The sequence below is a fragment of the Candidatus Methylomicrobium oryzae genome (genome assembly GCF_016745425.1).
In the GTDB taxonomy this organism is placed as follows: Bacteria; Pseudomonadota; Gammaproteobacteria; order Methylococcales; family Methylomonadaceae; genus Methylomicrobium; species Methylomicrobium oryzae.
In genome coordinates this window covers 1-57,109 of sequence record NZ_JAERVK010000022.1, presented here as the reverse complement: position 1 = coordinate 57,109, position 57,109 = coordinate 1, and the positions used below count along the sequence as shown (strand labels likewise).

At 52.3% G+C, this 57,109-nt stretch carries 61 protein-coding genes (1 of these 61 cut by a window edge); 32 read left to right on the top strand and 29 right to left on the bottom strand.

Annotated elements, in window-relative coordinates:
- Positions 1-821 carry the 3' portion of a tyrosine-type recombinase/integrase gene (locus tag JJL52_RS19595; RefSeq protein WP_202054202.1) on the top strand. It extends 136 nt beyond the left edge of the window, so 821 of the gene's 957 nt are visible here — the last part of the coding sequence; its start codon lies off the left edge, out of view; the stop codon is at positions 819-821.
- A gap of 98 nt (positions 822-919) precedes the next feature.
- Here JJL52_RS19595 and JJL52_RS19590 read toward each other — a convergent pair whose 3' ends face one another.
- The 12 genes from JJL52_RS19590 to JJL52_RS19535 all read right to left on the bottom strand — a co-directional run bounded on the left by JJL52_RS19590 (position 920) and on the right by JJL52_RS19535 (position 14,834).
- Positions 920-1,861 carry a GIY-YIG nuclease family protein gene (locus JJL52_RS19590; RefSeq protein ID WP_202054201.1) on the bottom strand — a complete coding sequence of 314 codons (942 nt, stop codon included), beginning with the start codon at positions 1,859-1,861 and terminating at the stop codon, positions 920-922.
- Positions 1,862-1,869: 8 nt separating this feature from the next.
- Positions 1,870-3,228 carry an SIR2 family protein gene (locus tag JJL52_RS19585; RefSeq protein ID WP_202054200.1) on the bottom strand — a complete coding sequence of 453 codons (1,359 nt, stop codon included), beginning with the start codon at positions 3,226-3,228 and terminating at the stop codon, positions 1,870-1,872.
- Between the two features lie 189 nt (positions 3,229-3,417).
- Positions 3,418-4,401: an FRG domain-containing protein gene (locus JJL52_RS19580; protein ID WP_202054199.1), complete on the bottom strand. Its 984-nt coding sequence runs from the start codon at positions 4,399-4,401 to the stop codon at positions 3,418-3,420.
- A gap of 195 nt (positions 4,402-4,596) precedes the next feature.
- Entirely contained in the window at positions 4,597-5,313 is a 717-nt protein-coding gene (locus JJL52_RS19575) for a M48 family metallopeptidase (protein WP_202054198.1), read from the bottom strand.
- Positions 5,313-8,369 (bottom strand): type I restriction endonuclease subunit R, encoded by a 3,057-nt coding sequence (locus JJL52_RS19570; RefSeq protein WP_202054197.1) that lies wholly within the window; start codon positions 8,367-8,369, stop codon positions 5,313-5,315. The genes JJL52_RS19575 and JJL52_RS19570 overlap by 1 nt, the downstream gene beginning before the upstream one ends.
- Positions 8,366-8,842 carry a PIN domain-containing protein gene (locus JJL52_RS19565; RefSeq protein WP_202054196.1) on the bottom strand — a complete coding sequence of 159 codons (477 nt, stop codon included), beginning with the start codon at positions 8,840-8,842 and terminating at the stop codon, positions 8,366-8,368. Before JJL52_RS19565 ends, JJL52_RS19570 begins: the two co-directional genes overlap by 4 nt.
- Positions 8,839-9,099, bottom strand: coding sequence for a UPF0175 family protein (locus JJL52_RS19560; protein ID WP_202054195.1), 261 nt, complete (start codon positions 9,097-9,099; stop codon positions 8,839-8,841). Before JJL52_RS19560 ends, JJL52_RS19565 begins: the two co-directional genes overlap by 4 nt.
- Positions 9,100-9,438: 339 nt before the next feature.
- Positions 9,439-10,107 (bottom strand): hypothetical protein, encoded by a 669-nt coding sequence (locus JJL52_RS19555; RefSeq protein WP_202054194.1) that lies wholly within the window; start codon positions 10,105-10,107, stop codon positions 9,439-9,441.
- Entirely contained in the window at positions 10,104-11,351 is a 1,248-nt protein-coding gene (locus JJL52_RS19550; RefSeq protein ID WP_202054193.1) for a restriction endonuclease subunit S, read from the bottom strand. Before JJL52_RS19550 ends, JJL52_RS19555 begins: the two co-directional genes overlap by 4 nt.
- Positions 11,342-13,741, bottom strand: coding sequence for a type I restriction-modification system subunit M (locus tag JJL52_RS19545; RefSeq protein ID WP_202054192.1), 2,400 nt, complete (start codon positions 13,739-13,741; stop codon positions 11,342-11,344). Before JJL52_RS19545 ends, JJL52_RS19550 begins: the two co-directional genes overlap by 10 nt.
- An 85-nt stretch (positions 13,742-13,826) precedes the next feature.
- Entirely contained in the window at positions 13,827-14,033 is a 207-nt protein-coding gene (locus JJL52_RS19540; protein ID WP_202054191.1) for a CopG family ribbon-helix-helix protein, read from the bottom strand.
- A 234-nt stretch (positions 14,034-14,267) separates the two neighbouring features.
- The gene (locus tag JJL52_RS19535) at positions 14,268-14,834 is read right to left on the bottom strand and encodes a hypothetical protein (protein ID WP_202054190.1); all 567 of its coding nucleotides are present in this window, start codon (positions 14,832-14,834) and stop codon (positions 14,268-14,270) included.
- 322 nt (positions 14,835-15,156) lie between these two features.
- On the opposite strand from JJL52_RS19535, the gene JJL52_RS19530 reads away from it, so the two are divergent.
- Positions 15,157-16,191 (top strand): DUF4365 domain-containing protein, encoded by a 1,035-nt coding sequence (locus JJL52_RS19530; protein WP_202054189.1) that lies wholly within the window; start codon positions 15,157-15,159, stop codon positions 16,189-16,191.
- A 272-nt stretch (positions 16,192-16,463) separates the two neighbouring features.
- Here JJL52_RS19530 and JJL52_RS19525 read toward each other — a convergent pair whose 3' ends face one another.
- The 12 genes from JJL52_RS19525 to JJL52_RS19470 form a co-directional block, all read right to left on the bottom strand.
- The gene (locus JJL52_RS19525) at positions 16,464-17,549 is read right to left on the bottom strand and encodes a PDDEXK nuclease domain-containing protein (RefSeq protein WP_202054188.1); all 1,086 of its coding nucleotides are present in this window, start codon (positions 17,547-17,549) and stop codon (positions 16,464-16,466) included.
- Between the two features lie 40 nt (positions 17,550-17,589).
- A complete protein-coding gene (locus JJL52_RS19520) occupies positions 17,590-17,865 on the bottom strand; it encodes a WGR domain-containing protein (RefSeq protein ID WP_202054187.1) in 276 nt (91 codons plus the stop codon).
- Entirely contained in the window at positions 17,862-18,440 is a 579-nt protein-coding gene (locus tag JJL52_RS19515; RefSeq protein WP_202054186.1) for a recombinase family protein, read from the bottom strand. Before JJL52_RS19515 ends, JJL52_RS19520 begins: the two co-directional genes overlap by 4 nt.
- Positions 18,441-18,671: 231 nt before the next feature.
- Entirely contained in the window at positions 18,672-19,094 is a 423-nt protein-coding gene (locus JJL52_RS19510; RefSeq protein WP_202054185.1) for a DUF6691 family protein, read from the bottom strand.
- Positions 19,095-19,098: 4 nt separating this feature from the next.
- A complete protein-coding gene (locus JJL52_RS19505; RefSeq protein ID WP_202054184.1) occupies positions 19,099-19,530 on the bottom strand; it encodes a YeeE/YedE family protein in 432 nt (143 codons plus the stop codon).
- Positions 19,531-19,548: 18 nt separating this feature from the next.
- A complete protein-coding gene (locus tag JJL52_RS19500) occupies positions 19,549-20,844 on the bottom strand; it encodes an OmpP1/FadL family transporter (protein ID WP_202054221.1) in 1,296 nt (431 codons plus the stop codon).
- A 137-nt stretch (positions 20,845-20,981) separates the two neighbouring features.
- Positions 20,982-24,089 (bottom strand): efflux RND transporter permease subunit, encoded by a 3,108-nt coding sequence (locus JJL52_RS19495; protein WP_202054183.1) that lies wholly within the window; start codon positions 24,087-24,089, stop codon positions 20,982-20,984.
- A 13-nt stretch (positions 24,090-24,102) separates the two neighbouring features.
- Entirely contained in the window at positions 24,103-24,423 is a 321-nt protein-coding gene (locus JJL52_RS19490) for a hypothetical protein (RefSeq protein ID WP_202054182.1), read from the bottom strand.
- Between the two features lie 78 nt (positions 24,424-24,501).
- Complete coding sequence (locus tag JJL52_RS19485; RefSeq protein WP_236994381.1) at positions 24,502-25,638, bottom strand: efflux RND transporter periplasmic adaptor subunit; 1,137 nt, start codon at positions 25,636-25,638, stop codon at positions 24,502-24,504.
- Complete coding sequence (locus JJL52_RS19480; protein ID WP_202054181.1) at positions 25,635-26,867, bottom strand: TolC family protein; 1,233 nt, start codon at positions 26,865-26,867, stop codon at positions 25,635-25,637. The genes JJL52_RS19485 and JJL52_RS19480 overlap by 4 nt, the downstream gene beginning before the upstream one ends.
- Positions 26,868-27,342: 475 nt before the next feature.
- The gene (locus tag JJL52_RS19475) at positions 27,343-27,693 is read right to left on the bottom strand and encodes a hypothetical protein (protein WP_202054180.1); all 351 of its coding nucleotides are present in this window, start codon (positions 27,691-27,693) and stop codon (positions 27,343-27,345) included.
- 706 nt (positions 27,694-28,399) lie between these two features.
- The gene (locus JJL52_RS19470; RefSeq protein WP_202054179.1) at positions 28,400-28,873 is read right to left on the bottom strand and encodes a PepSY-like domain-containing protein; all 474 of its coding nucleotides are present in this window, start codon (positions 28,871-28,873) and stop codon (positions 28,400-28,402) included.
- 152 nt (positions 28,874-29,025) lie between these two features.
- Between JJL52_RS19470 and JJL52_RS19465 the strand changes: the two genes are divergently transcribed.
- From JJL52_RS19465 to JJL52_RS19445, 5 genes are all read left to right on the top strand, one after another.
- Positions 29,026-29,979 (top strand): chromate resistance protein ChrB domain-containing protein, encoded by a 954-nt coding sequence (locus tag JJL52_RS19465; protein ID WP_236994380.1) that lies wholly within the window; start codon positions 29,026-29,028, stop codon positions 29,977-29,979.
- Entirely contained in the window at positions 29,976-31,373 is a 1,398-nt protein-coding gene (gene chrA, locus JJL52_RS19460) for a chromate efflux transporter (RefSeq protein WP_202054178.1), read from the top strand. Before JJL52_RS19465 ends, chrA begins: the two co-directional genes overlap by 4 nt.
- A 147-nt stretch (positions 31,374-31,520) precedes the next feature.
- A complete protein-coding gene (locus JJL52_RS19455) occupies positions 31,521-32,438 on the top strand; it encodes a DUF1259 domain-containing protein (RefSeq protein WP_202054177.1) in 918 nt (305 codons plus the stop codon).
- Between the two features lie 4 nt (positions 32,439-32,442).
- Positions 32,443-32,886 carry a chromate resistance protein ChrB domain-containing protein gene (locus tag JJL52_RS19450; RefSeq protein ID WP_202054176.1) on the top strand — a complete coding sequence of 148 codons (444 nt, stop codon included), beginning with the start codon at positions 32,443-32,445 and terminating at the stop codon, positions 32,884-32,886.
- The gene (locus JJL52_RS19445) at positions 32,847-34,082 is read left to right on the top strand and encodes an MFS transporter (protein ID WP_336885090.1); all 1,236 of its coding nucleotides are present in this window, start codon (positions 32,847-32,849) and stop codon (positions 34,080-34,082) included. The genes JJL52_RS19450 and JJL52_RS19445 overlap by 40 nt, the downstream gene beginning before the upstream one ends.
- Before the next feature lie 271 nt (positions 34,083-34,353).
- On the opposite strand, the gene JJL52_RS19440 is transcribed toward JJL52_RS19445, so the two are convergent.
- Positions 34,354-35,286 (bottom strand): tyrosine-type recombinase/integrase, encoded by a 933-nt coding sequence (locus tag JJL52_RS19440; RefSeq protein ID WP_202054175.1) that lies wholly within the window; start codon positions 35,284-35,286, stop codon positions 34,354-34,356.
- A 336-nt stretch (positions 35,287-35,622) separates the two neighbouring features.
- On the opposite strand from JJL52_RS19440, the gene JJL52_RS19435 reads away from it, so the two are divergent.
- The 25 genes from JJL52_RS19435 (at position 35,623) to JJL52_RS19315 (ending at position 55,029) form a co-directional block, all read left to right on the top strand.
- On the top strand, positions 35,623-36,006 hold the full coding sequence (locus JJL52_RS19435; protein ID WP_202054174.1) for a hypothetical protein: 384 nt from the start codon (positions 35,623-35,625) through the stop codon (positions 36,004-36,006).
- Positions 36,007-36,095: 89 nt separating this feature from the next.
- Positions 36,096-36,395, top strand: coding sequence for a DUF6794 domain-containing protein (locus tag JJL52_RS19430; protein ID WP_202054173.1), 300 nt, complete (start codon positions 36,096-36,098; stop codon positions 36,393-36,395).
- A complete protein-coding gene (locus tag JJL52_RS19425) occupies positions 36,385-36,969 on the top strand; it encodes a cold shock domain-containing protein (RefSeq protein WP_202054172.1) in 585 nt (194 codons plus the stop codon). Before JJL52_RS19430 ends, JJL52_RS19425 begins: the two co-directional genes overlap by 11 nt.
- Before the next feature lie 527 nt (positions 36,970-37,496).
- The gene (locus JJL52_RS19420; RefSeq protein WP_202054171.1) at positions 37,497-37,982 is read left to right on the top strand and encodes a putative molybdenum carrier protein; all 486 of its coding nucleotides are present in this window, start codon (positions 37,497-37,499) and stop codon (positions 37,980-37,982) included.
- A 41-nt stretch (positions 37,983-38,023) separates the two neighbouring features.
- Positions 38,024-38,569, top strand: coding sequence for a hypothetical protein (locus tag JJL52_RS19415; RefSeq protein WP_202054170.1), 546 nt, complete (start codon positions 38,024-38,026; stop codon positions 38,567-38,569).
- Between the two features lie 64 nt (positions 38,570-38,633).
- Positions 38,634-39,164, top strand: coding sequence for a hypothetical protein (locus JJL52_RS19410; RefSeq protein ID WP_202054169.1), 531 nt, complete (start codon positions 38,634-38,636; stop codon positions 39,162-39,164).
- A 79-nt stretch (positions 39,165-39,243) separates the two neighbouring features.
- The gene (locus JJL52_RS19405) at positions 39,244-39,894 is read left to right on the top strand and encodes an AAA family ATPase (RefSeq protein ID WP_202054168.1); all 651 of its coding nucleotides are present in this window, start codon (positions 39,244-39,246) and stop codon (positions 39,892-39,894) included.
- Positions 39,887-40,186, top strand: coding sequence for a hypothetical protein (locus JJL52_RS19400; RefSeq protein ID WP_202054167.1), 300 nt, complete (start codon positions 39,887-39,889; stop codon positions 40,184-40,186). The genes JJL52_RS19405 and JJL52_RS19400 overlap by 8 nt, the downstream gene beginning before the upstream one ends.
- A gap of 208 nt (positions 40,187-40,394) precedes the next feature.
- Entirely contained in the window at positions 40,395-41,192 is a 798-nt protein-coding gene (locus JJL52_RS19395) for a hypothetical protein (protein ID WP_202054166.1), read from the top strand.
- A gap of 159 nt (positions 41,193-41,351) precedes the next feature.
- Positions 41,352-42,224: a hypothetical protein gene (locus tag JJL52_RS19390; RefSeq protein ID WP_202054165.1), complete on the top strand. Its 873-nt coding sequence runs from the start codon at positions 41,352-41,354 to the stop codon at positions 42,222-42,224.
- 350 nt (positions 42,225-42,574) lie between these two features.
- Positions 42,575-43,297, top strand: a complete 723-nt coding sequence (locus JJL52_RS19385; protein WP_202054164.1) for a retropepsin-like aspartic protease family protein — start codon at positions 42,575-42,577, stop codon at positions 43,295-43,297.
- Between the two features lie 548 nt (positions 43,298-43,845).
- Positions 43,846-44,217: a hypothetical protein gene (locus JJL52_RS19380; protein ID WP_202054163.1), complete on the top strand. Its 372-nt coding sequence runs from the start codon at positions 43,846-43,848 to the stop codon at positions 44,215-44,217.
- A gap of 61 nt (positions 44,218-44,278) precedes the next feature.
- Positions 44,279-44,788 carry a hypothetical protein gene (locus JJL52_RS19375; RefSeq protein ID WP_202054162.1) on the top strand — a complete coding sequence of 170 codons (510 nt, stop codon included), beginning with the start codon at positions 44,279-44,281 and terminating at the stop codon, positions 44,786-44,788.
- 230 nt (positions 44,789-45,018) lie between these two features.
- Complete coding sequence (locus JJL52_RS19370; protein WP_202054161.1) at positions 45,019-45,315, top strand: hypothetical protein; 297 nt, start codon at positions 45,019-45,021, stop codon at positions 45,313-45,315.
- 77 nt (positions 45,316-45,392) lie between these two features.
- Complete coding sequence (locus JJL52_RS19365) at positions 45,393-45,698, top strand: hypothetical protein (RefSeq protein ID WP_202054160.1); 306 nt, start codon at positions 45,393-45,395, stop codon at positions 45,696-45,698.
- Between the two features lie 70 nt (positions 45,699-45,768).
- Entirely contained in the window at positions 45,769-46,590 is an 822-nt protein-coding gene (locus JJL52_RS19360) for a hypothetical protein (RefSeq protein ID WP_202054159.1), read from the top strand.
- Position 46,591: 1 nt separating this feature from the next.
- A complete protein-coding gene (locus JJL52_RS19355; RefSeq protein WP_202054158.1) occupies positions 46,592-47,095 on the top strand; it encodes a siphovirus Gp157 family protein in 504 nt (167 codons plus the stop codon).
- A 76-nt stretch (positions 47,096-47,171) separates the two neighbouring features.
- Positions 47,172-47,420 carry a helix-turn-helix domain-containing protein gene (locus JJL52_RS19350; protein WP_236994379.1) on the top strand — a complete coding sequence of 83 codons (249 nt, stop codon included), beginning with the start codon at positions 47,172-47,174 and terminating at the stop codon, positions 47,418-47,420.
- Positions 47,421-47,549: 129 nt separating this feature from the next.
- Positions 47,550-48,230, top strand: a complete 681-nt coding sequence (locus tag JJL52_RS19345; RefSeq protein ID WP_202054157.1) for a RepA family replication protein — start codon at positions 47,550-47,552, stop codon at positions 48,228-48,230.
- 442 nt (positions 48,231-48,672) lie between these two features.
- Positions 48,673-49,476: a DNA/RNA non-specific endonuclease gene (locus tag JJL52_RS19340; RefSeq protein WP_202054156.1), complete on the top strand. Its 804-nt coding sequence runs from the start codon at positions 48,673-48,675 to the stop codon at positions 49,474-49,476.
- A gap of 118 nt (positions 49,477-49,594) precedes the next feature.
- Entirely contained in the window at positions 49,595-50,548 is a 954-nt protein-coding gene (locus JJL52_RS19335) for a DNA-binding protein (RefSeq protein WP_202054155.1), read from the top strand.
- A gap of 312 nt (positions 50,549-50,860) precedes the next feature.
- Entirely contained in the window at positions 50,861-51,061 is a 201-nt protein-coding gene (locus JJL52_RS19330) for a hypothetical protein (protein WP_202054154.1), read from the top strand.
- 342 nt (positions 51,062-51,403) lie between these two features.
- Positions 51,404-52,381, top strand: a complete 978-nt coding sequence (locus tag JJL52_RS19325; protein ID WP_336885091.1) for a replication initiation protein — start codon at positions 51,404-51,406, stop codon at positions 52,379-52,381.
- A gap of 3 nt (positions 52,382-52,384) precedes the next feature.
- Positions 52,385-52,531 carry a hypothetical protein gene (locus JJL52_RS19320; RefSeq protein WP_202054152.1) on the top strand — a complete coding sequence of 49 codons (147 nt, stop codon included), beginning with the start codon at positions 52,385-52,387 and terminating at the stop codon, positions 52,529-52,531.
- A gap of 167 nt (positions 52,532-52,698) precedes the next feature.
- Positions 52,699-55,029: a P-loop ATPase, Sll1717 family gene (locus tag JJL52_RS19315; protein ID WP_202054151.1), complete on the top strand. Its 2,331-nt coding sequence runs from the start codon at positions 52,699-52,701 to the stop codon at positions 55,027-55,029.
- Positions 55,030-55,157: 128 nt separating this feature from the next.
- On the opposite strand, the gene JJL52_RS19310 is transcribed toward JJL52_RS19315, so the two are convergent.
- The 4 genes from JJL52_RS19310 to JJL52_RS19295 all read right to left on the bottom strand — a co-directional run bounded on the left by JJL52_RS19310 (position 55,158) and on the right by JJL52_RS19295 (position 56,945).
- Entirely contained in the window at positions 55,158-55,529 is a 372-nt protein-coding gene (locus JJL52_RS19310; RefSeq protein ID WP_202054150.1) for a hypothetical protein, read from the bottom strand.
- Positions 55,530-55,656: 127 nt separating this feature from the next.
- Positions 55,657-56,130, bottom strand: coding sequence for a hypothetical protein (locus JJL52_RS19305; RefSeq protein WP_202054149.1), 474 nt, complete (start codon positions 56,128-56,130; stop codon positions 55,657-55,659).
- A 160-nt stretch (positions 56,131-56,290) separates the two neighbouring features.
- The gene (locus JJL52_RS19300; RefSeq protein ID WP_202054148.1) at positions 56,291-56,518 is read right to left on the bottom strand and encodes a hypothetical protein; all 228 of its coding nucleotides are present in this window, start codon (positions 56,516-56,518) and stop codon (positions 56,291-56,293) included.
- Between the two features lies 1 nt (position 56,519).
- Positions 56,520-56,945 (bottom strand): type II toxin-antitoxin system VapC family toxin, encoded by a 426-nt coding sequence (locus JJL52_RS19295; protein ID WP_202054147.1) that lies wholly within the window; start codon positions 56,943-56,945, stop codon positions 56,520-56,522.
- Positions 56,946-57,109: the final 164 nt, after the last annotated feature.

Sequence of the window (57,109 nt, the reverse complement as noted above, 5' to 3'; positions counted from 1 at the left end):
ACGCGATCCGGGACTTCATGCACTTTACCGGGATCCAGCAAGCGGATGAATTCCGCGTGGTCACCCGCGCGCATGTGATCGCCTGGCGGGATGATTTGGGTAATCGGATGCTGAACGGCACGACGATCCGCCATCGCTTGTCGGCTTTATCCTCGCTGTTCGATTATCTCTGCGAGAAAAACGCGGTGACCCATAACCCGGTCAAGGGCGTCAAGCGGCCGAAGCATGACAGTACCGAAGGTCGGACCCCGGCCTTGGGCGATCACCAGGCGCGGAAATTGTTGGATGCGCCGGATGGGGACTCGCTGCGCACTTTACGGGACAAGGCGATCCTGGCCACCCTGCTCTATCATGCACTCAGGCGTGAAGAGCTCTGTAAACTGACCGTGAAAGACTTCAAGAACGAACGGCGCGGGGTGCCGCACCTGAAGGTGTCCGGTAAAGGCGGCAAGACCCGTTATGTGCCGCTGCATCCGGCCGCGGGCGGCCTGATCCATGACTATCTGGAATTGGCCGGGCATGGCAGCGACGAGACCGGTGCCCTGTTCCGCCCGGTCAGTAATAATATGAAAAGCCACGGCGAGAAAGGCATCACGCCCGACGGCGTCTATAAGCTCGTGCGAGCCTATTCGGGGAAATTAGGTTTTGAAATCGGCGCGCATTCCTTACGGGCAACGGCGGCCACCAACGCGCTCGACCATCAAGCCGATATCGCGAAGGTGCAGGAATGGCTCGGCCACGCGAACATTGCGACGACGCGGATCTACGATCATCGGAAGACCCGGCCGGAGGACAGCCCGACGTTCAAGGTAAATTATTGATAGAGCCATTTGACGGGAGGAAAACAACGACAGCCGGCGCCTTGTTTACGGTTAGTTATATGATCGCTACCGCGCTAGTTAAAGATCGGATTCAGCTTTTAGCTCGACTTTAATCTTATTGTTCTCAATAAATTTCCGAGATTATCTCCATCTTCAGCAACCCAATGATCAGCATTATGATTCTGTCCGGCTATGACTGATGCAGCCGCTGAAGCCGATGAAAAAAATTGATCTTGAGAAAATATATAGAAAGTACTTTTCAATTGCAGAATACCAGACTCAATTAGCTCACGGCGTTTTGCCGCATAGCTGGTTCCATGAATCTCGAAATGTTGTTTAGGTTCCAACACTGCCTGACTGCCGGCCTTAATTATCACCCCACCATCAACGAGTTCTAGAGCAGCTTTCATATTACTACTGCTATGAAATTTAAAACGCATTCCTCTGGGCAAACTTGAATAAATATTGGCGCGTTTGCCGACCTTTTTACTTGCTATTTTCTCTTGTGCTTCCTCTTGTATTTCGGCTTCGTCTTCTTCCTGGCGATCATCGTCAAATTGCCAAAATCCAAGCAATGGAAGTATCAAAAGGATTTCCCGCAAAAAATTCTCAGCTGAAGCATATTCCTCTTCGCTCAATGCTGGGGTCGTAGGTTGATTGCCATTATCCAACTCAACTAAGCCCGCATCGTGGGCCAAGGCAATAAGTTTTGATTCAAGGTGCTGAACATGTGCTTTGTTTAGTCTCCCACCTTCAGCGGTAAAAAATACAGCTTTTTTCCAGAAGGCTTTTTTCCGAGCATGTTCACCTAAGCGTTCGCCTAGTGGGTCACCTTCGCCGATATAAAGTTTTTTACCTCCAGCTAAAAGATAAACGCCCGGTTGTTGATATTCGCGGCGACCTTTGACTTCGCCCAGCAATTCACGAGGAAATACAACGGCTTTTCCTGGCCAATCGTCACGAGAAACGATACGTACACCTTCTGGATCGCCGGAGGGAACAAATATTTTTATTGAGAATGGGCGCATGAGATAAGTCAAAAAACTGATTAAATTTGAAGATTGTAAGTGGCACCGTCTCTAAATTCCCGAAGGAGATCAACAAAAGAATCAGAATATTTACGAACAAATGATTTATTTCCAGACTTTATGGCAAGATGATACTTATTGTCACTTGATTTTATGTCTTTGCCTGAAATTTCCTGCAACTGCTCTAATAATTGGTTTGCTTTATGCCAGCTTGGATATCCCAGTTTCTCCCCAACTTGTGTTAGTGAATATGGATATTTTGCATTAGCTGTTGACGGATCGTCTAAAGTAGTAATCCCATAAAGCTTAGCAAATCCATCATCTGATAAAGCGTGCTCAAGTGTCTGGTAGTCGACATCAACAGAGCGTCTGGGAATATCTTGCCTGACAAGCGTATATGTGCGTGCGAGCAAAGCTCTTAATACTTTAGGATTGATTGCCTCTATGACATCATTAGTGCTGAACGCTTTGTAAATCCATTCAAAATCATCTGCCACAATACGTTTAATTCTGACCGTCTTATCATCGCCAACACTCAACAGAACCTCATATGGCTGATTCTGAAGCTTTGAAGCATTCTTATCCCATTCTACGAGGTAAATATTTGGTATCAATTCTCCCTTTGCCGATAGAATTTCGTCTATATCTGATAATATCTCCTTTACATTCGGGTCTTCGGCTTTGTATCCAAGAAACACCAATGGATGTTCTGCGAAGAACGTCAAAAGCTTGGCAGAAAGGTATTTTTTCTTTTTATTAAAATCGTTATAGTCATTACGTGTTAGAACAACGCTCTCAGGTGCGGAAGAGCATCCGTGAATTTTAAGAATCTCACCGATATCGGTGTAATTAGCTCGCAGGATTGATTGCCCAATAATCGAAGTGTATTCCGGGAATAAATTTTCCAGGAATCTATCGTAATTTGTCGTGATAATAGCATGAGGTCGGATTCCTCTTAGCGCATCAAGCTCAACTGCATGTTGTATTTTCTTTGCCTCTGTTAGAGAAGATGAAGATAGAGCTTCAAAATATTCTGCGACTTTATGTTTGATGTAAATATCGGCGGGTTGGTAACTCGAAAACAAGTTGGCAGGAAATTCAGATCTTCCTTCGCCCCAAGCCCACTCTCTATAGAGTTCGGCAAGGTCCGTACCCGCATCAATAAGAGACGAATGCTTTTGGCGATAGTAGGCAAAATCCTTAGCTAAAGGGCATTTCTGAGCCATTAGCTCTAACAAATTATCCCAATTTGGACCATCAAAATATCGTTGAGAAATTCCTGAGCCAATAAAAAGGATTGGTTGAACGCACATCTCTTCCAAGCAAGTAGAAATGTCAGCTTCCACAGTTTTCTGATAAGCTTCATAACCTTGACTCATTTCAAACTCCTCGATTTTCGAAAGAATAACTACACATAATCTCGAACGCTTTATTCTAGATAGAAATTATCATTTTTTAGATTGAAACGATGGATCATTCCTTCCTTCCATTATTTCTATTCATCGACTATGCGCCATTACATCATCAAAATTAGTTATATTTTTATTATTTTATATATAAAATAATTTCTAATAAAGTATTGGAGTGCCTTTAAAGAGCGTATAAATATTTCTATAGCGATCTCTTATTTGTTTAGATTGATATTCCATTTCTGGAAATAAAGTCGCCTCATAGATCCCACACAGGTTTAGTTCAGTTAATATTCTAGGCTTGTCTTCGCTATTCACTTTTATTTTTACCAGTTTGTATTGGTTATCCATATTAAAAGTCTTAATAAACTCCCAACCTTCAAAAAACTTTCCACCATGAAAAGTGAAACATCCGTGCTGCTGCCTTATTCTATGGTTTAAATGGGGAGGTCTGAAAGTATAAATATCAGAGAAATTATCTATTAGGCTAACATATTGGTCTATACCATGAAATTTTTCTAAACTTTCAAAAGCCTCAAAACACCTTGAAACATTACATATGGAAGAAATCTTATATCCAACATCATTTTTTATATCTTTTATTTTTATTCCATTAATCTTCGTTTCTTCCCCAAATGCATTATCAGAAAGCATAAATAGTTGTTCATAAAATAATGTTTTATCATAAGACGTGACTTGAATCTCTAAAAATTTACCAAAATCGTTAGGTAGTGAAAGGTCAGAGACTGGGTTAAATACAAAAATAGCTCCATCCTTATCTTTTTCCTCGTTGCAACAAAAAAACAGTGCTACCAGCAAGTTTGTTGTCCAATCAAGAAGCCTAGTCGGTAGACGGTAATGTTGCATTAGAGTTAGCCATTCAAAAACATTTTTATGGTTATTTGAATGCTCCGGGTATCGCCTGATAAATTCTGCGTACATGTCCGCTTCTTCATACATTTCAACTTGATCAAATTGCGGACTATTATTAATGTTATTCCTAAATATACTTGGAAATAATTTGTGAGTGTAATCTGGCTGACCTCGAAACCATGTTTCTTGATTTATATCGATATGTATAGTATTTTCCTTCAAAGCTTGAATAAAACTTGAAATATTTCCATCTGCTTCGATTTCAATCATTTTTTACCTTATATATAAAAACATATTATTCTATAGCTAATATTGTCTATTAAGTAACTCATCAACATGAGAACTATCATGCATAGAGCCAATTTTTGCCTATGTTTATACGAACGATTAGATTCTTTTATTTTCGAGGAATGGCACGAGTTACACATAGCCATATTCATACGGCTGAAACTCTATTTCATTATGTCAATAATCCCACATCTCATGCCGAACGGGCAGTTGATTCAATTGTTCCCGAAACATCCGCCAGTTCGGCATAACTCGCTCCATCAACGCGACGAACCGCGCATTGTGCGTGGGTTCCAACAAGTGCACCATTTCATGCACGACGATATATTCGAGGCATTCAGGCGGCTTTTTGGCGAGTTCGGTATTGAGGCGGAGGCTGCGATTGATCGGGTTGCAACTGCCCCACTTCGTCTTCATGCGCTGCACGAAAAACGCCCCCACTTTGACGCCGATCAGCGGCTCCCAGCAAGCGATTAAATCGGTGGCGGCTGCCTTGAGTTGTTCGCGGTACCAGCTTTCCACCAGCGCCTGTTTTTTTTCTTCATCGGTTCCCGGCCGCACCCGCAACACCATGGCGTTGTGCTTTAGCTCGATTCCCGGTGCAGCATTGCCTTCCACGACTTTCAGCAGATAGCGCTTTCCCCACACGTAGTGGCTTTCCCGGTCCAGGTATTCGCGCGGCGTCTCGCGATCCTGGCTGCGCAGTTTCTCTTGCTGCTGCTTGATCCAGCCCAGTTTGGAAATGGCGAAGACGCGGACGGTATCAAGATTCATCCGGGCCGGCGCCGAGATGCGGACTTTGCCGTCAGGCGGATAAACGCTGAGATGGATGTTTTTGATGTCCTTAAACACGATATCCACCGTGAGGTTGCCCAGAGTGATTTGGGTGGCCATCAGTACTCGAGCTGTGCTTTGATGATCAGGAAAATGCGCTCGACTTCGGCAATATCCTGTAAGACGCCATACAACGCCTTCTTGATGATTTGCTCGCGCGCCTGAACGCCGCGCCAACCATCGGGACGGACCTGTTTGATGGTCTCGTCAATTTTCAGGGTTAACGCCTCATTTTGGTCCAGGTTATTGTACAGCGCGCGTTTCCCCGGGGTATCCAGTTGCTCAGGGGTATCCTCGCCTTTGCCCGCCTCAACTTTTTTCGCGACTTCGGCAATCCGCTTCAAGTACTCTTCATACTCGATCGCTTTGGCTTTGCGCGCCGCGATGATTTCGTCGAGCAGCGCCGACATCTTTTCGAAAAACGCCGGGTCGTTCAGATGCTCCTTGATGATCTTGCGGCGGACGTTGTTCTCGATGCTCTCGGCGATGGCGTTCTTATTGCCCTTGAGCCCGCCCAATTGCTGATTGATGGCATCCGCAATGCCGGTTTTGACGATCAATTCCAGCAATGGCAGGTCGTCGAACGGCGAAATCTTGCGCGGTTCGTCGGCCTGGATATAGGTATCGATCAGATGCCGCATGTCGGCTTCGTAGGCTTTCAAATCGAGGGTTTCGCCGCTGGCCTTGCGGATGATTTCGCGGATGACTAAATAATGTTCGAGCCTCTGCTTAATGCGGGCACTATCGGTGTGACTGTAACCGGCAGGCTCCATCTCATCGGCGATCGTCGCGTAGGCGCGCACCAGGGCCGCCGTGGCCTTATAGAGCGCGGTGCGTTGCGGTTCCCGCTCTTCCAGGTCGGAAGGCATTTCAGTATTGCCGCAAAAGTAATGGATATGTTCCAACTCGCCTTTCGGCGGCGCTACCGGCTCACACAGCAGCACGATGGCTTCCAATGCCTGGTCGAGTCGTTCCCTGCCCTTTTGCAAACGGTCGTGCAACAACACATCCGGATCGGCGCCGCCGGCACTGCGGTCCAGTTCCGCGGTGTACACCGAAATCGCGTTTTCGACTTTTTTGAATAAATCCTTATAGTCGACGATGTAACCGAAATCCTTGTCCTCGCCGTCCAGCCGATTGGTGCGGCAGATAGCCTGGAACAGCCCGTGATCCTGCATCGATTTATCGATATAAAGGTAGGTGCAGGGCGGCGCATCGAATCCGGTCAGCAGCTTATCCACCACAACCAGCAGCTTCATGTTGGCCGGCTCCTTCGTGAACAACCCTTTCGCCTGTTCCTCATAAGTCTCGGTTTTCGTCATCCCCGCTTTCGCGGTGATGTCTTTCAGCAGGTCGGTATAAGTGTTGTAGATGAACTGCTTGTCGGTGTCGGTATTCGCGCCGGTTTCTTCCTTGGTCACATCCTGGGCTTGCGGATTGTAGGACGTGATTAAGGCGCACTTGCCTTTGAACGGCGTTTTCTGAAAGAGCGTTAAATATTTGCACGCCTCATAGATGCTGGAGGCAACTAGAATTGCGTTGCCGCGTGCGCTGGATAGGCGCGGTTTGACGCTGAAATCGAAGATGATGTCTTCCACTACCCGCTCCATGCGCGAGCGCGAACTGAGCACCTTCTGCATCGTGCCCCATTGTTTTTTCAGCTCGTCCTTCTGCCAGTCGTTCAAACCTTTGGTCTTCGCTTCGAACCAGGCATCGATCTTGTCCACCGAGCCGAGTTTTTGATCGATATCGCGCGCCTCGTAAACCAGATCCAGCACCACGCCATCCTCAACCGCTTCGCCGAATTTATAGGTATGGATGTAGCTGTGGCTGCCGAAGACTTCCAGGCTGGTCGCCTTGTCCTTCTTCAACAACGGCGTCCCAGTGAAACCGATAAATACCGCATTCGGCAGCATCGCCTTCATCACCCGATGCAGCTTGCCGCTTTGCGTGCGATGGCATTCGTCCACGAACACAAAAACCTCGCCGACTGCCGGACTGGGCTGCGCTTCCAGTTCCTGGATAAACGCATCGAAATCGTCCACATCTTTGCGACCAAATTTGTGAACCAGCGAGCACAAAAGCCGCGGCGTCGCCTGGCCGAGCTGACTCATCAAGTCGCGGCCGCTCTGGGTGCGCTGGATCGTCTCCCCTGCCTCGTTGAAGACGCGCTCGATTTGTTTATCCAGTTCGTCGCGGTCGGTAATGAGCGCGACCCGGGCATGCGGGTTATTTTCCAGGATCCACTTGGCCAGCAACACCATTACGATGCTCTTGCCGCTGCCTTGGGTATGCCAGATGATGCCGCCTTGCCGCCGGCGCACAGAGTCCTGCGCCGCCTTGATGCCGAAATACTGATGCACGCGCGGCAGCTTCTTGACGCCGCCGTCGAACAGCACAAAATCGTGCATCAATTCGATCAAGCGGCGCTTCTCGCAAAGCTTGAGCAGATATTTATCCAACTTGTAGCGGCTGTTGTCCTCTTCGTCCTCTTTCCACTTCAGGAAATATTTCTCCGAGGTGCCGATGGTGCCGTATTGCAAGCCTTCCGAATCGTTGCCGGCGAAAACGAACTGCACCGTGCTGAAAAACCCCGCATTGAATTCCGGCTGCTGGTTGGAGAGGTTTTGCCGGATGCCGTCGCCGATCGACACGCGGCTATTTTTGAGTTCCAGTACGCCGATCGCGATGCCGTTCACGTACAGGACCAGATCAGGGCGTCGTTCGTGATTGCCCTTGAGCGTGACTTCTTCGGCAATCGCGAAGTCGTTTTTGTCCGGGGCTTGCCAATTGATCAGGTGGACGGTTTCAGTGGCCTTACCCGCTTCGGTTTTGATTTGGACCCCGTAACGGAGCAGTTTGTAAACGGCTTGATTATTGTGGTACAGGTTACGGCTGTGATTGTCGGCCTCAGTACGCAGCTTGTGCAGCGCGCTGCCGATCTCTGCCGAGCTGTAGCCGCTTCTGTCCAGGTAGGCGGAAAGCAAACCTTCCTCAATGTTACTGTTGCCATTGCGATCGGTCCAATCGCCGAGGTAGCGGTAATCGAGTTCCTCTTGAAACAAGGCAATCACGCGATTCTGCGTCGCGCGTTCGGGTTTGCCGATGGCGGTCATAGCTCGCCTGCTTTTTCCAAAAATGCCCGGTATACGGTAGAGGAATACCACCGCCCTTTGGTGATCATCTCGTCCAGCAAGGGCTTGACTTGCTCAATATGGCCTTTTTCCTTCGCCTTCAGTAACAGCGATAGCGTCCGAATGGCCGTCAGCCCGGCGTTATTGGCAATCCGGTACCCTAAGTTTTCGTCGATAATGACAAAATCGGCGTTGAGCTCTTTTGCCAAAATGATCGTTTCGGCTTCTCCCGAATCCAGCTGGGTCAGTAAGAAATCCTTGTACAACAGTCCCTGAATCGCGCGGACCTCAATAAACGAGGCGTCAACTTGCTCATAGCCGTAACCGGGCTTGGCCTTGATTTCCTGGTAGACCGCCTCCGGAATCATCACGCTGCCGAACAGCTTTTCGAGGATGTCCAACCGTCCGATCGAGGCCAACGAGATAATCGGCGTGGTGTTCGCGACGATGATCATGGCAATTTATCGGCATCCGTAAAAATCTCGGCGATTTCTGTTGCGCTGTAATCGAAGATCGGCTCGTTTTCCAATTTCATCCGTTCGATGAAGTCCAGTTTGCTGTAGCCCGCCAATTCCGCGGCTTTCCCGAGCGATAAGCGGTTTTTGCGATACCACATCAACGCCGACAAAAAACGGACGTCCTGGGTAAATTCTTCGGTGGTTTCTTTCAGCGACAGCAAAATGTCGTCATTGACGGAAAAGGATATGTTCATCGTGGGAAACGGAAAAAGGCAAAGTGGAGGAATGATAGTATCAATTTTCTTTGAAGGTATGACTAAAACCTCTCGATTCTATCGCCATTTTTCAACGATTTTCAATAAACTCAAGAGATTCTGCCTAAAAATGCTCTCGAAAGCGTCCTGGCATGATCTTGAAAAAGCGCTTTGTTGATACCGAAAAGCTTCTGCCGCAAGAGGTCGTTAATTATTCCGCCTCAACGGCCTTGTCCATTTGTAAAGCATCCTTAGGTATCCAAATCCAGCCTTCCGCTGGCTGGATCGAAGCGAGGGGTGCCGCCAATGCGGGCGGAGAAAAGGCAAACGCATGGGCGATCAAGGCAAGATCAGGGCATCGCGTTTGTCCGGATGATCGAGCGATTCAATCCAGATCCGCTCGGTGGGATCCGCGCGTTCATCCTTCACATACGGGCGTAATAAATGTTGTATGAAAGCGGAGGTCTTACACGCCGATGGATAGGCTTCAATCGCGGTCAGGCAGTCGCTGTCCGACCATACCCCGCACCTAGTTACCTGGGGCGCGAACTTGGCGAGCACGTGCACGCCTTTCGTCGCCTGGCTGCCGATCATGTCCTTGACCGGGGAGAGCGGATTTAGGCCGTGATCGAATAGAAAGCGCTCGGTTGCGCGGAACAGGTAAGCGTTCGTGTTGGACTGCTCCACGGCTTCGGCGTATTCCCTGCAGGTGATCAATCGGCTAAACGCCTCGGAGAAACCCAGCGGCGTATCGATCGCGAGGATCGCCTGCAGGTTGTGCTCGGGAAAATCCACCCGGCAATAACCGAAAAGCCTCCGTAACCACTCCCGAGCAGTCGTCGCCTCATTGATCGATTTGCGCAAATTGCCACGCCACGGCGTACCGACCAGGTTCCGTTCGGTATCGAGAATCACCAAAGCATCGCGGCTTTCTCGGTTTTTGTCGCAGTTCCAGCCGCCGACATCCCAACCGATAAAGTATTGTGCCGTTTGTTCTGCAGCGCTCATACCAGCCGAATCCGACCGGTAAGGAGTTCCTGCATCATGCCTTGCTTGATTTGGCGGGCTTTAGTGAGCTTGGTTTCCAGTACATCAATTTCTGCGTCCATATCGCTGAGGATTTCGGCGATAGCGGTCTGTTCCTTGACCGTTGGAGGCATAGGAACTTCAGTACGATTGATCAATCCTGTATTTAGATTCATTTGAGAACCAGTTTGACCATGTCGCGACCAATCATCTTCAATAGAGCTCAGTATGTAATAAAGGAAGTACTTGTTGCAACGGAGGTTATTAAAAACCACGAACCCGTCATGGATACAAACATCGATCTCAGTAATGATTGGCCTTCCTACAGTTGCGCAAATGCTCATGATCAAACTGTCACGGCTGACTGGCCGACTATGCTGAATTCCCAGAACCGATAAGCGCTGCGTTGTTTCGCGCAGATATATACCAGATTTTGTGATATCTGAGATTCGCACCCAGCCAACTGAAGAATTTTCGTCAAACCAGATTGGGTTATCGATGGGTCGAGGTGATGCGCCACGTTGGATGTTTGCAAGTTGGTCAAACCTTTTAACGCTCCACTTTTCACTAAACCCCGGCAGACGCCTTTTGCCGGTGAGCAATTCCTGCATCGCGCCTTGTTTGATCTGGTGCTTTTTGGCGATAAGCTGCTCCAGGGATTCAATCAGGGCATCCGCATCACCCAACGCCTCAGCAATGGCTTCTTGTTCAGCTTTGGTGGAAGGGATGGGGATCTTAAAGTTGCCTATCAACTCGGTGTTTAGATTCGGCTGCCCGTTGCCAGTCGCGACAACTTCACGAAGGTAGTTTGTCTTAGTATTGATAAAGTGTGCGAGATAAAAAGGACTGACATTATTGCTGAGATTAAGGATTGCAGCGATTCCGTCGTTCGCACAGCACTTGATGCCGAGTATTTTCGCAACTCCCAGGGTTGCACCGCTGTTTGCGATAATCAAAGTTCCAGGCGTCAGTGTTCTACTGTGCAGAGAGCCTTCTTCTGTTAAGGAAGTCGTCGTTTCCAAGACTATAAGCCGAGATGCTGGAATATTTGTCAATGCGGCGACAGTGAGCCAAGGAATATATGAGCCATTGAAATATCGTGGGTCACCAGCTGGCCGGGGTGATCCACCTCTAACTGGCGTACCAATCTGATTCGTAGATTTCACCACCCACTCCTCGGGAATCACGCCTATTTCAGTGTGTTTGTATCCCGGTTTCAGGTCCATGCGAACCCCATCTTTTCCAGGTGACGGTTTACCTTCGCCTCCAATTCGCTCACGCGCTCCGTCAGTTGAGACATCGGGATTTCATATCGTTCGGCCAATTCCTTTACCCGTCGGGTGAGTTGTTGACTCACGCGGTCCATTTCGCCATGGGTGGCAACATCGAGCGCAGCCAACCATTTGTCATCGACCACCAGCGTTTTGATTTCGTCCTCGGTAAGCTTGGGATAGTGGGTATAAGCTTTCGCATCCAGCACGGCCTCGGCCTCCTTAAGTTTTTTCTTGAGCGCGGCCTCTTCGTTGGAAAGCTTGAGCCATTCGTTCAACACTGCGGTTTCCTCGGTAGCATCCGAATCGTTGCCGATTTCTTTCAGCCGCTCGTTGATGCTTGCCTTATTGATCTTGTCGAAGCCTGAAAACGCGGCCTCTTCACCGCCGTGCTCCTCTTCCAATTCGGTCAAGCGAGCGTTTACACTTTCCAGGTCGGCGGCGAGTTGGTCAATGGCTTGCTGCTCTTTGGGGAAATAACGGCCGACGATCAACGTTTTCGGTATCAGATCACACGTCCACCCTTTGTCTTTCGTCTTGCCTTTCTTATCGGTTTCGATGATGCGGTAAGTTTCGGCTTTCCAGCCGTCGACGGCGATCAGGTAGCAATCGTCCTGCATCGTCTCGGCCCAATAATCCATCAGGTGCTGGTAGATATCGTAAGCGGCGATCAGCGGCTTGTCCGCGTAATGGGCGAGCAAGTCCTCGGACAGCTGGGCGATGATTTCCTTGGGATGGAAACCGGCTTGCAATGTCTTGAAGATCGCGGCGCTTTTTTCCCGCCAGGCATTGAAATGGGCATTCATGTTCGTGATGAACGCAGCGAATTCGGGATGCTTGTAGATGGTCGTTTTGATCGCGGCCTTGTCTACGGCCAGGTTGAAATAGCCGGGGCGGTTAGGCGCAAAGAGCGTTTGCTTGAGCTCTGGGCATACCGCCCAATAGCGTTCCAACGCGTCAATATCCCGGCTCGGGATACCGCCTTGCAGGTGACCGGCAATGTCCTGCAAGTCCTCGGCTTCGCTGCTGTCGATGTAGCGCGGCAGGTTCAGGTTAAACTCGTTCTTTTCGATCTCGTCGACCGAGACCAGGCGTGCATATTTCGGGATGTCGAGCATTTTGGTGAATACATCGACGATTTTGTGGATGTCCTGGGCGCGCAGGCGATTCTTGGGGCCGTCCTTCATGAAGCCGCCACTGGCGTCGATCATGAAGAGGCCTTTGCGCGCTTGGGCGTCTTCCTTGTCGATCACGATAATGCAGGCTGGAATGCCGGTGCCGAAAAACAGGTTCGCCGGCAAGCCGATGATGCCCTTGATGTACCCCTTGCGCACCAGATTACGGCGGATTTCGGCCTCGGCGCCGCCTCGAAACAATACGCCGTGTGGTAGGATGCAAGCGCCTTTACCCGCGCTCTTGAGCGAGCGGACGATGTGCAGCAGATAGGCGTAATCGCCCTGTTTTGCAGGCGGCGCGCCGAAGGACTGGAAGCGCTGGTATGGATCGTGAAGCGGATCGAGGCCAGTGCTCCACCGCTTGTCGGAAAAGGGCGGATTGGCGACGACGAAATCGAAAGTCTTGAGGCTGTCGCCCTCCTTGAACTTGGGATCGGTCAGAGTGTTGCCCTGCATGATCAGCGCGGTCGGGTTATTATGCAGAATCATGTTCATCCGCGCCAGTCCGCTGGTGGCGGCGTCTTTTTCTTGCCCATAGAGCGTGACGGCGGTTTTGGCCTCGTCGCCCACCTTCAGCAATAGTGAGCCGGATCCGCAGGTCGGATCGTAAACGGTGGTGGCGGCGCTGGTCTTGGCGTCGCGGATGCTGACGATCTGCGCGATCACCCGGCTGACTTCGGCAGGCGTATAGAATTGCCCCTTGCTCTTTCCACTGTCCACCGCGAAGTGCTGCATCAGGTATTCATAAGCATCGCCGAGAATGTCGTCGCCTTCGGCGCGGTTCTTCGAGAAATCCAACGCCTTGTTCTCGAAAATGGCGATCAGGTTGGTCAACCGGTCCACCATCTCCTTGCCGCTGCCGAGCTTGGAAGCATCGTTGAAATCCGGCATATCGGACAGCTTATTGGCGTTAGCCAACGGCGCGATGATCTTCTTATTGATCTGGTCGCCGATGTCGGGTTTGCCTTTGAGCGCGACCAAGTCCTTGAAGCTGGCACCTTCCGGAATGGTGATCGGTGCAAAAGGCTGACCGGCGTATTTGTCGCTGACATATTTGATGAACAGCAGCACGAGGACGTAGTCCTTGTATTGGCTGGCATCCATGCCGCCGCGCAGTTCGTCGCAGCTCGACCAAAGGGAAGAGTAAAGTTCGGATTTTTTGATGGCCATGTTGTTATTTAATTACTGCCGCTGTATCACTTCAATGAAGTGCCTAGCCGGTTTGGATCGTGGTTTGGTTATTCAGATGGGGAATTTAATCTTTTTGTATAATTGGGCGTTTGGCTTGGTCCAGGCAATTTTCATCGGTTTCTTCAAGTTTTTTCGCGATCAGGCTTTCCATTTCGCTCATGACGTCATCATGGGCAAGCACTTCGCCACGATCTGCCGCCGCGATGCCTTCGGCAATTTTTTCAATCTGCTCTACGTGCCGCTCAAGGTCTTCTTTGATCGCTTTGTTCACTAAATTCTGGTCCTCTAAATTCCCATGTAACCGTATAGTCTACCTTTAGGCCAGCGAATTAGGGGGATAAATATTGCGAGCGGGATTTCGAGCTTCGAGGCAGCGAGCGGTGTCAGCATGGCTCAGATTCCTTAATTACTCTTTCGGACAGATTTATCGGACATGCAATCCTTTGATTTTATGACGGGAAACCATTGTCCGAAAAATTTAAGATTTTCCAGACAAATCCAGTAATTAAATTAAGTCGTCGTAGCCGAGTTCTTCTATCAACCTTTTTACCATGGCTTCAATCATAGGTATGTCGCCGGAGTTGAAAGAAGTCTGGCTGCCGAATCCGCCATTCGGATACTGTCTCAATCTGTGCTTTTCCCAATTTTTTCCAACAGGATATCTCGCTGACGAGACTAATTTTGTAGATAAGCTTGATAGCACAAGTTTTTCTTCCTCGCTTACATAGAAATCCGCTTGTTGTGCGAGAAGAGATAGATCATGTCTATCTATATTTTCTAGTTTTAATTTTCCATCGATAGCGAACTTCCTATCACTTTTTTTAAGCAATAAGGCTTTCATAAGATTTTCAAGGGCAAAACCATAAAGAAGAAATGCAGAAGGAAGCAGCTTCTCCTCTATTGGTATCAAGGAACCAATCGGAAGATCCATATTCGGTGATTGAAACTCACGAATCAGTACACGGGCACCCGCCAGCAGGAAATCAGCTGTCATGAGCCACGCACTTGGGGCATTGCCCGCTAAATCGAAACGTTCTTTTGTGCGGTTATCGGATGGATAGTTGGTTGACATTGATAGGTACTAAACTGATTACATAAATTCCGTATATTGTACCAATGCTCTTCTGAGTCCGAAAAATCCTGATTTTTAGGATAATAGTCAATTCTTTGCATGTTCTTGCTCAAAGCTGCCGTCCAAAATTATATAAACCAGTCAGTTTTTCATGCTCTAAAGGCGGTCACTGTAACCGTTGGAACCAGATACCAACTCTAAAAAATGACAACGAATTGAAATATGATGTCTGTTGAGTGGATACTAGACCAACGAGGGAAGATGCCGACAGAATAGGCAAGTCCTGAGGAAATCATTTGTCTAGTATACAAAGGGAAATAAATTGACTTCTGAATCTAACCGCATTTCGGCCGCGAGTACTGCCTATGTTGAAACTGTTTGCCGAGCTTGGGCTTGGTCCTGGAACGAGATTAAGCAAACGGACGACGATGGACTGGATGGTCTTGTTTATATCAGAACCATGGAGGTTAACAATAGCAAACCGACTGATCGCCGATCTTGGAAACATCTTTTTACTGGCGGACTGATTCACGTACAAGTGAAGAGCGGTGCTAGCTACATCGTGAACCGGACGAATAACCAACTCGAAATTTCAGTTTCTAATCTGGACGTCAAGAAGGATTTCTGGATGAAATCACCGCTTCCGGTTGCGCTTATCTATGTACAAGAAGAACCTATAGGCAGGTCGCCAAGTAGGGCCTGGTGGGCGGATCTGAAGTTGCCTGCGACATATTCGACCAATGGCAATATCATCGTTCCGCTCAAGAACCGTTTCCAACCGGGAATTGAATGTAGGCGCCCGTTCTCGAGGTTGGCGAGCGGACAACATCGCCGACTAGGCCTTAATACGGTTGACATGTCCGTATCAAGCCAACTTCCCGGCAAGCTAGATCAAATGTCGAAGGGCTTAAAGGCAGCAGCAATCGACTTCTATAAACAATGGAAATTAGTTGGCACCACTAATCCAGACATTGGGGACATCATTGTGAATCGCACTGGCTGGGCACACATGACCCGTGTTGGGAGACCGATCTCGCGCATACAGGCCAGCTTCGAGCTTTTACCAGCCGCCGCCCGTATCATTACGACAGTGAAATCTTGGCAAGTTCTCAAGAGAGGAGCAACGATTAGAAATTTCGACGATGGCTCTTGGGCTGTGTATGACTATCTTGGGCTGTCAGCTATTGTCAAATGGCATGCGCGTGCGCCATCAGAAGTAATGGTGATTTTGCGGCGTCAGACCATCTTCGCAGCAGATTCGATCCCTGGCAACTCAATGGAGCGGGTTCGCCATGTCGATAGGAAGATTTGGTTCTACTCGGTATATGAGCCAGGCAGGCGCAAGAACGCGATTTGATCGGTGCAGCACTCTCAGACTGGTCCAGACGCAAACTTGTGCCGGCTTGCTATTTTTTAGGATAGCTATCCTCTATTGTGTGCGCACCGATCACATAACATTTTAGCACGCTGCGACTGTCATTGACGAACAGCAGCTATGCTATTAAATCGACTTCTGCAATAAAACTATCATTACCAATGGCTGATTCATACGACAGTGGATTCTATGCTGAATTCTTTTTCTGCCCAGCAACTGCGCCGCCTCCTCTTTATCAACCCACTCTTTCCCCCCTATTCCTGACGGCCTTGCTTTGCCTCCTCCGTTTTACTCAGCAATTGCGCTTGCACTTTGAGCCGATCCATTTCCAGTTCGCGCTTTAGCTCTGCTTCGGTTGGCAGGTAAGGCAGGTATTTGGCCGCAAACAGCTGTTCACTGTCGGTCAGCACCGAATATTTCACGACCGCTTCGCTTTTCTGGCTGCACAGGATCAGGCCGATCGTGGGATTATCATCGGCAGCCCGTTGCTGTTGGTCGTAAATGCGAACATAGCTGTCCATCTGGCCGACGTCCTGGTGGGTCAGCTTGCCCAGCTTCAAGTCGATCAGTAAAAAGCATTTCAGTTTGAAATGATAGAACACCAGGTCGATGTAAAAATCCTGATCTTCGGTGCGAATGCGCTGTTGCCGGGCCACAAATGCGAAGCCTTTACCGAGTTCTAGCAAAAAGGCCTGCAGGTTGTCGAGCAGGCCCTGTTCCAGATCGGATTCCAAAAGCCGTTGGTTGGGCAGATTCAGGAAGTCGAGGATATAAGGATCGCGGAGATAATCCTTGGCGGACAACGCCGGTTGTTCCATCTCGGCAATTTTTTGTTCCGCTTCGGCCTGAACCGCCGCTTTATCCTGGCTGGACAGTAGGCGCTCGTAATAGAGCTTGCTGATTTGCCGATCCAGTGAGCGGACACTCCAGTGCTGCTGAATCGCTTCCTGTTGATACCAGCTTCGGGCATTGGTGTTTTCGACGCGCGCTAAGATATTGTAATGCGACCAACTCAATTCGAGAGACACCGTCTCCCGAATCGGAAACATCAAATAAAAGCGCCGCATATTGCGCAAGTTGGTGGCATCAAAGCCTTTGCCGAATTGCCGGGTCAGTTGTTCGGAAAGCACCTCCAGTTGGCGTTTGCCATAGGCCGCACGGGCTTGCCCCTGCTGTTCATGTTCGACAATGAGCCGGCCGATATGCCAGTAGCAGTGCACCATTGCACTGTTCACGGCCAGCTGCACCTGCTGCCTAGATTGCTGGATAATAGCGGCGATCTCGCTAAAAAGCGGAGCCAATTCCTGGGCAACCGCTGAAGGGATGTTTGAAGAGATCATGGTCTGGGAATCCTGGATGTGCAGCGCCGAGAGGGCTCGGTCATTGATCTGAATCCCGTAGGGTACGGATCTTATAGGCTACGCCGATGCGCTTTGGCGCGGATTGGCGGCGCTTAAGCGCTTTTTGCACATGCTTAAGTGCTTCCTCTTCATTGTTAACTACCGTCACGATAGTCCGTCCTTTGGCGCCAATTCGTCCGTAAGTCGTTTCGACGACCCAATTCCCAAAGAGATCCTGGCCATAAGCAATCGAATAAGCGCGGTGGACATTGTGGGTAGGATCTCGAGCTTCGAGATAGGCAACCGGTGTAATCATTGGCTGTTCTCCATAATTCCTCCCCTGCCCCCTGGCATATGCCGGTACAGAGTAGAAGGAGCGACCTTGAGCCGCTTGGCCACCTCTTCCATTGTAATCTCCGGATCGGACAACATCGCTTTGGCTGCTGTGAGGTCTTTCGCGTCCAAGGCCGGGGGACGGCCCCCTTTTTTACCTCGGGCACGGGCAGCCTCTAGGCCGGCTTTGGTGCGTTCGCGGATGATCGAGCGTTCAAATTCGGCCAGGGCACCGAACACATGAAACACCAATTTGCCGCCAGCGGTCGTGGTGTCAATCGCTTCGGTCAGTGAACGGAGCCCAATACTCCGGCTTTCCAGTAGCTCTACCGTTTCGATCAGTTGCTTCAGCGAACGGGCCAGACGGTCCAGTTTCCAGACTACCAGGCTGTCCCCTGCCCTGAGATAGTCCAGCGCGGCCAACAGCTCCGGACGATCACGCTGGGCACCGGAGGCTTTTTCGACAAATAGCTTTTCACAGCCTGCCGCCTTCAGCGCGTCAAGCTGTAGATCTGGATTTTGGTCTTGCGTGGAAACACGGGCATAACCGACAAGCATAACACCTCCGAAAACTCATCCGCAGTATGAGTTATTCAGAGATAAGTTTCAAGTGAGAGTTATAAGAATTGGAGGGATAACCGAAAGTGAGCGTTTGTCAGGAGGTCACTTTGAGGGTGAAACGTTGATCCCTATCTCTCAAAAACGGGGATATACGGGTGGGAATGGGGCAATGATTAATTAATCTCTTTATAGACCTAAAATGATCAGAAACTCTGACATGGAGAAGCATTATGACGAACGGTAGCTATTCAGGACATGAAAAAGCCACATGCCTATAAACATCGCCCCGACAAATACATAGCTTCCGTTTAGTCCATAGATCAGTCCAGAAATGGCGGGACCGGGACAAATTCCCGCCAGTCCCCAGCCGATTCCAAACAGGGTGGCGCCGGTAAGCAAGCGCTTATCGATCCGGCTGGGCGGCGGTGCTTGAAAATTGTCCGTGCAGATCGGCTTGACGCGCTTCAAAATAAGCCATTGCAACGGTATCAAGGTGGCGAGCGCGCCCGTCATCACCAGTAGCAAACTGGGATCCCAATCCCCGGCCACATCCAGAAAACCGAGCACTTTTTCAGGATTGATCATTTGCGAGACATACAGTCCCAGCCCGAACAGAGTCCCACAGAGTAACGCAGATAGCGCGGCCGCCATACGCTCACTCCCCGGCGCCGAGCAGATGACGCACAATGTAAACGGTCATGCCGGCACTGAGCATAAAGGTCAAGGTGGCCGCCAGCGACCGTAGCGAAAACCGCGCCAGACCGCAAATGCCATGACCACTGGTGCAGCCGCTGCCGAGACTCGTACCGTAACCTACCAGCAGCCCCGCGAGCGCCATTAAAGGTAACGAACCGTTGACTTCGATGTTAACGGGCAGCCAGTCAGTCTTGCTGATCCAGAGCGGCCCCAGCAAAAGCCCTGCCAAAAAACACAGCCGCCAGACCGGATCAGGACATTCGGGCGATAACAAGCCCCCCACAATCCCGGAAATACCGGCACGCCGCCCGTTCAGGAATAAAAACAGGGCGCTAGCAAGGCCGATCAATAATCCGCCTGCCAGCGCCGAATAAGGCGTAAAGTGGCTCATAAATTATGCTCTGATGAATCAAAAGTGTCTGGACCAGGCCAACTGAAAAGAATACTGCTCCATCTCCAGTTCGATGTTCTGGCTAGGACTCAGAGGGTTCGGCCCTTTGACCGAATTGCTCGGCGAATACATGAACGCAAAGCTGACTTCATCCTTGTCGGCGATCGCGCGGCTAAAGCCGGTGGTCAAATGCCATTCCTGCACGCCCGGCGCCAAGATATTAAATAATACCTCAGACTCTGGAATCGGCTGCTCGCCATAGCTCAAGCCGGCGCGTAAGGTCCAATCCGTATTGGGCCGCCATTCAGTGCCAAACTTGAAAATGGTCATGTCCTTCCAGCCGAAACCGGGCCCGCCTGAATCACCCAGCCGCTTGGTCAGCAGATTGGGAAGCATGGGGTTGCCGACCGAGTCGATCTGGCTGTAGCGGATATGTTCGACGTCGAAGCTGGTGGTGATCTGCTCCGTGACATCCCAGGCCAGACCGAAGTTAAAGCTTTCGGGAATGTCAAATTCGCCCTGATTCGCAAACAGCCCCGCATAGTCGTCCAATTCGGTCATGGTGATGCGGCTTTTGTAGGAGGCTCCGAATCGCAGTCCCGGCGTCAATTCGGCCAAGCCGCCGACCCGGACGCCGCCCCCGAAAGAATAATCATAGCCCTGGTTGGACAGATGCTCGGGATCGCTCGAAAACGGCGCGAATGAACTCAAACCGCGCGCCTTGAAACGCTGGATCGCAAAGATCGGCGCGATACCGAGCGATAACTTACCGTCCCAGAAGGTGTGGGCATAGCTCGGCACGATAAACGCTTGGGCCTTATCGATCCCGGTGGTGCCCGCGCAGAAGGTGCCGCTGCCGCCCGGGAAGGGACATAAGGGATTCGGCGTCGCTACATAATCGGTATTCATACCGCCATTCCCGTACAGGGTCAGACCAATCGCCTGCTGATCGTCAATCCGGTAATTTCCCCCAATCGCCGGCACCGGAAACCACTCGCTGTCGCTTTCGACCGTACCGTTATTGAGTGGAAATGCGCCCGGCGCCAATGTCGGCGTGCCGTCCACCGTATAGTGGCGACGCGGACTGAACAATTCGATTTCCGCATCCAGCCGGTCGCCAAGATAGGCAATGCTGGCCGGATTGATCGCGGCCGCGAACGCATCGAGCGGCCTCGCCGTGCTGGCCCCGGCCAGGGCTTTGCTGCGGGCACCATAACCGTGCGCAAAATAGCCGTTAGTCGCTTCCGATACAACTGGCATACCCCCTAAAATAGCCAGCGCTATGGTGGTTCGGCAGACATGTTTCAAAATCATCACAGCGCTCTCCCTCTCGTTTTCCCGATAACGTAAATGAAAAACGATGGTAGCGAATTCAGGATTTAGACTAAAACAACATTATCAGATTCTAATATCGCTTTATTCGAAATAGTGAATGATTTTTTAATGTTTCGTTAGTCTATTCTCCGCATCAGCGTATAGAGCACCGGAATCACGATTAAGGTCAGCAGCATCGCCGAAAATACGCCGCCGACCATCGGCGCGGCCAGCCGCTTCATCACATCGGCGCCGACTCCGCTCGACCACATCACCGGAAACAGCCCGAGGATATTCGCCAAGGCGGTCATCGACACCGGCCGGATCCGTTCCATCGCCCCTTCGGCCACCGCGTCCAACAGGTCCGGCAGGGTTTTCAAGGCGCCCGCTTCGGACCGCCGCTTGCAGGCTTCATCCAGATAGGCCAGCATCACCGCGCTGGTTTCGGCCGCGACCCCGGCCAACGCGATCAACCCGACCCAGACCGCGATGCTCATGTTATAGCCGAGCAGCGCCAGATACCCGATCCCACCGACCAGCGCAAACGGCACGCCGAGCATGACCAGCAGCGTTTCGGCGACCGACTTGAAGGTGAAATAAAACAACACAAAAATGATCCCCAAGGTCAGCGGCACGAAGATCTTCAAACGTTCCTGTACCCGCTGCATGAATTCGTACTGGCCCGACCAAGCCAAGGTATAACCGGCCGGCAGCTCAACCTTTTCGCTGACCGCGCGTTTTAGATCTTCGACATAGCCGCCCACGTCGCGCTCGCCCATGTCGACATAGACATAACCCGACAGCATGCCGTCCTCGTCACGGATCATCGCAGGTCCCGAGACCAGTTTAAGGTCGGCCAGTTGCGCGATCGGCACCTGCGCTCCGCCCGGCGTCGCGACCGGGATTCGCCCAAGCTTGTCGATATCATCCCGGGTTTCGCGCAGGTAGCGTACATTCACCGGATAGCGCTCGCGGCCCTCGATCGTGGTCGTGAAGCTCTCGCCGCCGATCGCCGATTCGATGATCCGGCCGACGTCCATCACGGTCAGGCCGTAGCGGGCGATCTCTTCGCGCTTGATGTCGAAATCGACGAAATAGCCCCCCGAGACCCGCTCGGCATAGGCGCTGCGGGTGCCGGGCACCTCCTTCGCGACCATTTCGATACTTTTGCCGATCGACTCGATCGTTTTCAGGTCCGGGCCGAAGATCTTGACGCCGACCGGCGTCCGGACCCCGGTCGTCAGCATATCGACCCGGGCCTTGATCGGCATGGTCCAGGCATTGGTTACGCCCGGAAACTGCAAGGCGTGATCCATCTCTTCGATCAGTTGCTCATAGGTCACGCCCGCCCGCCATTTCTCCTTCGGCTGCAGTTGCACGACCACTTCCATCATCGAGAACGGCGCGGGGTCGGTCGAGGTTTCGGCGCGTCCGGCCTTGCCAAAGACCCGCTCGACTTCCGGAAAAGCCTTCAACTTGCGGTCCATCTGCTGCAGGAGCCTGCCGGCTTCGGTCACCGAAATGCCGGGAAACGTGGTCGGCATGTATAGGATCGTGCCTTCATACAACGGCGGCATGAACTCCGATCCCAACTTCAAGTAGGCCGGAATGATCGATAAGGTCGTGCCAATCGTCAACACGACCACCGCGATCCGATGCCGAAGCGCCCAGCCGAGCACCGGCCGGTACAGACGCTGTAACAGCCGAGTCACCGGATGCCGTTGCTCCGGGATAATGCGGCCCCGAATCAGATACGTCATCAGCGCCGGGATCAGCGTAATCGCGAGTAAGGCGCTGACTGCAATCGACAGGTTCTTGGTGTACGCCAACGGCTTGAACAGGCGGCCTTCCTGGGCTTCGAGCGTGAACACCGGCATGAACGCAATCGCGATCACCAACAGCGAGGCGAAGATCGGCGGACCGACTTCCTTCGCCGATTCGATCAGAATCCGGTTCCGATCACCTTGATGTCTGTTTTTGTCCCACTCTTCGAGGCGCCGATGCGCGTTGTCGACCATCACGATCGAGGCATCGACCATGTCGCCGACCGCGACGATAATCCCGCCGATCGACATGATGTTCATGCTCAAACCCATGAAATACATCGGAATGAACGCGATCAATACCGCTAAGGGCAGTGTAATGATCGGAATCAACGCGGACCTGAAATGCAGCAGAAATCCGATGATCAACACGCTGACCACGATCAATTCTTCGAGCAGATTTTCCTGCCCGGTCGCGATCGCTTCCCGGATCAGGTCGCTGCGATCATAGGTCGTGATGATCTTGATGCCTTTCGGCAATGATGGCTCGATCTCTTTAAGCTTGGCCTTGATCCTTCCGATCACCTGCGGGGTATCTTCCTGGAAGCGCATCACCACGATCCCGCCGACCGTTTCGCCTTGTCCATCGAGCTCGACAATACCCCGGCGCATGTCCGGCCCGAGCGTCACCGTCGCGACATCGCGCAACAGAACCGGCGTGCCTTTCGCACTGACGCCGACCGCGATCTGCTCGATGTCGGCAGTCGTTTTGAGATAGCCATGCCCCCGGATCATGTATTCGATCCCGGAAAACTCGACGATCCGGCCGCCGACATCGAGATTGTTCATCCGGATCCGCTCGATGATCTCGGCCAAGCCGAGCTTGTAGCCCAACACTTTCGCCGGATCGAGGTTGATCTGGTATTGACGCACGAAGCCACCGATGCTGGCCACTTCGGCGACCCCATCCAGCGCGCGCAGCCAGTACCGCAAATACCAGTCCTGAAAGGAGCGCAGTTCGGCCAGGCTGTGCGTGCCGCTTTCATCCACCAACGCATACTGGAACACCCAGCCCACCGCCGTCGCGTCGGGACCGAGCTGCGGCGCGACGCCTTCCGGCAGCTTGCCGGTCAACTGGTTCATGTATTCGAGCACCCGCGAGCGCGCCCAATAAATGTCGGTGCCGTCTTTGAACAGCACATAGACATACGAATAGCCGAAATCGGAAAAGCCGCGCACCACCGTCACGTTCGGGGCGGAGAGCAACGCGGTCACGATCGGATAGGTAATCTGATCTTCGACCAAGTCCGGCGAACGTCCCATCCAGGGCGTATAGATGATCACCTGGGTATCGGAAATGTCCGGCAGTGCGTCGATCGGGGTATTTTTGAATGCCCATAATCCACCCATCGCCAGCGCGAAAACCAGCAGAAACACAATGAAGCGGTTTTTAGCGCTGAATTCGATGATGGCTTCGACCATGCTGGCCTCTCCGTTATTTCAGCTGCTCGATCCGTTGCCGAGCCGCTTCGCCGAACGCGGTATCCGCTTCCTTTTCACAGAGGCGTTCCAGCGTCGCCAAGCTTTTGGCATTCAACAGCGCGATCGCCTGCAGTCGCACAGAAGGGTAATGCGCCCTGAGCGCCGCCAGTTCCCGAAGGTAGGCATTGGATTCGTTCAACAACCGGAGCAGGACTCTTTCCGGGTCGCCGGTGAAAAGATCGCGGACCAGGTTATCATAATGCTCTTGTTCCCGAAGTACGTCGCGGGGATCGGCTCTGGGCGGTTCGGTGGGATCGTGGCAGCAGGAACTCATGGGATGACTCCAGGTGATTGTAATGGCTCAGTTTGTATTCAGACTCATCGTCAAGTCTGCTGTATTTTATGAGAAAATTCAGTGTTTCATCCCCGCCATGCCGCCGACCGCCGACTTTAACTGACTCTCGGAATCGAGCAGGAAGTTCGCCGAAGTGACGATGTGTTCGCCTTCCTGCAGGCCCTCGACGATTTCGACCCAATCGCCGCCGCGCAGTCCGATCTTGACGTTGCGCCACTCCAGCTGGCCGTCGCCATGGTGGATGAAAATGATTTGGCGTTCGCCGGATTCCAGCACCGCATCCTTCGAAACGGCCAGCCGTTCCCCGAGCGGCACGGCAAGTTCGACATTGGCATACATGCCTGGCTTCAACAACTCCTTCGGATTGTCCAGTTCGAAACGGACCTTGGCAGTACGGGTCTCAGGATCGACGGTCGGATAAACGAAAGCAATACGCCCGGTAAAGACCGTTTGCGGGGCGTAAGACAGGCTAACCTGTGCGGTTTGACCGGTCTGGATCAGCGGCAATTCGTATTCGTAGATGTCGGCCAACACCCAGATTTTCGACAAATCGGCAATCGTGTACAGCATATCGCCGGGCATCACCCGCATGCCGGCCACCGCCGTTTTTTCAATCACGGTGCCGCTTAAGGGGGCATGGAAAGGCAAGGTCTTCAAGACCTTGCCGGTGCGTTCCAGATCCCGGATGTGATAATCGGCGATATCCCACAACTGAAGGCGGCGGCGCGACACCTCGAGGATGCTGCGCGCCCCTTCCGCGACCTCGGGAAATTCACTGGTTCCTAATGTCTTCGCGGCGCGCACTGCCAACAGATATTCTTCCTGGGTGGCGACGAGCTCCGGACTGTACAGAGTGAACAACAGCTGGCCTTTTTTGACTTTCTGCCCGGTCGTATTCACATAAAGCTGATCGATCCAGCCTTCCAGTTTGATATTCACGCGCGCCAACCGGCGCTCATCCGTTTCGACGCGACCGACCGTGCGGATCGTTTTGTTGACGGCGTGTCGATGGGCTTCCTCGAACTTGACGCCGATCGATTGCAGACGTTCCGGGCTGACCGTCATCGTATTCATACCGTTGCCTATCGTATGCCCCCCATGCGCCGAATGCTCTTGGGCTTCGGCATAAGCACTGGAGGCGAACAATAGCGCTATCAGTACGCCACTGCGCATGAAAAAATGGGTACTCTTCATGGCTGTTCTCCAATGATCGCTTCGAGTCTCGCCAGCGCCTTCTCGTGCTCGACCATTTCGCCGTGCAATTCGATTTCGTTTTCCTGCAAGGTCAGCAAACTGTTCAGCAGAGTCAGAAAGTCGACCTTGCCGACCGCATAACCGGCCTGCGCCGAAGCCAGCGTCAGACGGGCCTGCGGAATGATCGCTTCGCCGAGCAGCTTGACTAATTGCTCCGCCCGTTCGGACTGCGCGACATTGTCCTTGATCCGAAACAACAGCTCCTGCCGGATCGATTGCAAATCCTCGACGGCCGCTTCCCGACCGGCTTGCGCCTCGCGCACGGCTTGACGTTGCTTGGTTTGAAAATACAGCGGCACTTCAACGCTCAGCATCACCTGATAGCCGCTTTTACCGGTCGGCTCTTCGCGCAGCCCCACCGCGCCGACCTCGAAGTTCGGATAATAGTCGCGCTGCGCCAGTTCGACCGCCTTGCCGCCGCGCTCCACGCCCTTCGCGCGTTGCAGCAAGAGCGGCGCCGATTGATCCAGCAGCGCATTCAATTCGTCCAATTGATGTTTTAATGGCGTCATCCGAATCGCTTCGGGCGTGCCCAATGGATCGGCAGGCGGCAGGTTCAATAACCGGTTGATCTCCGCGTGCAGCGACTGTTTCTTTTGCTCCAGGGTCGCCAGGCGGGCCAGCAGCCGCGAGATTTCCGCCTGCGCCCGAAATACATCCTGCTGCGCGCCTTGGCCGACCCCATAACGGGCTTCGGCGGTGGCTTCGAATTGGACCAGCAGGCGCTGGGTATTCTCCAAGACCGCTTCGGACTGGTGGATGAAATGCAGGTCGAAATAGGCCTGCTTGAGTGCCGCGATCACCTGCAACGCGATCGCCAGATAATCCTGTTCGCTGATGTCCGCCTCGCTCGCCGCGACTTCGCCGCGCAGGCGCAGTTTGCCCGGAAACGGCAACGCCTGACTGAAACCATACATGGTTTCACGCATCTCCAATTCTTTATACCCCAGGTTAATTCTAGGATCAGGCAAGGTCTGCGCCTGCGGGATCCGGGCTTTGGCCGCGTCCCAGCGCCGTTCGGCCGCCTGGATGTCGGGGTTGTATTTCGCCGCCTGCTGGATCAGAGCCTGCAAGGATAAACGAGGCTCTTCGGCGTGGACCGGCAACACCAGGCAAACCGCCAATAGCGTCACTTTCCCTAAAACGTCGTTCCGATCTCGCCTGCTCATCACCTGGAGTACTCTATTGGCTGTTAATCCGCCTGGCTAGCCTACTTTTCCGGTTTCCGAGTGAGGGTCTTCGAACGGAATCCGAAAGTTTGCTGGAAATAAGATGGGATTGTACGCCAGCGGCGGCAATAATCGAACAGGATATGTCAGCCTGGCAAGCCGGCAAGAGTTGCCAGCGCCCCTAGAATCCCTGAGAAGGACTTATAGGCAACCCTGCCGGTTCCTTACGGCTAAGGCCTATTGAGAAGGTCATGCGCGCACCAAAAAAGAAAAAACAATGCGTCATCATGGTGCAACAGCCGCTCCTGGAGTTAATTACCACGGCTGGGTTTTTCGTAATTTGTTGAACTCTACGAAAAGTTATTGCGGAATCAATCGCTTTCAGCTAGGCTAAGCGCTTAAAGCAGGCTGGCAGGATGCACCTGCTTGGTGCGCTCCGAGGGATTGTAGGAGCGCGCCCGGTATGGTCGTCGCGTTATGGTTGTGTCGCCATGGCTCGATGCGCTTCGGCCATGCCGCGATTGGCGGTGACCGCGTTTTCATAGGCATTGATCAGCATTTGGCAATGTTGCTCAAAAAGAGGCCCTTGTCTTCCATACTTGTAACTCTTCGCCTGGTAGTCCGCGAGCAGTTTTTTGTGCTCATCGACTTTCGCCTGCATTTCATCAGCCACCTCATCATAATGTTTGGCCAAGGCCTGATGATCGGCCTGGGTCGTAGCGTTTTGCACCGCTTGGCTCATGTCCATCGGATGCGTCTTCATTTCGCTACAGGCAACCAATACGCCGAATAACAGAACTAAAAGAATGAGCGCTTTATTTTTCATCGCAATACTCCAAAGGATTAACAAGGATTGTTAAATAAATCCAGCTTTAAGCAATATTCATACCATTATCCAGAAACCTCGCGCGATCCTTATCTCAAATGACTTTGATTTGGGTCCGTTGATCTTAGCAAGGAAACGGGGCGGCGCGTTAAAAAATTGGAAATTGGTCTATAAATTTAAGAATACGATCATCGAGTTCGGTAAGGAAATTTATTCTAAAACGCTAGCAAAGGCTTTTATAGGGAACTGATTTGATTGGGGTTGCGGCACTTTTGACTTCGGGCCTGACATTCTTCTCCGGCTTTGGACTCGGCACTCCCAAGATGCTGGTGTTCACCTTATTTTTTCCGGTTCCGGCCTATTGAAAGATAGCGTTCGTGGCGACAGGATCTGCCTCGACGATCCTGGTGGTTGCGGCTCGGTTGGTGGTATGCGGCATTGGGGTCATTGCCAACAATTCGCCCAATCTCAGCCACTGATATAGTCTCAAAAACGGCCATTTTAAGCAGCACAAACGACTTTTGATATTTTGTGCAATCGACTTCTGAAAATGACAAACGGGATAGTAAAAAATTTTGCGATCGAAGCAGGCTCATAAACAGGAAGCCAAAAAGCCCGGGCGATCATGATTCTGATCACGGGATAACCGTTTAAAATCTGCACGCCCGGTTAAATTTGATCATCAATGAGAATGAGTCGCTAGCCCTCATTCTTTCTCTTTCCTCAAAATCTTTCCCTGAGTATCCAGTTCAAGCTCAATTTCCTTGCCCGCGGTGACGATTTCTACTTCATAGCCCGTCATAGTGTCGTCGGGTTTCAGGATTTTTTCGACCTCCTTGATTTTGGCCTTCGGATAGGCCTTGCGAATCGCGTCCGCTACAGACTCCGGTAGCGCTTCTGCCTCGATTTCCTCTTCTTTCTGGAGCAGCGTACCGTTAGCGCTGTACAGCACTTCATGTTCCTTGTGGTTCGTCTTGAATTCCACCTCATAGGCAGCGTTACCATTGAACATTTCCTCTTCGAACTCGACGTCCTTCATATTCGGGTAGGCTTTTTCAAAGGCGTCGAGCACCGCTTTAGGCACCTGGCTTTTGTGTAATGCTTTTTCCTCGGCATTCACCTGGCCGAAGACCATCCAAGAGGCGGCCATAGCCGCAATAACCCATGCTTCCGTTTTCATACATCCTCCTTCCAATCACTATGGAATCCAATGGGGTCTCCCTTTCCGGGGAGAGATGGCGGTTAAAAAAACCGCAACAATTAAGAACTCCATTGACATAGGTTTACTCTGATGAAGTAGAATAGTCAACAACTTTGTTATAACTGAACGCAATGTCTAACTCATGGCTCATCCTAATTGTAAGTCTGCCGACCGCGAATGCGGCCGGGCGTATGCGCGTATGGCGGGCGCTCAAAGCGCTCGGCTGCGGCGTCCTGCGTGACGGCGCTTATCTCTTGCCGAACCGGCCCGGCTTCCGGCCACTTCTGCAGGAACAGGCGGACGATGTGAAGGCCGGCGGCGGCAGCGCCCATGTCTTAGTGCTCGACAGCGAGAATGCCGAGCAGGAAAAAACCTTTGTCGAGCTCTTCAATCGTTCCGCCGACTATGCCAAGCTGGTCGAAGCTATTCAGCAGGTCGCCGTCAACGAGCTTCAGTCGGCAGATCCGGCCAAGCTTCAGCGTCAACTCCATCGGCTGCGCAAGGAATTCGAAGCCATCGCCGGCCAGGACTATTTTCCGGACGCGGCACGGGAACAGGCGTTAATGGCCCTGGAAGACCTCGAACACGCGACAACTGCCGTGTTGTCGCCGGACGAACCGCATGCCGTGCAGCGCAGAATGATGCGGCTATCGATTCAGGATTATCAGGGCCGGCTATGGGCCACCCGACAGCGGCCCTGGGTCGACCGACTTGCCAGTGCCTGGCTGATCCGGCGCTTCATCGATCCCCAAGCCCGACTTCTATGGCTGGCATCGCCGGCCGATTGCCCTGCCGAGGCACTCGGTTTCGACTTCGACGGGGCCACGTTCACCCATGTCGGTGCGAAAGTCACCTTCGAAGTCCTCCAGGCCAGTTTTGGGCTGACCCAGGATGCCGCGTTAAACCGTCTGGCCGCCCTGGTGCATTACCTCGATGTCGGCGGGATTCCGGTACCTGAAGCGATCGGTGTGGGCACCCTGGTCAGCGGCATGCGGCAACAGTGGACCGACGATGATGAACTGCTCGCCGAAGCCGAAAAAGTGTTCGACGCCTTTTATCACGCCTTTTCAGGAAACGACGCATGAGTCATGTCAAGTTAACCTCCCCCTCGGCAGAAGCGGCGTCCGACGCCCCGTCACCGGTCTCGTTAAGCCAAGCTTTCTGGTACTGGCTCAAGTTGGGTTTTATCAGCTTTGGCGGACCGGCCGGTCAGATTGCGATCATGCACCAGGATCTGGTCGAGAAAAAACGCTGGATCTCCGAGCGGCGTTATTTGCACGCCCTGAATTACTGCATGCTGCTGCCCGGTCCCGAGGCACAGCAATTGGCAACTTATATCGGCTGGCTGATGCACAAGACCTGGGGCGGGGTGATCGCCGGCGGCCTGTTCATCTTGCCCTCGGTATTCGTGCTGATCGGCCTCAGCTGGATTTATCTCAGCTTCGGTCATTTGCCCGCCGTGGCCGCTGTGCTGTATGGGATTAAGCCGGCGGTGACCGCAATTGTATTGTTTGCCGCCTACCGGATTGGTTCGAGAGCGTTAAAAAATGGGCTCCTCTGGATGCTGGCCGCGCTCGCCTTTATCGCGATCTTCGCTTTTGATGCACCGTTTCCGTTGATCGTGCTGGTCGCCGCCTTACTCGGCGCTGTCGGCGGCCAATGGCTGCCTGACCAATTTGCGATGGGCGGCGGCCATGGCGCCGCCCAGGCCGACTATGGCCCGGCCCTGATTGATGACGATACCCCGCCGCCTCCGCATGCCCGCTTCAGTTGGAAGGGCTTGAGCCAAGTCATTTTGGCCGGCTTGCTTTTATGGGGCGGCGTGATCGGTTTCTTGTGCGCTCGCTTCGGCTGGCACGGAGCCCTCACGCAGCTGGGCTGGTTCTTTACCAAGGCGGCCCTGTTAACGTTTGGCGGCGCGTATGCGGTGCTGCCGTATGTCTACCAGGGCGCGGTCGAGCATTATCACTGGCTGACGCCGCAGCAAATGATCGACGGCTTGGCGCTCGGCGAAACTACGCCAGGGCCGCTGATTATCGTCGTCACCTTTGTCGGCTTTGTCGCCGGCTGGATGCAAACCTTGTTTGGTCCGGACCAGCTTTTTGGGGCAGGAATCGCGGCAGCCTTGACGGTCACTTATTTCACTTTCCTGCCGAGCTTTTTGTTCATTCTGGCCGGCGGCCCGCTGGTCGAATCGACCCACGGCAATTTGAAGTTCACTGCGCCGTTGACCGCGATCACCGCCGCGGTCGTCGGCGTGATCCTGAATCTGGTCGCTTTCTTTGCCTACCACGTGTTCTGGCCGCACGGGTTTTCAGGCCGTTTCGATGCGATTGCGGCGTTGATCAGTCTCACTGCCTGGTTGGCCTTAGTCCGCTACAAAGCCGGCGTGATTCCGGTGATTTTTGCCTGTGGGATAGCGGGGTTATTGCTTCATTTTGCCAGACCATGGCTTACTCAGGTGGGAGTCCTTCTATGAGCCGGATCCCATTTTTTCTCAAGCGGAATGCTAGAGGCTCCCTATGCCGTATTGTTCGTGCTTCGTGCCGAACCCGTAGACCGGGAAATCCTTCCGGTCATCCATTCCCTTTGTCAAATCCTGGCGGATCCAGGAAGGAGTTTCAAGATGAACCTCTACCGTTATTTTCAAACTTTCGCCTTGTTGTTATTCGCTTTACTCTCAGGGCCAGTGACTGCACAAACACAACCGAGTAGCGCTAACTCCTCGCTCGATACCGCCACCATCGAAAAACTGACCGGGCTCAAAGGCAAGCTGGATTCTGCCGAACAGGTGTTTAAGGTCAGCGCCCCGCGCAGCGATCTGAAGATTACCGTGGCCGGCGTCAAAATGAGCCCGCCGCTGGGGTTTACCTCGTGGGCGGCGTTTAAAACGGCCGGTAATCAGGTGATGGTGATGGGCGATCTAGTCCTCTTGGAAGATCAGGTGAACCCGGTGATGAGTACGGCGCTGGACAACGGCATCGAAGTCACCGCGTTGCATAACCACTTCCTCTGGGATTCCCCCAAAGTGATGTTCATGCATATCAATGGGATCGGCGATACCGACAAACTAGCGGCGGCGGTCGGCAAGATTTTCGAAGCGATAAAGCAAACGAACGGCAAAGCCCATGCCGCGCACAAACCCTTTTCGATCAGCAAGACCTCGCTCGATCCGAAAGCGATCGAAACGATTTTTCACTCGCCTGTCGAGAAGAATGGCGAGGTGTATAAAGTGACCTTGGGCCGCACGACCAAAATGCATGATCATGAGGCCGGCAAGGCGATGGGCGTCAATACCTGGGCCGCTTTTGCAGGCAGTGATCAAAAGACGATCGTGGACGGCGATTTCGTGATGGCGGAAACCGAAGTGCAAGGCGTGTTGAAAGCTTTGCGCGGAGCGGGAATATCGATTACTGCAATTCATAACCACATGCTCGGTGAACAGCCCAGAATGATTTTCCTGCATTATTGGGGCTCGGGTTCGGTAAAAGACCTTGCGCAAGCGGTGAAAGCCGCCGTGGACACGCAAGAACCGCAAGGATAACCCGATGCAATGGATCACCCGGGAACGCCCGAAAATCGACCGGATCGCCTGCCCTTGGCTGATTGCGCGCTTTATTGATCCGGAACCTGAGTTCTTGTATGTGCCTGCCGGCGACGTGATTAAAGTCGCCGACAGAACCGGCGCGATTCCGTACGATGTGCCAGGGGTCGAATTAGGCCATCAGGGTGACCTCTGCAGTTTCGATGCGTTCCTTGCAAAATATGTGCTCCAGGATGCCGCCCTGGAGCAGTTGGCGGTGATTGTGCGCGCAGCGGATTGTGGGCTGCCCGAACGATCTCCGGAGGCCGCCGGGCTGCTGGCGATTTCAAAAGGCTTGTCACTCAATTTCACCGACGACCTTGAAATGCTCAAGCATGGCATGGTGCTCTATGATGCGCTCTATGCCTGGTGCCGTGGCGAGGCAGCGCGCTTTCCGCCGATGCCGTGATCGGCCAACTGCTTCTTCCCGAGGGTGTCAACCGGACGGTACTGCCTCTGCTGATCGGGCGGGCATTACGCGCGTTCGCGGACGGTTATGTGGCGGTGCTGCTGCCTGTCTATTTGCTAGCACTGGGCTTTCAAAGCTGGGAAGTGGGCGTTTTAGCAACGGCAACCTTGCTGGGGTCTGCCCTGACGACCTTGGCGGTCGGCGCCTGGGGCCACCATTTCCGTTCCCGGCACCTGTTGCTCGGGGCGGCACTGCTGATGACCTTCACCGGCTTCGCGATGGGATCGGCTTTTTGGCCGCTGCTCTTGATCGCTTTCATCGGTACCCTCAATCCGAGTTCCGGCGATGTGAGTCTGTTTCTGCCTTTGGAACATGCCCGTCTGGCGGAGGCGGCTCAAGGGACGGCGCGCACCGCGCTGTTCGCCCGTTACAGCCTGCTGGGCGCCCTGTTCGCGGCCATCGGAGCATTGGTCGCCGCTTTGCCGGATCGACTGGTCCTGCTGTCAGGCATGACCCGGATCGATGCGTTCCGGCTGATGTTCGTGCTTTATGCGCTCGTGGGTTTCTCGGTATGGCTGCTCTATCGGCGATTGCCTGAATCTCATGCTGAAGAACCGCAACCTCCAAAACCGCTCGACGCTTCGCGCAGCGTGGTACTGAAACTGGCGACACTGTTCTCGGTCGATGCTTTTGCCGGCGGCTTGGTGGTCAACTCGCTACTCGCCCTCTGGCTTTTCCAGCGTTTCGGTTTATCGCTGACCACCGCCGGCACGTTTTTCTTCTGGGCCGGCCTGCTGACTGCCGCGTCCCAGCTGGTGGCACCGCGGTTGGCCAAACGTATTGGCTTGCTGAATACGATGGTGTTCACGCATATCCCGGCCAACCTGTGCCTGATTGGGGCCGCGTTCGCTCCGGGGCTCGAAACGGCGCTCGGGTTGCTGTTACTGCGCGCGTTGCTGTCCCAAATGGACGTCCCGGCGCGGAGCGCGTTCGTGATGTCGGTCGTGACGCCGGAGGAAAGAGCGGCGGCGGCCAGCTTTACCGCCGTCCCCCGCAGCCTGGCCTCGGCGGTCAGTCCGTCGCTGGGCGGAGCGTTGTTTGCCGCCGGCTGGTGGGCGGCGCCGCTGGTGGCGTGCGGGGCATTGAAAATCGCTTATGACTTGACGTTGTGGCGCGCCTTTCAGCGCTTTAAGTAAATCTGTACCTTTATAGGTTCTTTCGCCATCAGTCGTGTATTGAAAAAATGATATTTCGGGCCGTACAGCGGCTTGTGACATTTGCCATGCTGTTGATCGGTACAGCACTCGTCAGCGGTCTGGTTTAACCTTATCACCGAAAACATAGTCTCAAAAACGGCCGTTTTATAGAACCATCGATCTGTTAGTAAAATTCAGATTTTCCGAACATTGATTAGTCTGGACTGATACCCCTTTTGGCGTTCGAGGTAAATGAGGTCCATAGCGCAGCCTATATATCGGCGACCAACTTGCTCAGCCGCTCCTGCCCAGCATGCGTGTAAATCTGAGTCGTCGCGATGCTTTCGTGGCCGAGCAAGGCCTGGATATCGACCAGCTGCACATCCTTTTCCAATAGCCGCGTCGCGTAGGTGTGCCGAAGCTTGTGGGGCGTGACTTTCTTCTGAATGCCGGCCTTATCGATCAGCTTCTTTAGATAAGCGCGGACCGCATGCGGACCGGCCGGCTTGCCGCCAGGCTTCTTCGCGAATAAGTATTCCTCCTGCGTCTTGCCTGCAATCGACAACGCCAACACCCGGCCGAACGCTTCCGGCAGCGGCACTTGCCGCTCCTTATTGCCCTTCCCGATTACCCGGACCGACTTGGCGACGCCGTCGACCACGCGGATATGGTGGACTTTCAAGCCCAAAGCCTCGCTGATCCGGAGGCCCGACTTCTGGATCAGCTCGAACAGCAGCTCATAGCGCTGCCGGACCTTCAGCGCCGATTCGCGGCTGCGGCCAAACACATTGTCCGGAATGTCGTCGTAATTCCGGGTCGCCTTCTGCAGCGCGTTTTGCTCCTCGACTTCGAGCCAGACCGGGATCCGCCGCGGCCGCTTGGGCTTCTCGACCTGGTACACCGGATCGTCGTTGACCAGGCCGTTCCGCTTCGCCCATTTATAAAAGGTGGCGAGGCAGGATACCTTGCGAGCGACCGCGTGCGGCCCTACCTTTTCGCGCGACAGGTACGAGACGAAGTTTTCCAGGTCGGTCGGCTTGCAGCTGCGCCAATCGAGCTTCGCGTCGTCGAGCCAGCGCCGCCAAATGCCGAGATCGGAGTTGTAGTTGTAGCAGGTCGTGTCCGAGTACCCCTTGGTGTATTTCAGGAAACCCAGGAAATCTTTTCGGGCTTGCTCGAAGGAAGTTTCATTTTGCTGGGTCATCTCGTCTCCTTGCCGCGTTTGGAAACCTGATCGGGAATTTCGAGCCGTCGGCCCGGAAACTCAGTTTACTAAAATTACTATTTTATAGCAGTTTTATAAGAATGCAAAAACGTAAATATTTAGACGCTCTGCAAAAAAAGGCCTATTAAGGACAACAAAAACACAAAAATATCATATGGAATCATACTAAATTTACTAAAACTTTTGTTTTGGTAAAGATGTCACAAAATTTTAGGCAAAATGACAATTTCATACCTCCATCAATTAGAATTGAAGCGGCGCGACCAAAAACGCCGCATATAACTTGGACAATTAATAACAATAAACCGGACTTTCATGAAATTTGAAAAAATAGCTATCTCCCTTTGCCTCTTAGCCACGCTGCCCGCATGTTCGCAAAGAATGGTCGACTTCACCGTTATATCTTCAAAGAATGTCGACATTTCACGAGGCGCCGACCTCAAACGCTTGCCGACTCGCATTAAAGGAGAGGATAGGAAGAGCATCATTATCGTTATCCCGACAGGAATACCAAATGCCAAAGAGGCAATGGACAACGCAATTGAAAGCGTCCCAGGCGCGGTTGCTTTAGTCGATGGAGTGATTACACAGCACTCTTGGTATATTCCCTACATTTTCGGGCAAACATGGATCGAAGTGGAAGGTACTCCCTTGATTGATCCTCTTTATAAGCAAGCTTACCAATCTTCGGCGAATTAATTTATACGGCCAAGCTTATCCACAAAATCTGTGGATAAGCCTACCGTGTATATATTTCAACTAATGGCAAACAGCAGGGTTTAGTTAAATTGACCAAAAATTGGCCAGACCTTTTTCAACAACATACGAAACCGCGGGAGTCGCTGGACGAGGCCGTCGAACGTTTAATGTCTATACTTGACGATGAGCAGAAAACTGCCATTGCGATGATGCGCGAGGAAAATCTAATCGATTTGCACTTCAGTCTCGGCATGGCGATCCGGAACGCTTTTGGGCTGCACGCTCCGGACAGCAAATTGAAGGTTTCGTTTGGACCGCTTATCCAAGCCGATGATATTTCGGCGGAGATTATTAATAAACTATGGTCAAGATTGAAATATGACAACTGAGAAAGGGAAGTTAGTCCGGTGGTTTGATGATAAAGGCTTTGGCTTCATAAAACAGGATAACGGAAAAGAAGATCTCTTTATCCATATTTCGGCCTTAAAGGGAATGAGCCGGAAGCCCATCATTGGTGATGTTATCCACTACCAAACCAGCTTTGACGCTAGGGGAAAGGCCTGCGCCGCCAATGCGAGAATTGAAGGAGTAAGCCAAACCCTGACAATAGCCCCTTTAGCACAGAAAATTACCCAAGACCGGCCGCTCGTCAAAGACCGTTCTTATAGAAACCCATCAAAAAGAATCGGCAAACCTCAGAGAAGCCGCTACGACGGCCTCTTCACTATTCTGGTTGTTATTGGGGTAGCGGTCTTCATCTATAAAAAAGTACCCACAAAGAAATTCGATACGACTCCCGTTGAAGCAGTTGCTATGGAGCCAATGGAACATTTTCAATGCCAAGGAAAGGTATGGTGTTCGGAAATGACTTCTTATGAAGAGGCCATATTTTATCTTCGTAATTGCCCAGGTACTAAAATGGATGGAGACGGCGACGGTATTCCGTGTGAGAACCAGTTTTAGCGAGCCGCCAAGTTCCCAGCGCTGTAGTCAGGCTTGATCGACACCCGAAGGCCTCGACCACCGGCACGGCCGCCGCGCTAATCCGCAACTCGTCCGCGCGACCGCAAAACATCCCTGTTTTGCCCTACGCGCTCCCGAATTGCTCAGCTCTTCCTATTCCATAGTCCCCTGGCATAGCCATCCCTGGCTTTGCGGCACCGGCATCCCTGCCAGTGCCGCCCGAAGCTCACCGGCTACGCTCAATCGTCGACCTTCCGAAAAGTTGCTATCCCTGCGCTTCGCAATCCCAATAAGGTGTGCGTTCCGCACGAGTATTTGATGTCCGCCGCCTCCCCCGCCCCCCAAAAGCCCCTCAACTCGCCGCTGGCTAACTCGTCGTTTCCCATAGCGCACCGCTCACGCCCGCCGTTCGCTTTTACCCTAAGCGGGGCTTTTGCCGGCCGGATGTCGTCGGCTAACTGACCCTTCGCAGTATGAAATGATATGATTCCATATCATACTATTCGATACTACCCAGCAAAGCCCGCATGAACTCAATCAGGATTATTTCCGGAGGACAAACCGGCGTCGACCGCGCGGCATTGGACACCGCCCTGGAAACCGGGACCGTCTGCGGCGGCTGGTGTCCCGACGGCAAGCTGGCCGAGGACGGCGAAATTCCCCTGCACTACCCTGTTACCGAACTGAAAGGCGCCGGCTACCAGGAAAGGACATTGCAGAACGTGATCGACAGCGACGGGACGGCGATCATTTGTTTCGGCGCTCCGGATGGCGGCACCGAGCAAACCTTGCGGTTCTGCCTGGAACTAAAGAAACCCTTTATATTGATCGACGCGGCCGAATTGACGCCGGAGCGCGCAGCGGAGCGGATGCTAACCTTTGTCGCCGGCCATTCGATCGCCGTGCTGAATGTCGCGGGACCCCGGGCCAGCGAGGAGGCATCGGCCTATCGCTATGCCTATCAAGCCGTGATGCGGTTTTTAAGCGCCCACAAGCCGTTTTCAATGGTATGATATGGAATAATACCATACCATATCATACCTAAGAGGAAGCCATGCACGAACTGACAGACCGCGAACTATACCAAGCCCTGGAGTACGCCAGAAGCCTGGATCAAAATACCGGCCGGCGAATTCTGGAGCAATTCCAGCTTGATCAATTTGCCCTTACCCAAACCATCTTCGGCATTTTGCCGGCCATCATCGCCGAGCAGAACCAGGACATGGCGAACCTGTTCATGGACCTTTGCTTCGACGTGATTTGCGTTTATCAGAAAGCCTTCGGCCCGATGCCTTTGCAGAAAGACATGGATCCGGATTGGCTTGAAAAACAGGCGATGCTGCTTGACGCGGAACTGCAGTCATTGATGACCGACAAGCATATGGACGAGAAGGTCAGGGAGAAACTGCAGGACCGCCTGCGGCAGCGCTCGCTCGACGAGACCGGGCAAGCGGGATTGGTCAGTTTCATGAACGCCGCGATTGACGATTTCGCTTCGGAAAACCCGGTCCGAGTGCCGGCGATCAAGACGACGCAGACGATGATCTTTGTCGTGATCCGGTTATTCAACAATCTGTACAGCCGCGCCCGCGGCCAATAGTATGATATGGAGTGGAATGGTATCATTCCATACTATACTATACAATTCCATTTCATACCGTTCAATGGACTTCATTAAACTGACTGTCGGCGAAAGATTCCAAAGCAATCTGCCCGACGAAGGCATGAGCGTCCTGCTGAATGGGGGCGCGCCGATACTGGTCTTCAAGTTCACGGTTTCAGAAAGGGACATCGATAACTTTCTGAACGGCGCGGTTTCGTTCGGATTGTTCGCGGACGCGAATGTGATCTTTTTCCTGTTCAATATCGATGGCTTCCTGGACTGGTCCGACCTGGCGTTCACGATCCATTTGGCGCAAGGCGAAAGCGTCGACGACGACGGCAGCTATTTGCCGTTCCATTTGGTCCTGCTCGAATCGGGGACCTCAATCGTGAAAGGATTGCGCGTGGTCACGGCGTCGCCGGCGTTCCGGTCGGTGCTGGCTAAGCAGGTCAAACGGCAAGCCGCCGAACGGTTCGACACGGTCGGCTATTACCAGGCCGTCGGCGGCATTTACGAATCTTACCCGTCGGCAGCGCTGATGTTGAAAACCGCCGTTATCATAGAGCGAGGCGGCTTGACGTTTTCGGATTGAGCAGGCGCTTGGCGTTGGTACGATATGGAATGATATGATACCATTCCATATTACATGACATCATACAGGATGATATAGCATGATTGTTTTGATAGGCGGAGAAAAGGGCGGTACCGGCAAGACGACGCTGGCCACGAATCTGGCGGCGATGCGGGCGCTCGCCGGCCGCGACGTGCTGCTGATCGACACCGACCCCCAGGGTAGCGCGAACTATTGGGCGCAAAGCCGGGACGAGGAGAAAATCAATCCTCGTGTCGCCTGCGTGCAGAAGTTCGGCAAGGGCATTCCGGCCGAGGTGAAGGACCTAGCGACCCGCTACGACGACATCATCATCGACGCCGGTGGCCGCGATTCGGTCGAGCTGCGCTCGTCGATGGTCGTGGCGGAAAAAGTTTACATCCCGATCCAGCCGTCGCAGTTCGACATCTGGACATTGGGACAAATGGACGAGCTGGTCGAGACGGCGAGGGGATTCAATCCCGGATTACAGGCGCGGGTGATCATCAGTCGTTCATCGACCAACCCTTCTGTTCGGGAGTCCGATCAAACGGGCCAGCTGCTGCTTGCCGACTTCCCGAACCTCGACCTGGCCGACGTGACGATCCGCGACCGCATCGCCTACCGCAAGGCCGCGAAGGACGGCATGGCCGTTGTCGAGCTGAGCCCGAAGGATCCCAAGGCTGCGGAAGAAATGGAAACGTTTTACAAAGAGGTGTACGGCAATGAGTAACTTGAAAAGCAGGCCGCCAAGCAAACCCAAACAGGATTTGGACGCATTTTTGTCGGGCGCCGAGAGCGGCAAAAAAAACCACTCGCCTGCCGACCGAGTGGAAGAAACTTATCCCTGGCAAGAACCCGGCGTCAGAAGCGATGTCACGAAAGCGTTCAACCTTCGCCTGTCCGAACCTTATCTGTTGAAGCTGCGCTACATTGGCGAGCACACGCCGGACAGCATGCAGCAGTTCTGCCTGCGCGTATTGCAGGAAGCAATAGACAATAAGATCAATGATTTAACAAAATAGTATGATGCAGTATGGAATGATACCATATCATTCCATACTCACTGCCGCTTAAACGAAACACTGGTGGCAAAGGCTCGAACCCGATCAATCGAGGAAGCGCTCGCCGGGCCGAAACGACGAGCAAGCGAAGGAAGGAAGACTATAATGATTTGGCGGCTCACTTTATAGGTTAGCCTTCGAATCTTAGCCATACTGGGGAGCATCAACCATGCACAATTTGCTCGTACTCTTTTGCCTTCTTTTGTCCTTACCGCTCCGGGCAGCTGACATTGACCCAATCCTGGACGGCATGACGCCGTGGTCGATTACCTTCATTGGCGAATCCCACAAACACATCGAATCGGCCATACTCGTCAAGGAGCTGGTGACCGCCGCCATCGAGCGGGGGCAATGCCCGATATTGGCTTTGGAAATCGCCGACAGCGAACAGACGGCTATCGATCGGGCAATGACCGCCAGCGCTTCCGTTTCCGATATCGACATCCCGGCGTCGATCGATCATTTACCGATGCGGAAATTGATCAAACATATGGTGATGTTGAAAATGCAGTTGCCATGCGTCAGCGTGGTCGCGGTCGACGCCGGGCCTAACAACCCGAGCGACCGTGACGAATGGATGGCGAGGAAGCTCGCGAATCTGGCGGGCGATCGGCCGATCCTGGTACTGATCGGCGCATTGCATACCTTGAAAAAGGTGGACTGGCTGGTGAAGAGCGGCAAGCCGTCGGTCGCAGAGCAGCTGGCGACGAAAGGCTTCGAGGTGCGATCATTTCCGCAGCGCTGGATCCACGACCACTGCAAAGCAGGGGAGAGCCGAAGTCAACGGTATGTAAGAGCCGAGGCACCGGAGGCGTTGACTATCCTGAACAGCTCGCTGATGTCGCTGATCAACGCCAAGCCGCGTACGTCGGCGCAGGGTGTCATCGATGGTTTCGTTTTGTGGGAATGCGAGGATCAATCACGATCGAAAAATGGATTTGTCACAGAATGGCAAATAAGCACGTGATATTTCATTTTATCCAGCATTTACAGAGTTTTTAACCCCATATTTACTACAAGCCCTCTTAGCTGTAGCCCTTACGACAAGATTTTATAAGCTAAGGTTGATAGCCTTAGGCTAGCTGCTATGCTTATATTTTCTACACTGGCTCGTTTGGGGATAATAATGAATAAAATTAAGTACCTTACTGCATGCTTCCTAGTTCCAGTTTTATCTGGTTGCACATTCATCCGAGCAGTTACCTTTGTCTCTGACGATAATAGTTTCAAGCGCGAAGGTTCTAAAGTTAATTTAACGTTATTTTCTAAACATGACAATAATAATCCATGTGAGCCTAAACCTATATTTGAAACTGAATTCGTTCCTCCGCTTCTCGCTGGAGCAGCAGTGGCGATTGCCATGAATATTGCGGAAAGCGAGATCTCAAGTTATTTAGATAAAAAACAAAAAGAATTTACAGCTAACTATGGAGCAAATGCCAATTATATTTATAACATAAAAGACCCTATGAATTGTATAAAGATAACCAGAACTATTTCTCCTAAAAATACAAATGATGACCCTCCAATAGCTTTCGAGTGGGTAGCTGGTCTTGAAGAAACATCAACAAATACTGAAATCAAAGCGTTATCTTTGAAACCAAAATGGATGATCTTAAATAAAGCAGCTGCAAGAACTGATAGCTCAAGTAAAAAAGTTGATGTAAGCATAGAAATAAAAATAGATGTCACTGCAGAAAATGAGAAAAAATCTGTCGTGACAAGTAATTTTGCAGACAAATTTATCAATTACTCTGGGTCAGTAATAGGCTATATTTGCGCACAGAAAGAAAAATGCCCTGAATCAACGAGCTGGTTCCCTGCAATTCCAAACGGAGCCTTTGTGAACATTTCAGCCGTGATAACTGAAGTTGGTTCTGGCGGAGAAAGTTTCGGTACACTTGGAAAACAAATTGATGATAATAAGAAAACACTAAATGATGCAGTCGCAAAAGTCATTACTGATACATTAACTCCTCCTGCATCATCTAAAAAATAAAAGTTATGGGTGAGATTTAATTCTGATTAAGCAATCCGCGACGAACTACCCAATATTTTGACACCATGCTCGTTCGGCTATCGCCCAACTCGCTGAAAACCCGTCCCTGGCTGGGGGCAATAGACGTCCCTGGCCGCTTTTAACCTTGGCCTTCCCGAATTGCTCAGACTTTCCTCACCCAACGCTTCCAGGCAGAAGCCATCCCTGGTCTGTGGCTAACAGACGCCCCTGTCAGTTAGCCCCGAGGTCACGGCGTTGTAGCGAACTCGATCGACTCCCAATGCCTTCGAGGGGAGACTGAACGGTTACGGTCTATACTTGAGGCTTGAATCAATAGAGTTAATGGAAAAATGGGAATACAGGACCGCGATTATTACCGGGGGAGATACAGAAATTCTTCCTTATCGGACATTCACGGAAGAAGCTCAGGTCTCAATTACCTCTGGCTTCCTGCTTTGACGCTTGCCGTGCTGTGGTATGGCTCCGACGCCATCCTGGAAAGGATCAAGACTGGTAAACCAATCAATCCGCTGGAAATCATATCGGCACGCAAACCTGCTGATTCGAGACCCGGCAGCATTGTTTTGAAAACCGACCGGCAAGGCCATTTCCGAGGCACGGTCTTGGTGAATAATATGCCCATGCCTTTCCTGATCGATACGGGAGCGACAAAAACTGTAATTCCAGTAAAAATGGCCATCGCGGCAGGCCTGCCTTTCGGTCGCGCCGTCCAGTCAAGTACAGCCGGCGGGAAGGTCGTTGATCGTATAACTCGGATAAATACCCTAAAAATAGGCAATGCCGAAATAAGAAACCTCGATGCCAACATCAACGAGCACCTGGATGAAGTGCTAATCGGTATGAATACCTTGAGGTATTTTCACATGACGCAAAACGGGGATACGCTAACCCTCGTAGCCAATGACCCGCAAGTGCACCGGGTAGCGGACGCACAAGCCGCCACCTTTGATTCCTTTCCAATGCGGCAACCTATCAAAAAACCGACCGTTGTGAAGAAAAATATCATTTGCGACGAACACCAGGTCTGCAAAACGACTTATAGCGACCATTGACTTGCATAACCCGCAACTCGCCCGGGCCGGCAAAGAGCGGCCGGCACGAACGAATTGCTCAGTCCTTCTTACCTCATAGGCACCAGGCATAGCCATCCCTGGCCATGCGGCACACACGTCCGTGTGCATGCCGCCCGAAGCTCCTCAGCTACGCTCAATCATCGATCTTCCGGAAAGGTCGCATCCCTGCACATCCCTGTAATCCCTAAGTTCGCACATCCATGTGCTCAAGCGGTGCGGCATCCATGCCGGTCATTTTGCTTCCCTGCTTACTCATCCCCCAGCGGGGGTTCGGCGGCAAAATACTATGCCCTCCGTTGCGCGCGGCTGCAAGGGTACGCTTCGCCCGCGCAAAAAGCGCGCGGCCCTTGCACCCGTGCTCACTGCGGGCGCCGTATTTTCCTGCCGCCGCCCCTCCCGCCGGGGGGTGCGGCCCTTGGGCTCCCTGCCGTCCCTGCGGGCCGCTCCCGGCGGCCCTTCCGCCGCTCCTGCGGCGGTGGGTGGCGGCTTCGGGTTGGTTCTCTTCGTTCAGTGTTGGGGGGTGTGTCATGGCTGGTTTCGTTTCTGTTCTGTCGTCTCGCGGCGCCGGCGTCGTGGCCCGGCCTTTGTCCTGCGGCTGGGTTTGGGCTCGCCGCGCTCTTCCGGGCGGCGCCGGCTGGTCTCCGGCTCCGGCTTGCCTGTTCGTGCCGTTCGGTTCTTTCGCCCTGGCTTCGGTTTTCGCCCGTGGCGCCTCGGCTATGGGCTGGCGGGTTTGGCTGCGCTCCGGTTCTTCGGGCTCTTCCGTTTGGTCGGCTTGCGGCCTGCCGGTGCCGGCTTTCGCGGTCAAGGTCGCGCTGCCAGCTGGGCTTTCCTGTCGTGCCGCTCGCTCGGCCTTGCCGGCGCTGCCTTCGTTTTCTTCGCTGAGGGCGCTCGGTGTTTAAGCTGCCGGGCGTGGTCGCGGTGGCCGGTTCGCGGGTGCTGCCCGTGTCCGATGCCGCCTTGGTGGTCCGGGTAGCGTCGGATCTCGCCGCCGGCGGCGCTTCGCTTGCGGTCGGCTGTTGCACCGGCGCCGATGCGGCGCTGCTGTCGGCCGTGCCCGGATCCGTGCCGCCGTCCCTGATGCATTGTTTCGCCGCGTTCGGCCCGGGCGGCGAAGGCGCCGGCCAGTTCTCGGCAATCGCAGCCGTGCAGGCCTTCGCTGCCTCGGGCGGCTCGGTGTGCTGGTGGGCAGGCGGCCCGGCCTCGGTCCCGCTGCGCTCCCGGCTGGCCGGCCGCACCCGCGCGGTGGTCGGCGCCGCCGATGCCGGCCTGGTCGCTTTCTTCGCTTCGCCCAGCTCGCGCGGCTCCCTGTTCGCCTGCAGCTGCGCGCTTTCGCGTGGCCTGCCGGTGGTCGCGTTTCCGGTCGGCTTTCCGGGCGCGGAATTGCCGCTTCTGGGCGCCGGTTCCTGGGTGCCTTTCAGCATTCTCGGAGGCTTCAAATGGGCAAAAACTCAGGCAGAAATATTTTTATAAGTTATTGATATACTTATTATTTAATACTAAAATATCAATATTATTGATATTTTGGCTTTATCAAAATCGTGCTTGTTTCCCGTTAGGCTCTGGGCACGTTAATACAGGTAGAAAACGGGGACAACTTTCCGGTTAGTTGGCGTGCAAGCGATCAACTTGCAGGCGAAAACCGGCGGCAAAATATCAATATATTGATATTTTTACTTTAACCTTATGTTTTTGGAGGCTTTATGCTTGCAACTCTTTTGGACAAACAGCGCCACGCGGCAAGCGCCATTAGAACGGCTTTGCTTGGCGCAGGCATTTCTGACCGCGCGATCTGCATTAATGCGGACAGCTGGTCAGGCAATAACGGCGATTATGAGAAATACGGGGTTTTTGTGTCGGCTCCGCCAGGCTCGAATATCGAGCCGTTTTACGAAACCGGCAAAACGCTCACGGAGGTGGTCAGGAAAACGATCGACTCGATCAAGGGCAGGACGAACGCCGCTAAATCGGACGATCAATCCGAAATAGCGACGTTCTAAGGTGGTTTTGTGTGAGTCAGGGTAGCCGCCCTGGCTCGCACGTTTCCTAAAATTCGCACATTAGGAGTTTTAAGACTATGACAAATTACGAAGTAAATCAAGCTAAGCCCATGCAGCCGCTTTTCGCACTGGGCCGAACCCTCGCCACGCCCGGCGCTTTGGTCGTGATGCAAGGCATGGGAATTTCGCCCCTGGCCTTGCTCAGCCGCCACCAGCGCGGCGACTGGGGCGACCTGGGCGCCGAAGACAAACGGAGCAACGAGGAAGCCCTAAAGCTCGGCTCGCGCGTCTTCTCGGCTTACCGCTTCGACACGGTCCGGCTTTGGGTCATCACCGAAGCGGACCGCTCAGCAACCACCATTCTTCTTCCGGAAGAATATTAACCCAACGGCCGGGAGCTTGTAGCCGCTCGCTCCCGGCTTTCATTCCGTTCGCACATTAGGAGTTATTGTCATGTATTCATCTTCTCAAGCCGTGGTTCCGGCCACGATTGAAAAACCGGCCGAACCTAAAACGGCGCTCATCGCCGCCAACCCGCTCGACCTGCCGGCGGAAACCTTCCGAGAAGGCCTGGACCGCCGCAAGCAGAACCGCGCCGCGCTGATGGCCTGGATCAGGGATGCCCTGGTCGACGGCCTGGACTTCGGCAGAATCCACGTCGTTCATAAAAGCAAGTGCCAGGCCGGCAAGGGCTGCAAGAACCCGGCCCATTTCAGCAAGCCGAGCCTCTTTAAGCCAGGCGCCGAGAAAATCTGCGGCATGCTGGGCCTGACGGTCCGCTATCCGACGCTGCGGGACTACGAGAAAGCCGCGTTGAACGGCGCCCAGCTGAGCCAGATCATTATCCGCTGCGAGATTCTGGACGCCTCCGGCCGCGTCGTCGCGGACGGCGTGGGCGCCCGAATCATCGCGCAAGATAACGGCGACATCAACAAGGCGCTGAAAATGGCCGAGAAATCGGCCCACATCGATGCCACGCTGCGCATGGCCGGGCTGTCGGAAGTCTTCACGCAGGACATCGAGGACATGATGCAGCGCCGCGAGGCCGAAAGCATCCAGCAGGCGGAAAATGAGCTGAACAACGGCTTCGACGGCATCAGCAAGGGCCAGTTGCAAAGGCTGGAGGCGCGAATCAAGGAGCTCGGACTGGACCGGCAGCGGGTCAAAGCGTGGATGTTCAACGCGTCGCATCAGCGCTTCACGAACTTTTTAGATTTGAATCAGGAATTTTACAACCGGCTTTACAGCAAACTCGATGAATTCGCAGGGGTATGACATGAACAATTTAACTCTCTATCACTTGAGCGCCAATTATTTGCAAGCCCTCGACTTTCTGACCGATCCGGAAGCCGATCTTCCGGCCGAAGCGGTCAAAGACACGCTGGAGGCCTTGGCCGGCGAACTCGAAGACAAGGCCGTCAACGTCGCCAAGTTCCTGCGCAATATGGAAGCGATGGCCGACGCGATCAAGACCGCCGAAGCGGACATGGCGAAGCGGCGGAAAGCCTTGGAAAACCGGGTGCAATGGCTGAAAGACTACCTGAAAGGCAACATGGAGCATAGCGGCATCACCAAAATCGAATGCCCGTACTTCAAGCTTTCGATCCAGAGCAATCCTGCTTCGGTTAATATCCTGGACGAAGTCGCGATCCCAGATCAGTTCAAGGAGCAGGTCGTCAGCTGGAAAATTGACAAAACCGCGATCAAGAAAGCGATCCTGGCGGGGCAGAGCGTCGCCGGCGCGAGCTTGGTCAACGGTACGCGTCTGGTGATTAAATAAATCCAGCGCTTTCGAAGGGCCGCGAAAGCGGCCCTTTTTCATTCCTGATTTTTTTAAGCAAGTGAGTCGGTACTATATGAAGCTTTTCAGATTCCGCGGACAAAAAATGGACATTGGCGACATTCTGAGACGACGCAGAAAATTTATTGGTTTGACCCAAGTCGAGTTAGCTGACAAGGCTAAAATTTCACAATCCCTTATCAGCCAGATAGAACAGGGCGTCAGCGATAATGTCACGATCGGAAATTTAAGAGGCATGGCAAAGGCTCTGAATTGCGCCGTCATCGACTTGCTGCCAGAATCCGACAAAAAGCAAAAGCTCTGATTTTAGATTGTAGAAAATCCGGAAATAGGTCACATTTTCTGTGTTCCGGCTTGCGCTAACATTTCAGCTTATTCTATTTTCCAAACATCAACCTTCCGCCCCATAGATGAGCTTGGAAAATCCGACCGAATGCCTGGAAATAACTGCGGCCATGACCCCAATACACCACGCTGGTTCGAGCCGCCCAAGTCGCATACGCGCCCTAAAATCATTTCAAAAGCGATCGCTGAGATTCGCCGCTATTACCGCGCACCGGCCGCGACAATCCCATCCCTGAACTTGGCCAATGGATCCGACCGCCAGCAGCGTTCGGAGCGCCGGGAGGCATGCCTGGCGGTGCTCAGCTGCCTGCTCCATTACCTCGACCTCATGACGCTGCGCGTAGGCATCCCGCAAGCCGACACGTCATTTCAAGGCATTTCAATGCCGTTTATCGCCGAGAAAAGCGGTCTGACCCTGCGCCGAACCGAACGGGCGGCCGCCGACTTGATCAGGGCGGGCCTGATCACTGTCCATCCGCTCTGCGAAAAGCTCAACGACACGGCTTATAAAGGCTACGCCGCGATCCGGACGATATCGGCCAAGCTGTTCGCGCTGCTCGGAATGAGCGCCCGCCTGCGCCACGAACGCGAACGGGCGGCGGCAAGACAGCGGAAACGCAACCGGAAGCAGGAACAGAAACAGGCCGCTAAAATCAGCTTAATCGCTGACCTGATCGCCAACCAGGCGAATGTCTTCGAACCCGCTGACAATTCTGCGCTGTCAGCGATTCGACATCTCAAATCGATCCTTAACGGCTCCGGCCCGTAAAAATCCCACCATATTCCCCGAACTCCGTGGTTCAGCGCCGGTTCGCTACGCCTCATAAAATATTCTGTAGTCTACAGGTTAATGGCCTGTAATCCTTAAATTACGCTTGTTTTGCACCAGAACCGAGCCATTATCTGTTCGTTACCGGCAATCTTCCCATTTCGAAAATAAGTGTCGGCAAACCGAAAACCGAGGCCGCCCGGACAGATTGACCTCGTATTTAAGCGTCGGTAGTCGATGGCGTTAGGTGGATCCGCTTAATCAGCCCTCTTTCAGTTAGAAAAAAAGGAATCTTCCCTGATCCCTTTCGCCGGCTTCCTGCCGGCGTTTTATGCGCTCAAACGCCGCGCGGCTTAAAATCGGTTAATAAGTGATTAAAGACTCCGGAGCCTGAGCCGCCGTATCATAGGCGCTTTTTGCCTGAGAACCTGGAGTAAAACGAGTGAAAATCACGAAGCAGAGCGCGTTGACGGCGCTTTTATCGACATTACTGACTGCCTGCTTGGCTGCGCCTACAACGCAAAGAACAAAGGCTGTAGCGCCTCCTCAGACGGGTTCCGCGCCGGGCGCAACCCGCGCCGGCGGAAATGCCCTGAAACTGGATTATGAAGGGTTCACGGTCTGGCTCGATTGCGCGCGGCACGGTCCTACTAAATTCCGCTACAACGCGCAGCATGACGGCGGCAGCGAAGCTAGGGCTGCGAGCTTCAAACTTGATCCGAATGTCCCAAAGAAATGCCAGCAGACCAGCGCGGCCGCTTACGGGAACGGCTATGACCGCGGCCATCAGGTTCCGGCCAACCACCTCGACGCCTCGCCGGTCGCGATCCGGCAGAGCAACTACATGACCAATATTCTGCCGCAAGCCGCGCAAATGAACCGGGGCGCCTGGCTACTAACCGAGGAAATCGTCGAGTGCTACCGCGATATCGACGAGCTGCTGGTGATCGGCGGCGTGATCTGGGGCAATAATCCGGCGGACGATTTCTTCTTGCAATCGCACGGGGTGGCGACGCCGGACGCCTTCTGGAAAGTAGTCATCCGTGGCACCGGCCAGGACGAGCGCGCGATCGCCTGGATCGTGCCAAATTCGGCGCAAGCGACGAAGAATAACCTGGATCGGTATCTAGTCACCGTGGACGAGATCGAGCGCCTGACTGGCGAGAAGATCCCGGTGGCGGATTACGCTAAGCACGAGAAGCTGGCGGCTTCCTGGATGATTCCGGCCGGATGCGATAAAAGCTAAAAAATTACATAAAATAATGTAATTATGATAATTATGTAATTATGATAATTATACTTATACAGGTGTAATTTACCTGCTATACTTAACTTGCCCTTCACCATATGCTAGGAGTAACGCCATGGCCGCACCGAAACTAACCGAAGAAGAAGTCCACGCCGCTTGCGTCGATATCGTGGCGCAAGGCGAACGCCCCACCGCCCTAACTTTGCTGGATAAGCTAGGCCGCGGCAGCCTCACCACGATCACCAAATACCTAAATACCTGGCAGGCCACGGATGAGGCCCAGGCGTTGAAGAGCGAAACGCTTCCGGCGGTCGTCAAGGTTCCGGCGGAATTGTCGAAAGAAGGCGAGGATCTGCTGAAAAAGATGTGGAACACAGCCAAAGGGATTGCCGACGAGGAGCTGGAAATCCAGCGGGAAGCCTTGAAACAGGCCGAGCAGGCCAATCAGGCCAAAGTCGAGGAAGCCTTCAAGTTTTCAGAGGCCCAGAACATGAAGATCGAGCGACTGGAAGATGACTTTAATAGCATTAGAAAGCAATTTGAAGCCGAATATAAAGCTCATAAGGAAACCCGTAGTCAACTGGCAGATGCCGAAAAAATCAATGTTGGGATTCTGAAGGACAACGACCGGCTGCAGCACGATATCGCAGAGCTGAAAAAGCAGCTGGCCGCGCTGGAGGAAGCGAACAAGGCCGCTGCGCAGGAGAAACAGGCGCTGCAAAAACAGCACGACGCGGCGATCAAGCAAAAAGACGCGGAAATACGATCGCTCGACATGCAAGTGCATAAGCTGCAGACTTCGCTGGACGCTGCCGCCAGTTCCAACGAGCAATTGAAGATCGACATCAAGGCCAAAGCTTCCGACCTCTCGAAACGGACCGTCGAAATCGAGACGCTGAGCGTCCGGTATGAGGCAGCGACCGCCGAATTGAAGACGGCTAAAGCCGAGCTGAAAGCCGCGCATAAGGCGGCTTCGGACGCTGAAAAACTGGTGGCTAAGCTGGAAGGGCAGCTGGAAGTTTATGTGGGCCTTGAGAAGAAAGCCAAGCCGGAAAAGGACAATGAATAAATCCTCTATAATTTGAGGTAAATTGCAATAACGGATTCTTGTTTAGCGTATTGGGGGAGAATTGAAAATGAGAAAGCTGCGCTTTGCTGTCCTGGCGCCTTCCCATATCACCGCCGCAGACGAGGACGAATGTAGCAGGTACGCTGATAAAGAGGCGTTTAGCCGGAGAACACGTGTGGAATCAGCGAGTGGCCGGCCATCGTCTTCGGCCCTATCGGCGCGATTGTTCAGCTAACGCAAAATTAATGCACGCCGAACAACAATACTGCGACACTTCCGGGCGTCGCTTTGAATGACGGGTTATACGGAAACATGAAACAGGTAAACAAAGATTTTGCGCGTGGTTACTTTTGTGCAGTAGCCGTGCTGCTACGCGAAGAGGGATGTGTATCGCCGCAGGTGCGTAGACTTTTTCGCCAAGGCGGCGATGCGCGATTGGCTGACGAAGCCGATTGTGAGCTTTTTACTGAGTATGGCCTTTTGTCGCATAACGAGGATGATCCACGCCGTTAATTCTGGATATGAAAAAGCGATGAAGGCTTGTTTGTGGCAGAAAGGTTATGATTTCCCTGAATAGCGAGGATGGGGGGGAAGCCGGCCAGTGGTCTAATGAGAACTGGCGATATGACGACAAATTGATCGCAGCTTTCTTTTTTATTTTTTAATATTTTTCTTTTTTATTTTTTAGGCGGCTTGGAAGCCATTAAACTCAAGCTCTTCAGGAGCTATATGACGACAAATTGATCGCGATACAACGACGGATTGATCGCGATACAACGACGGATTGATCTTCATAGGTGGACAGATTGATCGTTATACAACGACAGATTGATCTCATATGACGACAGATTGATCGTGATACAACGACAAGCTATTTTTCTTGTCGTTGTGTTTGCCTTTGAGGCGGAGTATAGTGAGACAAATTTATTTTCATGTCGTCATATCATTGTGTCGCATTCCGCCTTAACTGTCGTCAAGTCGAACAAAGTCGTCGAGGCCAGCTACATGCTCACGCTGGCCGAGCAGCGGGTTTTGCTTGCATGCATCGCGCAGATCGATTCCAAGGCGGTTTTGTCCGAACAAACCCGGTTCGAGATTTCGGCCGGCGAGATTGTCGACTTGGTAGGCCTTGATAACTTTTCGAACGCCTACCGGGATTTGAAGAAGGCCGCCGAAAAGCTCTACGAGCGTAGCGTGATCATCGACGACCCGGATCCCGACAATCCGCAGATAGCCCAGCGCAAGACCCGTTGGATCAGCAGCATAGACTATGTTCCAGGGGAGGGGAAGCTTGTCCTGAGCTTCTCGTTCGGAATCATTCCGTACCTGTCTCAGCTATCCCAGGAATTTACTAAATACAAGTTGAAGCACGTCGCCCGTTTCGAAAGCATCTACTCCATCCGGCTCTATGAATTATTGGTGCAATGGAGCACCGCAGGACAGCGGGAAATTGAAGTAGAATGGCTGAAGAAGCAGTTCCAGGTCGGCGACAAATACGATCGGCTGGGCGATCTTAAAAAGCGGGTGATCGACCCGGCCGTCGCCGAAATCAACGAGCATTCCAATCTTTGGGTGAAGTATGGCCAGCGCAAAGTCGGCCGCACGGTGACGCATTTCCAGTTCCAGTTCGGCATGAAGGGCAAGCCGGAGGAAAAAAAGCAACTGACCGACGATGAAATTAAGCGGCAAGCGCGACCTGGCGAATCAAGAGCCGAAGTAATTGCCAGGCTGTCAGGAAATTCGCTGGCTGATTTTGCGAGGCCTGGAGAAACACTCGATCAGGTTCATGAACGGAAAAAGAACCTGGAAAAAATGAAAAAAGTATTGAGCTAAGGAATGAAACAGCACTTCATTACTGCTGCGATTCTGTTGGCCGCCTTGACGTTTTATGTGCTTGGCTATTCGTCTTTAGGCGGGATTGCGTTTGTTGTTGGTGGCGCCTTTGAGCTTTGGTTTTGGATGAGGCTTTTTCGTAGCGGTTAAGAATTTATTGGATATGTTAAATTCAGATTACCGCTATCGCCCCGTTGCTGTCTTTTGACCAAAGTGATTCAATGTCAGCGATTTGACCATTACCTGCCACTGTTGCTTATCATCGATATACTACGTAAGGGAAATCAAATACACATGACCTTGCAAAGGAAAACTTAATGAGCAAATACAAAGGATTTTTCGCCTATCCAGCCTCTCCAAGAGAAATTGGCGATGTCGTTGAAGCCGCAACGAATAGTGTTGTTTGGCAAGGTATTAACGTCCGTTTTAGCACATGGCGTGCTTTAGATATTGCGGGTCATTTTATTGCAGAAGAAGTAACGAACTCGTTGGAGTCAGCTGAATTCGTGGTCGCCGACCTAACTCAACTAAATTTCAATGTAACCTACGAAATTGGCTTTGCAATTGGTCGGTCGAAAAGAGTAATTCTAGTAAAGAATGCCAGCATCGCCGAGGCAGGTGTAAGAATAAAAGATGTAGGTATATTCGATACCCTGGGGTACGAGGTTTATCAAAATTCTAAGGAACTAAGGGCGCGCATTGATAAGTTAAACAAATTGCGCCCTATTGATGTTGCTCATCTATTGAATCAGAAGGCACCAGTCTATTTAGTCGAGCCAACCCACAAGACTGATTGGGCGGGGCGTATTGTTTCAAGAATAAAAAAGACAGGGTATATATACCGTTCATATGACCCAAACGAAAGCCCACGGCTTTCTGCGTATGAAGCAATAGCACAAGTTAGCCAATCATATGGTGTCGTTGTGCCGTTACTAGGGGATGTTTCAGTTGATGCGGATATTCATAATATGAGAGCGGCTTTCATCGCTGGATTAGCACATGGCATGGAGAAAGCAGTATGTATTATTCAAAATTGTGATGCCCCTGTCCCAATAGACTATCGAGACTTTGTTAAAGTCACTTACCAATTAAATGATGTAAATGAAGTTATTGCCGACTTTGCGAGTAACGTCGCTAAAGCATTCCAGTCTGAGGAGCCGCAGAAAAAACGTAGCGCTTTGTCATTCTTGAAGAAATTAAATTTGGGTGCCACTTCGGCCGAGAATGAAATGCGAGATCTCGCAAATTATTACCTTGAAACAGAACAGTATCTGCAGTCTCTCCGGGGGGAAGCTCATCTAGTTGTTGGCCGAAAGGGCTCAGGCAAATCGGCGATTTTTTTACAAATACGAGATCGCGAAAGGGAGATTGATCGAAGTAAAAATATTATTGTTGATCTAAAGCCAGATGGATTCAAGTTAGTAAAATTTAAAGAACAAATCCTTTCATTTCTTCAGGAAGGCACGTATCAACATACTATTACTGCATTTTGGGAGTACGTATTACTTTTGGAGATATGCTACAAGATACTTGAAAAGGATCGCCAAAGGCATATTCGTGACCATACATTATTCGAAGGTTACAGGGAGCTAAACGAACTATATAACGTGGAAGGTTATGATGTTGAAGGCGACTTTGCAGAAAGAATGTCTGGGCTAATGGAAAAAGTATATACAGAGTACCAGTCGAAATATGGCACGAAAGATGGAGTAAGGCTTTCATCAGCACAAGTAACCGAGTTGCTCCATAAGCACGATGTTCGAAAGCTCCAAAGTGTTCTGATTAGGTACATGGAGAATAAAGGTATTCTTTGGCTACTTTTTGATAACATTGATAAAGGTTGGCCAACAACCGGACTTCAGCACAATGATTTGTTAATAATACGTGCTCTGATAGATGCGACGAGAAAAATAGAACGTGAATTTGGTAAAAAAAGCCTTACTATTCATACTATTGTATTTCTAAGGAACGATGTTTATGAACTCTTGGTGAAAGAAACATCAGATCGAGGAAAAGAAGCAGCTGTGGTATTGGATTGGACAGACCCTGATTTACTACGGGAATTGGTGCGCCTTCGTATTGTAGCTAATGGGCTAGAAGAAAATACAGATTTCCGTTCTGCATGGCTTCGCATGTTTACCAGTCATTATAAGGGAGAGGAAACTTCGCAATATCTCATTGATCGTTGTCTTATGCGCCCTCGGTTTCTCCTTAGCTTAATTAATCAGTGCAGGAGTTTTGCAGTCAACCTAAATCACGATCGTATTGAGGAAAGCGATATTAAAAAAGGACTGACTGCTTATTCATCAGATTTGGTTAGAGATATTGGATATGAGTTGGTCGATGTCTCTGGAGTGAGCGATGATACTCTTTATGCGTTTATCGGGAGTAAACCTATAGTTACAAGAGAAGATATTGAACAATTATTGAAAGATTATGAAGTTCGAGATGAACTGATTAAACCTGTTTTCGATCTCTTGCTTTGGTATGGGTTCTTGGGCATTGAGTTTGAGGATTGCACTAGAAAGTACATCTACGATTTCAATTACAAGATGCCGTTGATGAACGGAATTATAAAAAAGAATGGCCAGCAGCTTCGATATTCTATAAATGAAGCATTCTGGCCGGCGTTACTAATAGAGGAATAATCCGCTTAACAAGGGAAAAATTTGGAGTTATTGCGAGTATTTTTGCTTGTTAGCTGCGAACGAGCGGCTGCTTTCTGGTGATTAGTTGCTGTTAGCTGGGCGATGTCGATAGACGGCTCCTGGCCATTTTATCTGCAATTCGAATCAGGCATCGTTTCATCATTCGCCGCATCAGGTAGAACAACAACGAAAGGCCCCATCCTCAAGTTGCCGCCGCCGAAACCGAGCACCGGCACGGACGGCCAGCGGTTGAAAGAATTCTCTTCGAGGATCGCGTCGGCGGCCTGTAGGCAGGCTTCGAGCAGATCGCCGTCGATTCCGCAGTGCAGCAGCGCCGCCTGAATGCTGGGATGCTGACATTCCAAGTCGTAGTCGGCCATCGCGGCGCAGAAGCCTTTCATCCAATCCCGCAGCTCGGCCGGGCCGATGTCGGCCGGCGGCTTGCCGAAGCGGCGGGTTTTATAAAATGTCCAACCATAAGACCAGGATATATCGCTCATCATTAATCTCGCGCGCGGATTGCTGAATAACCCTTACCGGATCACATTAATCTTTGGGGAACCTACGGCCAGAGCAAAATCGGCAGTACGGTGACTCATTTCCAGTTTACGGAAATTTGTTCACCAACTAAAACAATCCCTTTCTGCTGTTCGCATAGGTGTAACCATTTCTACCATTAATCTTGGTTTCGACGGCGAGAACTAGCCAGTATTCCTTTAAAGAAGGCAATCCGTCAATTGGGATAACCGTCTCGTAATTTTTGATCGTCTTTGTTTGACCAGGATGAATAATTTCATTGACTTCAACTGCGTCAGACCAGCGCTCAACATTCCACTGCCCATTGGGCTGTTGGAAAGCAAGGCCGATTTTATATCTCAGAACGTCGACAGGGGGCTTATAGTTGTTATTAGCCCTCATTGTGTATTGGTCCAGCTTCACCGAAATGAATGGATCAGACAGCGATACCTTCCCAGTTGCAGTTGAAATAAGGGCGAATGTTTGAGATGTTGTAGTAAAAATAACATTTTTCTCAGCTATTTCAGTATATGCTGTAGGTGCAAAAAGCAGCATAATCAAAAAGCCAACGATAATCCTGTTCATGTTCATTCCTGAGCATATAGTTTTAATCGGATGGGACGAGGTAACCACGATCGGTAATTTACCGGTTCCCCTGTTTTTATAAAACGTCCAACTGTAGGACTAAAACAATATAGTTCATCGTTATTTTCCCGCATGAGATTCATCGAATAGCGAATAGCCGTTACCGAACCACATTAATCTTCTCGAATCCCAGCTCGAACAACACCCCGACCGCGGCGTCGAGCCGCTTGAACACGCGCACATGGCCGCGCGCGGTCTCCAGCGCCGGGTTCATCTTGTGCTTGCCGTCCAGGGTGACCACCCAGCCGTTCTCAAGGTCGTGCTTTTTTATGACCGGCGTTTCCAGCGCCCCCGCCTGAAAAAGCAGTTCGGCCTCCTTGATGACCATGTCAGTTCAACCCGCCGGCCGACTCGGGAATGATCAGTTCGACGCTGGGGAAATAGGTGCTGAAGCGGCCCCGGTCCCGCGTCATCAGCCGGTAGCCCGCGACCGCCGCATGCGCCCCGATGAAAAAGTCCGGCAGCACGTTACTTTTGCCGCCTTGGCGCCGCTTGTACTGCAGAAAGGCTTTCCCCGCCAGAAACAGCGCCTCGCGCGGGATCGGCTGGATCGCGAAGCCCAGGTGCTCGAACAGGGCTTCCACTTCCTCGATGCGCTCGAAGCCGATCGAGCACTCGGCATAAACGATCGGGTTAATGACCATCGTATGCTCCTGGTCGAGCTGTTCCAGCGTCGACGCGCTCCATTCGAACCAGGCGCTTTCAGGGTCGGACAAGTCGGTGACCACACAGCTGTCGATCAGGATGACGGCCATCAGCCGCCCCGCGTCAGGGCCATGATGTCGTCGGTGCTCATCGTCAGTTTCGCCGTTTGATGGGCGGTCCGGAACCGGCTGGCTTTCTGGGGCCGCTTTTTGGCTTTGGCGATGTACCAGCGCCCGTTTTCGTCCTGCACGAATTCGATCTCGGTTTCGGCGGG

Bases quoted from the DNA above. Each gene is read 5' to 3' on its own strand.
- JJL52_RS19585 (WP_202054200.1), bottom strand. From the start codon at position 3,228: ATGAGTCAAGGTTATGAAGCTTATCAGAAAACTGTGGAAGCTGACATT.
- JJL52_RS19580 (WP_202054199.1), bottom strand. From the start codon at position 4,401: ATGATTGAAATCGAAGCAGATGGAAATATTTCAAGTTTTATTCAAGCT.
- JJL52_RS19575 (WP_202054198.1), bottom strand. From the start codon at position 5,313: ATGGCCACCCAAATCACTCTGGGCAACCTCACGGTGGATATCGTGTTT.
- JJL52_RS19570 (WP_202054197.1), bottom strand. From the start codon at position 8,369: ATGACCGCCATCGGCAAACCCGAACGCGCGACGCAGAATCGCGTGATT.
- JJL52_RS19565 (WP_202054196.1), bottom strand. From the start codon at position 8,842: ATGATCATCGTCGCGAACACCACGCCGATTATCTCGTTGGCCTCGATC.
- JJL52_RS19560 (WP_202054195.1), bottom strand. From the start codon at position 9,099: ATGAACATATCCTTTTCCGTCAATGACGACATTTTGCTGTCGCTGAAA.
- JJL52_RS19555 (WP_202054194.1), bottom strand. From the start codon at position 10,107: ATGAGCGCTGCAGAACAAACGGCACAATACTTTATCGGTTGGGATGTC.
- JJL52_RS19550 (WP_202054193.1), bottom strand. From the start codon at position 11,351: ATGGACCTGAAACCGGGATACAAACACACTGAAATAGGCGTGATTCCC.
- JJL52_RS19545 (WP_202054192.1), bottom strand. From the start codon at position 13,741: ATGGCCATCAAAAAATCCGAACTTTACTCTTCCCTTTGGTCGAGCTGC.
- JJL52_RS19535 (WP_202054190.1), bottom strand. From the start codon at position 14,834: ATGTCAACCAACTATCCATCCGATAACCGCACAAAAGAACGTTTCGAT.
- JJL52_RS19525 (WP_202054188.1), bottom strand. From the start codon at position 17,549: ATGATCTCTTCAAACATCCCTTCAGCGGTTGCCCAGGAATTGGCTCCG.
- JJL52_RS19520 (WP_202054187.1), bottom strand. From the start codon at position 17,865: ATGATTACACCGGTTGCCTATCTCGAAGCTCGAGATCCTACCCACAAT.
- JJL52_RS19515 (WP_202054186.1), bottom strand. From the start codon at position 18,440: ATGCTTGTCGGTTATGCCCGTGTTTCCACGCAAGACCAAAATCCAGAT.
- JJL52_RS19510 (WP_202054185.1), bottom strand. From the start codon at position 19,094: ATGGCGGCCGCGCTATCTGCGTTACTCTGTGGGACTCTGTTCGGGCTG.
- JJL52_RS19505 (WP_202054184.1), bottom strand. From the start codon at position 19,530: ATGAGCCACTTTACGCCTTATTCGGCGCTGGCAGGCGGATTATTGATC.
- JJL52_RS19500 (WP_202054221.1), bottom strand. From the start codon at position 20,844: ATGATTTTGAAACATGTCTGCCGAACCACCATAGCGCTGGCTATTTTA.
- JJL52_RS19495 (WP_202054183.1), bottom strand. From the start codon at position 24,089: ATGGTCGAAGCCATCATCGAATTCAGCGCTAAAAACCGCTTCATTGTG.
- JJL52_RS19490 (WP_202054182.1), bottom strand. From the start codon at position 24,423: ATGAGTTCCTGCTGCCACGATCCCACCGAACCGCCCAGAGCCGATCCC.
- JJL52_RS19485 (WP_236994381.1), bottom strand. From the start codon at position 25,638: ATGAAGAGTACCCATTTTTTCATGCGCAGTGGCGTACTGATAGCGCTA.
- JJL52_RS19480 (WP_202054181.1), bottom strand. From the start codon at position 26,867: ATGAGCAGGCGAGATCGGAACGACGTTTTAGGGAAAGTGACGCTATTG.
- JJL52_RS19475 (WP_202054180.1), bottom strand. From the start codon at position 27,693: ATGAAAAATAAAGCGCTCATTCTTTTAGTTCTGTTATTCGGCGTATTG.
- JJL52_RS19470 (WP_202054179.1), bottom strand. From the start codon at position 28,873: ATGAAAACGGAAGCATGGGTTATTGCGGCTATGGCCGCCTCTTGGATG.
- JJL52_RS19465 (WP_236994380.1), top strand. From the start codon at position 29,026: ATGTCTAACTCATGGCTCATCCTAATTGTAAGTCTGCCGACCGCGAAT.
- chrA (WP_202054178.1), top strand. From the start codon at position 29,976: ATGAGTCATGTCAAGTTAACCTCCCCCTCGGCAGAAGCGGCGTCCGAC.
- JJL52_RS19455 (WP_202054177.1), top strand. From the start codon at position 31,521: ATGAACCTCTACCGTTATTTTCAAACTTTCGCCTTGTTGTTATTCGCT.
- JJL52_RS19450 (WP_202054176.1), top strand. From the start codon at position 32,443: ATGCAATGGATCACCCGGGAACGCCCGAAAATCGACCGGATCGCCTGC.
- JJL52_RS19440 (WP_202054175.1), bottom strand. From the start codon at position 35,286: ATGACCCAGCAAAATGAAACTTCCTTCGAGCAAGCCCGAAAAGATTTC.
- JJL52_RS19435 (WP_202054174.1), top strand. From the start codon at position 35,623: ATGAAATTTGAAAAAATAGCTATCTCCCTTTGCCTCTTAGCCACGCTG.
- JJL52_RS19425 (WP_202054172.1), top strand. From the start codon at position 36,385: ATGACAACTGAGAAAGGGAAGTTAGTCCGGTGGTTTGATGATAAAGGC.
- JJL52_RS19420 (WP_202054171.1), top strand. From the start codon at position 37,497: ATGAACTCAATCAGGATTATTTCCGGAGGACAAACCGGCGTCGACCGC.
- JJL52_RS19415 (WP_202054170.1), top strand. From the start codon at position 38,024: ATGCACGAACTGACAGACCGCGAACTATACCAAGCCCTGGAGTACGCC.
- JJL52_RS19410 (WP_202054169.1), top strand. From the start codon at position 38,634: ATGGACTTCATTAAACTGACTGTCGGCGAAAGATTCCAAAGCAATCTG.
- JJL52_RS19405 (WP_202054168.1), top strand. From the start codon at position 39,244: ATGATTGTTTTGATAGGCGGAGAAAAGGGCGGTACCGGCAAGACGACG.
- JJL52_RS19400 (WP_202054167.1), top strand. From the start codon at position 39,887: ATGAGTAACTTGAAAAGCAGGCCGCCAAGCAAACCCAAACAGGATTTG.
- JJL52_RS19395 (WP_202054166.1), top strand. From the start codon at position 40,395: ATGCACAATTTGCTCGTACTCTTTTGCCTTCTTTTGTCCTTACCGCTC.
- JJL52_RS19390 (WP_202054165.1), top strand. From the start codon at position 41,352: ATGAATAAAATTAAGTACCTTACTGCATGCTTCCTAGTTCCAGTTTTA.
- JJL52_RS19385 (WP_202054164.1), top strand. From the start codon at position 42,575: ATGGGAATACAGGACCGCGATTATTACCGGGGGAGATACAGAAATTCT.
- JJL52_RS19380 (WP_202054163.1), top strand. From the start codon at position 43,846: ATGGCTGGTTTCGTTTCTGTTCTGTCGTCTCGCGGCGCCGGCGTCGTG.
- JJL52_RS19370 (WP_202054161.1), top strand. From the start codon at position 45,019: ATGCTTGCAACTCTTTTGGACAAACAGCGCCACGCGGCAAGCGCCATT.
- JJL52_RS19365 (WP_202054160.1), top strand. From the start codon at position 45,393: ATGACAAATTACGAAGTAAATCAAGCTAAGCCCATGCAGCCGCTTTTC.
- JJL52_RS19360 (WP_202054159.1), top strand. From the start codon at position 45,769: ATGTATTCATCTTCTCAAGCCGTGGTTCCGGCCACGATTGAAAAACCG.
- JJL52_RS19355 (WP_202054158.1), top strand. From the start codon at position 46,592: ATGAACAATTTAACTCTCTATCACTTGAGCGCCAATTATTTGCAAGCC.
- JJL52_RS19350 (WP_236994379.1), top strand. From the start codon at position 47,172: ATGAAGCTTTTCAGATTCCGCGGACAAAAAATGGACATTGGCGACATT.
- JJL52_RS19345 (WP_202054157.1), top strand. From the start codon at position 47,550: ATGCCTGGAAATAACTGCGGCCATGACCCCAATACACCACGCTGGTTC.
- JJL52_RS19335 (WP_202054155.1), top strand. From the start codon at position 49,595: ATGGCCGCACCGAAACTAACCGAAGAAGAAGTCCACGCCGCTTGCGTC.
- JJL52_RS19330 (WP_202054154.1), top strand. From the start codon at position 50,861: ATGAAACAGGTAAACAAAGATTTTGCGCGTGGTTACTTTTGTGCAGTA.
- JJL52_RS19320 (WP_202054152.1), top strand. From the start codon at position 52,385: ATGAAACAGCACTTCATTACTGCTGCGATTCTGTTGGCCGCCTTGACG.
- JJL52_RS19315 (WP_202054151.1), top strand. From the start codon at position 52,699: ATGAGCAAATACAAAGGATTTTTCGCCTATCCAGCCTCTCCAAGAGAA.
- JJL52_RS19310 (WP_202054150.1), bottom strand. From the start codon at position 55,529: ATGAGCGATATATCCTGGTCTTATGGTTGGACATTTTATAAAACCCGC.
- JJL52_RS19305 (WP_202054149.1), bottom strand. From the start codon at position 56,130: ATGAACAGGATTATCGTTGGCTTTTTGATTATGCTGCTTTTTGCACCT.
- JJL52_RS19300 (WP_202054148.1), bottom strand. From the start codon at position 56,518: ATGGTCATCAAGGAGGCCGAACTGCTTTTTCAGGCGGGGGCGCTGGAA.
- JJL52_RS19295 (WP_202054147.1), bottom strand. From the start codon at position 56,945: ATGGCCGTCATCCTGATCGACAGCTGTGTGGTCACCGACTTGTCCGAC.